Origin of the sequence: Pseudomonas sp. NPDC089406 (genome assembly GCF_044900265.1) — a bacterium.
GTDB lineage: Bacteria > Pseudomonadota > Gammaproteobacteria > Pseudomonadales > Pseudomonadaceae > Aquipseudomonas > Aquipseudomonas fakonensis.
The window spans coordinates 54,788-106,100 of sequence record NZ_JBJDNC010000023.1; the positions used below are offsets into that span (position 1 = coordinate 54,788).

Below are 51,313 nucleotides of genomic sequence, written 5' to 3' on the forward strand. Positions count from 1 at the left end.
ACAGGCGCTCCAGGTCGTTGGCCACTACATCGGCCATGCGCCCGAGGTTGCTCGGGTTGAGCCAGGGGTAAGCGGCGAACGCCTCGTCACCCTTGACCGCGATGCCCGGCAGCGCGCCGTCCACCGGGCGCGCGGCATCGATCTCGACAATGCGGATATTGCTGCGCCGGGCCATGGGGTACAGCGGGTCGTCGCGCCAGATCGAGCGCACGCCGATTACCGCATCGGCCTTGAGCGCCGCCTTGTGCAGGCTGGCACCGCCACGGCCGCTGAAGTACGACGGCTGGCGCGTGGCTGGCAGGTTGGCCGGGGCAGCGCGGGTCAGTTGCACCTGGGTGCCCTGCAGCAGTGCGCTGGCCAGGCTGTGGGTCAGCGCCAAGGTGGTCAGCACCTGGGTGTCGGCTGCCTGGGCCAGCGCCGGCAGGCCGGCCAAAGCCAAGGTCAGGGTGAGGCGTTTGAGCATCGGGGTCATGCCGGGTTTCCTTGCAGGCGGGGTACGAGGGCGCGGGCCAGGGCAGCGAGGGCGAAGCAAACGCCGGCGACCAGGATGATCGCCGCGCCCGAGGGCACCGGCAGGTCGAAGACGATCGGCAGCAAAATGCCGAGCAGGGTACTCAGGGTGGCAATCACCACCGAGACGAAGAAAAACCCTTTGAGCGACTGGCTCACCAGGCGCGCCGCAGCCGCTGGAATGACCAGCAGTGCGCCCACCAGGATCGCCCCGATCACCTTCACTGCGGCCACGGTCACCAAAGTCACCAGCACCACGAACAGGTAGTCCAGGGTCTTCACCGCTACCCCGCGCACCGCCGCCAGCTGCGGGTTGAAGCTGGCCAGCATGATGCGGTTGTACAGCGGCACGGCCAGGGCCAGCACCAGAACGGCGACGATGCCCAGCACCAGCAGGTCCTGGCCGCTGACGGTCAGCACCGAGCCGAACAGCACGTTCTCCAGAATATGCACGTTGATCTTGCCGGCCAGCATCAGCAGCAGGCTGGCGCCCAGGGCCAGCGACACCGACAGGAACACCCCGATCAACGTATCCGGCGAAAGCCCGGTGCGGTTGCGCAGGTAGTTGAGCAAGATGCCGAACAGCAGGCAGTAACCGAACAGGCTGCCGTAGGGGCCGGTGTAGGGCTCACCCAGCAAGATGCCGATGGCAACGCCAGTCAGCGCGGCGTGGCCCACGGCTTCGGAAAAGAACGCAAAGCGCTTGACCACCACCAGGGTACCCAAACCGCCCAGCACCGGGCCGATCATCAGGCCCGCCAGCAGGGCGTTGACCACAAAACCATAGGCCAGCGCCTCGGGCAGGTAACCCGCGCTGGCCCACTGCTGGACCATTTCGCGGAAGGCGTCGTAATTCATCAGGCAAGGCTCTCGCTGCGCGGGTGAACGGAAAACAGCCCGAGCAGGCGCTCGGGGGTCAGGGCTTCGGCGGGCGGGGCGTCGAACAGCACCTGGCGGCTCAGCCCGGTGACCCGGTCGGCCAGGCGCAGCACCGCTTCCAGGTCGTGCTCGATCCACAGCACCGTGGTGCCTGCCTGGCGCCAACCCTCAAGCAACTGTTCGAACACCTGGATGCCGGCCTCGTCCAGCGCCGACATCGGCTCGTCCAGCACCAGCAACTGCGGCTCGGGGATCAGCCCCTGGGCCAGCAGCACGCGCTGGCGCTCGCCACCGGACAGCGCACCCATGCGCCGCTTGCGTTTGTCCAGCATGCCGACCCGCGCCAGCGCCGCGTCGATATCCGGGCGTACCCGCCGCGACAGCCCGAGAAACGCCGGACGGCGCTGGCACATGGCGGCCATGAAATCGTCCACGGTCATCGGCAGGCCACGGTCGAACTCCAGCGCCTGGGGCACGTAGCCGATCACCTCGCGTTCGCCCGGCCAGTGCAGGGTCAACTGGCCCTGGTGCGGCATCTGCCCGAGCAGGGTCTTGATCAGCGAACTCTTGCCGCCGCCGTTGGGGCCGACGATGGCGTGCACGCTGCCGGGGGCGACGCTGAAACGCACGTTTTCCAGGATGCGCGTGCGGCCCAGGGTCAGGTCGATGCCCTCGAACTCGATGCGCGGCCCGTGGCTGCTGACGATGTTGGCGGCGGCGGTCACGCGCGGTTCTCCTGAATGGCCTGCACCACGGTGTCGAGGTTGCGCTTCATCTCCACCTCGTATTTTTCCTTGGTGTACTCGCCATAGGAGATATGGGTCAGCGGGTAGATGCGCACGCCCGACTCACGCTGGATGGTCTCGACATAGGCCGACGGGAAGTCCATTTCCGAGAAGATCACCTTCACGTCCAGCGCCTTGAGCTGGTCGATGGTCTTTTTCAGCTGCGCAGGGCTGGGCTCGATGCCGTGGGCCGGCTCCACCACCGCGGTCACTTCCAGGCCGAAGTCGCGCACCAGGTAGTCGTAGGCGGCGTGGATGGTCGCCACGCGGAAGGTCGCACCTGGCGCCTCGGTGACCTTGGCCAGCGCCTCGGCGCGCAAGGCCCGCAGGCGCTTGGCGTAGGCGCGGGCGTTGGCCTGGTAGAACTTGGCGTTGTCCGGGTCGAGCTTGCCCAACTGGCGGGCGATGTTGTTCACCTGGGCGATGGTGGCGCTGATCGACAGGAAGGTGTGCGGGTTGACCACCTTACCGGCGCCACGGGCGGCGATGCCGGTGGCCGCCAGCAGCGGCACGTTGGCGTTGGATTCGATGGTCTGGATGCCGGGTTTTTCGCTGGCGGCGATCATGCGGTCGGCAAAATCGTCGTGGCCCACGCCATTGAGCACGATCACATCCAGGGTGCCGATGCGCTTGATGTCCTCGGCGCGCGGTTCGTAGGCGTGGGGGTTGAAACCGGCCGGAATCAACGGCACCACCTCGGCCTTGTCGCCGACGATGTTGCTCACGTAGCTGTAGTAGGGGTGCAGGGTGATGCCGATGCGCAGCGGCTTGCCGTTGTCGGCGAGGGCCAGGGCGGGCAGGGTGGCGGCCAGTAGCAGCGCCAGGGCGCGGGCGAAGCGGAGCATGGGCAGGTCCTTGAAATCAGTGGCGGTGCTGGCGGGTGACCCCGGCATCGTAGTGGGTGACGATCTGCTGCCAGCCGGCGGCGATCAGGGTGGCGGCATCGAAGGCGTCGGGGGCCACGGCGCTGCTGTCGCGGCGCAGCCACAGGTCGGCAGGGGCCTGGCCGTCGAGTGGCACGATCAGCAGGAAGCTGCCGGCCACCGCCGCGTCCAGGCTACGGCCCAGGTAGGCGTTGCCAGGCAGCTGCGACCATTGGTGGCTGCCGCGGCTCTGGCTGCTGGCATCCGCCACGAACGGCGGCAAGCCTTCATCGGCCAGGGCTTCGACGCCCGGTGCGGTGCCGGTTTCGTCGCGCAGGGCACGGATCTCGTCCGCCGCCACCCACAGGTCGGTGTGGATGCCTTGCTCGGCGGCGTTGAGGTCGCGGCGGGCATCCAGCTGGTGGGCTTCGACGGTTTGTTCGTCCTCGCGCTCGCCGCGCAGCGACACCACGCCTGCGGCCAGCAGCACAATCAGCAGCGCCGCCAGCAGCACGTACAGGGTTTCATGCCCGGCACCGGCCGGGCGCACCAGCTGTGCCCGGCTCATGGCGCACCGATGTCGGCGTGGTCGACTTCCACCACGTGGCCGGGGCCTGCATCGAACAGCACGTAGAACTCGCCGTCAGGGCGCTTGAAGGTCAGGCTGGAGTCGTCGCCCAGCTTGCTGGCCACCAGCACCTGTTCGTCGTAGCCGATCACATCCAGGGTTACCCCCGGCGCGCCGCTGCCGTCGGAGAAGCCACCCTTGCAGGTGATCTGCTCGCCGCTTTCGGTGCATTCGCACATCGGGTTATGCGCCAGCGCCGGGGTGGCGGCCAGCAGGGCGAAGGGCAGGGCGAGCCTGCGCAGCAGCTGTTTCATTTGTTGCCTCCTTGTTTCTTGAGCCAGGCCACGGTGGCCGGAGATGCGTCGGCCAATGCCACCGACGCCTGGTGCATGCTGCCGTCCCAGCCTTCGAGGGTGATCCAGACCCGCGCATCGGGCTGGGTGCGGGCCGGAATCGGCAGCGACGTGCCCATGCGGTAGGGGGTGCCGAAGAAGATGGTGCCGGCCGCGCGCAGGCTGCGTGGTTTGCCAATGCGCAGGTACACCGCCTTGATTTTTTGCTCGCAGCCGCTGCACAGGGCGGCATTGAACTGCTTGAAGTGGCCGGCCGGGCCATCGGCACGCGGCGCTTCGTCGCGCATTTCGGCAAGGTCGACGGTGTAGGGGCCCACCGCGATGGCGCTGATCGGGTGCGCACCCAGGCCGCCGTCGCCGCGGAACAGCCGCGCCTCGGCGAAATACTTGGGCATGAACCCCAGCGGGATCAGCACCAGCAGGATGTTCAGGTGGAAGCGCCACTTCAGCCACAGCTGCCGGGCACGGGTTTGCGGGGCGGTAATCGCCTGGCTCATGGGTTGGCCTCCACCACGGTTGCGGGACGTTGTTGGCGCGGCTGGCGTTCGCTGCGCTTGAGCGCGGCGGCAGTGGCCTGGGCAGTGCGCTTGCTCCAGATGAGCAGGCCGCTGAGCACCATCAATGTCAGTACCAGGCCGAAGAAGGCCCAGATCAGCTTGATCACCAGGCCGCCGAAGTCGCCGGTGTGCAGCGGGCGCATCGACTCGGTGACGAACTCCAGTGCCGAGCGGTCGGCCAGCAGGAATTGGCTGTCGACGTTGCGGGTATAGGGGTTGACCTCGGCGGTCTGGAACATCAGCGGGTACCAGCCGCGCCCGCCCATGCGCACGTGGCTGTAAGCGGTGCCGGGCAACGAGATGAAGCTGATGTCCAGGCCGGGGATCGCCGTGGTGGCAATGCGCGCGGCCTCGTCCAGGTCGATGCGCGGCGCGGGGCCGCCGTCAACCCCGGCGGGCACTTGCTCGCGGGCGATCACCGGCACGATCGGTTCGCTGGAAATGGTCACGTGGTTGTCGGCGAGGATGGCCTGGATCAGGAACCAGGTGCCGGTGATCGAGATCACCGCGATGAACCAGATCGACCATACCCCGGCCAGGCGGTGCAGGTCGCCCCAGAAGATCCGCCGCCCGTGGTTGCTGCGCGGCCACTTGAAGAAGCCGCGCCAGAACTTCTTGTACACCACAAGGCCTGTGACCAGTGATGCCAGCATGGGCAGGCCGAGCAACGAAACCAGGTACCAGCCCCAGCTGTAGCCATTGGTGAACGGCACCAGCCACCAGCCGTGCAGGGCGCGGGTGAAGGCCTCGAAGTTGAAGCTGGGGACCTTGCCCTGGATGGCGCCGGTATAGGGGTTGACGTAGAGCGTTGGCGCAGTGCCGTCGGGGAAGGTGACGCTGGCATTCAGGGCAAAGTGCGAGCCGTCCGGCTGCGACAGGGTACGCACCACCATCTGCGGCTCGGCCTTGTGCAGGGCGTCGAGCACCTGCTGGTAGCTGAGCCGCTCGGCGTCGGCCCCAGGCTTGCTGGCGCGCACGTCCGGGTTGGCCAGCCACACCAGCTCCTGGCTGACGACCGCCAGGGTGCCGGTGAAGCAGACGATGAGCACGAAGAACCAGATGGGCAGTGCCAGCCAGCTGTGAACCAGGAACCACAGCCTGGATTTCGATTGCTTTGCCATGTGAAGGATCCATCGGAAACGTGAAGGCGCGACGAAGCGCAGCGAAATCGCGCCGTTTACAGATAGGACGAATGAGAATCGAAAACCGGCCAGTGCAAATGAAAGCAAATGTTTCAGGAGGGCGGCGGGCACGCAGTGGGCAACCCGTTAATTTTCCTGGCTTGTCATCCGTTTTCTGTGGATACCAGGCGCCCCGCGCGCCTCGCCCGATCATGACGGATGGATGTAAATGAACGCAGATGACGCTCGCAAGCTTGCCCGCCGCTTCCAGGACCTGCCCGTGGAGAAACGCCGACTGTTTCTGGGTGCACTGGAACGTGAAGGGGTCGACTTCTCGGTACTGCCGATCCCGGCGGGCGGGCGCGAGGCGCATGACAACCCGCTGTCCTATGCCCAGCAGCGCATGTGGCTGCTGTGGCAGCTCGACCCGCAGGGCAACGCCTACAACCTGCCTAGTGCGGTGCGCCTGCGCGGTGCATTGAACCGCCCGGCGCTGGAGCAGGCCTTTGCCGGGCTGTTCGAGCGCCATGCCACGCTGCGCACCCTGTTCGGCCGCGACGAGCAAGATGCACCCTGTCTCGAAGCGGGCGGGCAAGCCCTGAATATCGAGCACGAGGACCTGGCGCACCTGTGCCAGGAACAGCGCGAGCAGGCTGTCGGCGAGTACGTCGGGCGCCAGGCGGCACTGCCCTTCGACCTGGAGCGCGGCCCGCTGCTGCGGGTGGCGCTGCTGCGCCTGGCCGAGCAGGAGCATGTGCTGGTGTTGGTGATGCACCACATCATTGCTGACGGCTGGTCGATGAATGCGCTGATCGACGAGTTCATCCAGCGTTACGACGCGGCGGTGCGCGGCCAGGTTGTGGCCCTGCCGGCACTGCCTATCCAGTACGGCGACTATGCCTTGTGGCAGCGTGCCTGGCTTGAGGCGGGCGAGCAGGAGCGCCAGCTCGAGTACTGGCGCGCGCAGTTGGGCGATGAGCACCCGGTGCTTTTGCTACCCACTGATTTCCCCCGCGCGGCGCGCCCGGGCTCGGCAGGCGGGCGCCACGAGCTGGAGGTGCCCGAGGCATTGGCGGCGCGATTGCGCGAGTGCGCGCGTGAGCACAACGTGACCTTGTTCATGCTGCTGCTCGGCCTGTTCGCGGCGTTGCTGCAACGCTACGCCGGCCAGCCCGACATTCGCCTGGGCGTGCCGGTGGCCAATCGCAATCGCGCCGAGGTCGAAGGGCTGATCGGCTGCTTCGTCAACACCCAGGTGCTGCGCGTGCAGCCCGACCCGCAACAAGGGCTGGCAGCGCTGCTGCAGCAGGTGCGCCAGGTGGCGCTGGGCGCACAGGCGCACCAGGAGCTGCCGTTCGAGCAACTGGTCGAAGGCCTGGGTGTGGCCCGCGAGGGCGGGCACAACCCGTTGTTCCAGGTGATGTTCAACCACCAGTCGCAGGTCGCCGACCTGGGCCAGGTTCAGCAGGTCCAGGGTTTGCAGTTGCAGGCTCTGGAGCGTGAGCGGCACACCACCCGCTTTGACCTGGCGCTGGATACCTTCGAGCGTGGCGGGCGCCTGTTCGCGGCCTTCACCTACCGCCTCGAACTGTTCCAGGCCGACACCCTCGAGCGTATGGCCGGGCACTGGCTGACGCTGGTCGAGGGCTGGCTGCAAAGCCCGGCCACCGCGCTCGGCGAACTGCCGCTGCTGTCGGCAGCGCAGCAGGCGCGCCAGCAGCAATGCAATGCCACGGCCCGCCCACGCGAGGCCGACACCTGCATTCATCACCTGATCGAGCGCCAGGCCGCGGCGCATCCGCAGCGGCTGGCGGCGGTGCATGGCGAGCGCTCGCTCACCTGGGCCGAGCTGGACGCCGGGGCCAACCGCCTGGCCCGGCACTTGCGCACCCTCGGGGCCGGCCCGGACGTGCTGGTGGGGATCGCGGTGGAGCGCTCCCTGGACATGCTGCTGGGCATGCTGGCGGTGTTGAAGGCAGGGGCTGCGTATGTGCCGTTCGACCCGCAGTTCCCCGAACAACGCCTGGGTTACATGCTCGAGGACAGCGGCGTTGCCGTGCTGCTCACCCAGCAGGCGGTGCAGGGGCGCCTGCCGCAGGTCGCGGGCCTGCATACCCTGCTGCTGGATGACCCGGCGCCGGCCTGGGCCAGCCTCGATGGCCACGCCCTCGACGTGGCGGTGGCCCCGGCCAACCTTGCCTATGTGATCTACACCTCAGGCTCCACTGGCCAGGCCAAGGGTGTCTCGCTCAGCCATGCCGGCCTGGTCAACTACGTGCAAGGCATTTTCGAAACCTTGCCGCTGCAGGGCGCACAGAGCATGGCCGTGGTCTCCACCCTGGCCGCCGACCTGGGCCACACCACCTTGTTCGGCGCGCTGTGCAGCGGTGCCACCCTGCATGTGCTCGACCTGGACCTGACCCTTGATGCCGACCGCTTCGCCGATTACATGGCGGCCCGGCACATCGATGTGCTGAAGATCGTGCCGTCGCACATCGAGGCGCTGCTCAGCGAGCGGCATCGCGGCGCCGGGTTGCCGCGCCAGTGCCTGGTGCTGGGCGGCGAGAGCGCATCGCCGGCGTTGCTGGCGCGCCTGGCCGAGTGGGCGCCCGAATGCCGTGTCATCAACCACTACGGGCCCACCGAGACCACGGTCGGCGTGCTCACCGCCGCCTTGGGCGGCGCTCAGCCGCCGGCCCTTGGGCGGCCCCTGCCGAACCTGCGTGCGCAGGTGCTCGACGCCGAGCTGCAGGCGCTGCCGGTCGGGGTTGACGGCGAGTTGCTGATCGGCGGCGCCGGCCTTGCCCGGGGTTATCACCGTCGCCCGGGGCTGACTGCCGAACGCTTCGTGCCGGACCCGTTTGGCCCGCCCGGCGCAAGGCTGTACCGCAGCGGCGACCTGGTCAGCCAGGACGCCGACGGGCGCCTGCGTTTTCGCGGGCGCGTCGACCACCAGGTGAAGATCCGCGGCTATCGCATCGAACTTGGCGAAATCGAGGCGCGCCTGCGTGAGCTGGCCGGCGTGCGCGAAGCACACTGCCGTGTGCTGCAAGGCCAGCTGGTGGCCTATGTGGTGGCCCCCGGCATCGACAATGCCGGCTGGAAGCCTGCGCTGGCGCGCAGCTTGCCGGACTACATGGTGCCCGCCACCTTCGTGCAGCTTGAGGCGATGCCGCTGACCCTCAACGGCAAGCTCGACCCGCAAGCCCTGGCAGCCCTGCTGCCGGATGCCCCGCAGGCGCTGTACGAGGCGCCGCAAACCGCGCTGCAGCAACAGCTGGCGCAAATCTGGGCGCAGGTGCTGGAGGTTGCCCAGGTCGGCCTGGCCGACAGTTTCTTCGGCCTGGGCGGTCACTCGTTGCTGGCCACCCAGATCGTTTCCCGGGTACGCCGGCTGCTGGATGCCGACGTGCCGCTGCGCACGCTGTTCGACAGCGCCGACCTGCGCGCCTTTGCCGATGCGGTGCAGGCACTGCGTGGCCAGGCGCCGACCCGCGAACTGCTGGCGGTCGGGCGTGAGGCGCCGCTGCTGGCCTCGTTCGCCCAACAGCGCCAGTGGCTGTTCTGGACCCTGGAGCCACATAGCGTTGCCTACCATACCCCGCTGGTGGCTGATTTTACCGGTGCCCTCGACCGGGCGGCCTTGCAGGCCACCTTTGCCGCGCTGGTGGCGCGCCATGAAGCCTTGCGCACCCACTTCAAGCGCGACGGCGAGCAGCTGTTGCAGGTGGTCGAGGCGCAAGGCGCTCTGCGCCTGGAGTGGGAGCGTGTGGACGAGGCCGATGCCTTGCAGGCGCGTATCGAAGCCGAGGTCAACGCGCTGTTCGACCTTGAGCGCGGCCCGCTGATGCGCGCCCGGGTCTTCGAACTGGCCGCCGATCGCCACGTGCTGGTGGTGACCTTGCACCACATTGTCTCCGATGGCGGCTCGATGGGGGTGCTTGGCCGCGAGTTCGCCCAGCTTTACCGGGCCTTCCAGCAAGGCGAGGCGGCCGGCCTGGCACCGCTGGCGCTGCAGTACGCCGACTACGCCCAGTGGCAACGCCAGTGGCTGGAGGCCGGTGAAATGCAGCGCCAGCTCGATTACTGGCGCACCCAGCTGGGCAGCGAGCACCCGGTGCTAGAGCTGCCCTGCGATCACCCGCGCGGGGCCGGGCGGGACTACCGTGAAGGGCGCCTGGACCTGCGCCTGCCAGAGCCGCTGGCCCAGGCCGTGCGCCAGTATGCGCGCCAGCAGCGCCTGACCTTGTTCCAGGTGTTTGTCGCGGCCTACGCCATGTTGCTGCAGCGCTACTGCGGCCAGCGCGACATTCGCATCGGCCTGCCGGTGAACAACCGCAATGCCGAGGCGCTGGAAGGGGTGGTCGGCTTCTTCGTCAACACCTTGGTGCTGCGCCTGGACATCGACCCGCAACAGGCCCTGGAGCAGATCGCCCGGCAGGCCCGCGACACTGCGCTGGCGGCCCAGGCGCACCAGGACCTGCCGTTCGACCGCCTGGTGGAGGCGCTCAACCCGCAGCGTTCGCTGCAGCACAACCCGCTGTTCCAGGTGATGTACAACCACCTCAACACCGTCGGTGCCGCCGCTGCCGGCAGCCTGCCCGGGGTCCAGGCCCAGGAGCGGGTGCTGCCGGCCGGCCAGGCGCAGTTCGACCTGACCCTGGAAACCCTCGAGACCGACCACGGCATCCAGGTGGCGTTCCTGTATGCCGCCGAGCTGTTCGAGCCCGCCAGTATCACGGCCATGGCCGATGCCTGGCTGGGCCTGCTGCAGGCCTTGGTCGAGCAGCCGCAGCAGGCGCTGGGCAATGTCGTGTTGCAAACGCCCGAGGATTGGCAGCGCCGGCTCGCCGCGCTGCCAGATACCCCCCATGATGCGCCCGACTCGGTGCTGGCCGCCTTCGCCCGGCAAGTGCAACGGGCCCCGCAGGCATTGGCCCTGGTGCAGGGCGAGGAGCGGCTCGACTACGCCGCCCTCGACCTGCGCAGCGACCAGGTGGCTGCGCACCTGCGCGCCGAGGGCGTGGGCCCCGAGAGCCTGGTGGCGATCGTCGCCGAACGTGGCATTGCCCTGGTGGTCGGCCTGTTGGGCATCTTCAAGGCCGGCGGCGGCTACCTGCCGCTGGACCCGGCCTATCCCGCCGAGCGCCTGGCCTACATGCTCGAAGACAGCGGCGCACAGCTGGTGCTCGGTGAGCGCGCGTTGCTGGCACGCCTGGCGCCGACCCAGCGCACGCTGGCCCTCGAAGACATCGGCCAGGCGCACGCGGCATTCGCAGCCCACCCCCTGGCCCAGAGCCTGGCCTACGTGATCTACACCTCCGGCTCCACCGGCCAGCCCAAGGGCGTGGCGGTCAGCCATGGCGCACTGGCCATGCATTGCCAAAACGCAGCGGCGCGTTACAGCCTGGGGCCGCAGGACCGCTTGCTGCAGTTTGCCTCGATCAGCTTCGACGCCGCTGCCGAGCAGATCTTCATGCCACTGACCCAAGGCGCCGCACTGGTGCTGGGGGATGTCGGCCAATGGGGCTACGAGCAACTGCTGGAGCAGGTGCAGGCCCACGGCATCAGCGTACTCGACCTGCCGCCGAGCTACCTGGCGCGCATCGTCGAGGCGGCCGAGGCCGGCAGCCCGGCGTTGACGGTGCGTGCCTGCATCCTCGGCGGTGAAGCCTGGAGCCTTGCGCAAATCGCCGGGCTTTCGCACCTGCGTGCCGGGCAGCTGTTCAATGCCTATGGCCCTACCGAAGCTGTGATCAGCCCGTTGATCCATGCCTGCGACGTCAGTGCCACGCACACCCTGTACGCCCCTATCGGCACCCCGGTGGGCGCGCGTTCGGCGTGGTTGCTCGACAGCGACCTGGCACTGACCCCAGGCAATGCCCTGGGTGAGCTGTGCCTGGGCGGCGCGGGCCTGGCCCGGGGTTATCTGGGGCGTGCCGGGCTGACCGCCGCAAGCTTCGTACCCGACCCGTTCGGCGCAGCGGGCGCCCGCTTGTACCGCACCGGCGACCTGGCTCGCCTGGGCCGTGACGGGGTATTCGAATACCACGGCCGGCGCGACCAGCAGGTCAAGCTGCGCGGCCTGCGCATCGAGCTGGGCGAGATCGAGAGCGCCTTGCGCGACTGCCCGCAGGTGATGGATGCCGCAGTCCTGGTGCAGGCCCTCGGGCAGGGTGGGCAACTGGTGGCCTATGTGGTGCCCCGCGACCCTGCCACGCTGGCGGCCGACAGCCTGCGCGCCCAGCTGCGCCAACGCCTGCCCGAGCACATGGTGCCCGGCCACTGGCAGTTCCTCGAGGCCCTGCCGCTGAACGCCAACGGCAAGCTCGACCGCCCGGCGCTGCCCCTGCCCGAACTGGCCCGCGGCGAGCACCAGGCCCCGCGCAGCGTGGCCGAAGTCGCCCTGGCGCGGATCTGGGCCGAGCTGCTCAAGTGCGAACAGGTTGGCTTGCAGGACAACTTCTTCGAGCTCGGCGGCGACTCGATCATCTCCCTGCAGGTGGTCAGCCGGGCCCGCCAGGCCGGCCTGCTGATCAAGTCCAAGGACCTGTTCCAGTACCAGACCCTGCAGGCGGTGGCCGCCGTGGCCCAGGCCGGTGAGCACGGCGTGCAGGCCGAGCAGGGCCTGGTACAGGGTGCGCAGACGCTGTTGCCGATCCAGCAGAGCTTCTTCGAGGAGGTGCAGGTCGATCGCCATCACTGGAACCAATCGGTGCTGCTGGCCCCGGCTGCGCCGCTGGACCCGCTGCGGCTGGAGCAGGCCCTGCAGGCCTTGCTAACCCACCATGACGCCTTGCGCCTGGGGTTCAACGAAACGGCCGACGGTTGGCAGGCCCATTACCGCCCTCTGGCGCCGCAGCAGACGCTGCTGCGCCAGGCCCAGGCCAGCGACGAGCAAGCCCTGGCTGCGCTGTGCCAGCAACTGCAAGGCAGCCTCGACCTGGCCCAGGGCCCGCTGCTGCGCGGCCTGCTGGTGGCGCTGGCGGACGGTTCCCAGCGCCTGTTCCTGGTGGTTCACCACCTGGTGGTGGACGGGGTGTCCTGGCGCATCCTGTTCGAAGACCTGCAGGCCGTCTACCGCCAGCTCGAGCAAGGCCAGGCACCGCGCCTGGCCGCCAAGACCAGCGCCTATCGCGACTGGGCCGAGCGCCTGGTGCAATGGGCCAACAGCGCGCCGTTGCGAGCGCAGCTGGCGTACTGGGAGCAGCAGTGCGCCCCGGGCGCCAACCTGCCGATAGCCCCGGGGCAAGCGTTGCAATGCCGCGCCCGCACGGTCTACAGCCGGCTCGATGCCGCGACCACCGAGCGCCTGTTGCAACAGGCGCCGCAGGCCTGGCGCACCCAGGTCAACGACCTGCTGCTCAGTGCCCTGGCCCGCGTGCTGTGCCGCTGGAGCGGTGCGCCGAGCGTGCTGCTGGAGCTGGAGGGGCACGGCCGCGACGAGCTGTTCGACGGCCTTGAGCTGAGCCGCACGGTCGGCTGGTTCACCAGCCTGTATCCGCTGCGCCTGACCCCGGCAGCGAGCCCGGTCGAGAGCTTGCGTGCGGTGAAGGAGCAACTGCGCGCGGTGCCCGACAAAGGCATCGGCCACGGTGCGCTGCGTCACCTGGGCGAGGCTGCCGTGCGTCAGCGCCTGGCGGCGTTGCCCCGGGCCCAGGTGCTGTTCAACTACCTCGGCCAGTTCGATGCCAGCTTCGACGCCGACGGCGCCCTGCTGCGCCCGGCTGGCGACAGTGGCAGCCATGACCACAGCGAGCACGGCACCCTCAGCCATGCGCTGAGCCTCGACGGCCAGGTGTACGGCGGCTGCCTGAGCATCGGCTGGACCTTCGCCGACGACCAGCTCGACCCTGCGCTGGTACAGGGCCTGGCCGAACAGTACTGCGACGAGCTGCGCCATCTGGTGGACGCCTGCTGCGCCCCGGGCGCCGGCGGGCTGACTCCGTCGGACGTGCCGTTGGCCGCGCTCGACCAGGCGGCCCTGGATGGCCTGGGCCTGCCGTTGGCCTGCCTGGAAGACCTCTACCCGCTGTCGCCGATGCAGCAGGGCATGCTGTTCCATGCCCTCTACGAGCAAGGCACGGGTGACTATGTCAACCAGATGCACGTTCAGGTCGAAGGCCTGGACCCTGTGCGTTTTCGCGAGGCCTGGGCGCAGACCTTGCAGGCCCACGCGCCGCTGCGCAGCGGTTTTCTCTGGCAGGGTGACCTGGCCGAGCCGTTGCAGTTCGTGCACAGGCAGGTGCCGCTGCCGTTCGAGGAACTGGACTGGCGTGACCTGGCCGAGCCCGAGCAGGCCCTGGGCCAGTTGCTGGATGCCGAGCGTGCCCGCGGCTTCGACCTGCGCCAGCCGCCGCTGCTGCGCCTGTGCCTGGCGCGTACCGACGCCGACCGCTACTGGTTCGTCTGCACCAACCACCACATCCTGATGGACGGCTGGAGCTATGCGCGCCTGTTCGGCGAGGTGCTGGAGCGCTACCACGGCCATGCCCCGGCAGCCAGTGGCGGGCGCTACCGCGATTACATCAGCTGGTTGCAGCAGGTCGATGGCGAGGCTGCGCAGCAGTACTGGACTGGCCGCCTGGCCGAGCTCGAGGCGCCGACCCGCCTGGCCCAGGCCATGGGCGGCAGCCCGCGGGCCGAGGCCGGCAGGGCGCGCCATGCGCGGCTGATCGACGCGGCCCGCACCCAGGCCCTGGGCGCCTTCGCCCGGCGCCACAAGGTCACCGCCAACGTGCTGGTTCAAGCCGCCTGGATGCTGTTGTTGCAGCGCTATACCGGCCAGGCCAGCGTGGCCTTCGGCACCACGGTCGCTGGCCGCCCGGCGCAGGTGCCGGGCATCGACCGCCAGGTCGGCCTGTTCATCAACACCCTGCCGGTGATCGGCACGCCCGCCGCCGAACTGAGCGTGGCCGCGTGGATGCAGCAGGTCCAGGCCGACAGCCTGGAGCGCGCCGAACACGAGAGCACGCCGCTGTTCGAGATTCAGCGCTGGGCCGGGCTGGGCGGCGAGAGCCTGTTCGACAGCCTGCTGGTGTTCGAGAACTACCCGGTTGGCGAGGCCCTGCGCCAGCGCGACGCCAGCGCCTTGCGTTTTGGCAGCGTGCACAGCCACGAGCAGACGCACTACCCGCTGGCCCTGGCGGTGGAACTGGGCGAAGCCTTGCACCTGGGCTTCGATTACGCCCAGGGCCAGTTCGCCAGCGCCACCGTCGAGCGTTTGGCCGAGCACCTGGACCAGTTGCTGGCGCAGTTCGTCGAAAGCGCCGACAGGCCGTTGGGCGAGCTGCGCCTGGCCTTGCCGGCAGAACAGGCGCTGGCCTGCGCGCGCAACGCCACCCCGGCCCCGGGCGACGGCCTGCTGGTGCAGCAACGCATCAGCCAGTGGGCCGCACGCCAGCCCCAGAGCCTTGCCGTGGTGCAGGGCGAGCGGGCGCTGAGCTTTGCCGAGCTGGAGCAGCGTGCCAACCAGCTGGCGCACTGGCTGGTCGGCGAAGGGGTCGGCCCGGAAGTGCGGGTGGCTGTGGCGCTGCCGCGCGATGAGCAACTGCCGGTGGCGCTGCTGGCCGTGCTCAAGGCCGGCGGCGCCTTCGTGCCGCTGGACATCGGTTACCCGCCCGAGCGCCTGGCCTACCTGCTGCAGGACAGTGCCGCCGCCTTGCTGCTGGTCGACTCGCGCCTGCCCTGGTCGGCGCCGCTGCCGCCCGGCGTGCGTAGCCTGGCGGTCGACCAGCTGGCGCTGCAGGCCAAGCCGGCCACGCCGCCGCAGGTCGCCATTGCCCCGCAGAACCTGGCGTACATCATCTATACCTCCGGCTCGACCGGCTTGCCCAAGGGGGTTGCGGTCGAGCACGGGCCGTTGGCCATGCACTGCCAGAGCATCGGTGCGCGCTACGAAATGAGCGAAGCCGACTGCGAGCTGCTGTTCATGTCGTTCGCCTTCGACGGCGCCCATGAGCGTTGGCTCACCAGCCTGACCCACGGAGCCCGCGTGCTGCTGCGCGACGACGCGCTGTGGACCCCGGAGCAGACCTTCGCTGCGCTGCACCGCCATGGCGTGAGCGTGGCCGCGTTCCCGCCGGTGTACCTGCAGCAACTGGCCGAGCACGCCGAGCGCGTGGGCAACCCGCCGCCCATGCGGGTGTACTGCTTCGGCGGTGACGCGGTACCCAGTGCCAGTTATGAGCTGGCTCGCCGCGCCCTGCGCCCGCGCTACATCATCAACGGCTACGGCCCTACCGAGACCGTGGTGACCCCGCTGATCTGGAAGGCTGGCGAAGGCGACCAGTGCCAGGCCGCCTATGCCCCCATCGGCGATCGCGTCGGCGCGCGCACCGCACAGGTGCTCGATGCCAGCCTGCAACTGCTGCCCGACGGCCTGGCCGGTGAGCTGTACCTGGGCGGCGAAGGGGTGGCCCGTGGCTACCTGAACCGCCCAGGGCTGACTGCCGAACGTTTCGTGCCCGACCCCCACGGTGCCCCGGGCGCGCGCCTTTACCGCTCCGGCGACCTGGTGCGCCAGCGTGCCGACGGCCTGGTCGATTGCCTGGGGCGTATCGACCACCAGGTGAAGATCCGTGGTTTTCGCATCGAGCTGGGCGAGATCGAGGCCTGCCTCAAGCGCCAGCCGGGGGTACGTGATGCGGTCGCCGTGGCCCGCGAGGGGGCCCATGGCAAGGTGCTGGCGGCCTATGTGGTGCCCACCGGCCGCGTACCGGCAGACCCCGCCGAGGCGCTGCGGGTGCTGCGTACCGAGCTTGAGCAGCAGTTACCGGCCTACATGGTCCCGGCGCAATGGGCCTGCCTTGAGCACTTGCCGCTCAACCCCAACGGCAAGGTCGACCGCAAGGCGCTGCCCGAGCCGCTGGCCCTGGCCGGCAACGTTGCCTACCGCGCCCCGCAGGGCGAGCTGCAGGAACGCCTGGCGGCGATCTGGCAGGCGGTCCTGCACAGCGAGCGGGTAGGGCAGGACGACAACTTCTTCGAGCTGGGCGGGCACTCGTTGCTGGCCACCCAGGTCACCGCCCAGCTGCAGCTGGAGTTGGGCCTGGAACTGAACCTGGACCTTTTGTTCAAGACCCGCACCCTGGCCGAGTACGCCGAGGCGGTGGCGGGCCGCATGACATCGAATCACGAGGACGACTTGAGCGACATGTTTGATTTCCTGAACGAACTGGAGGCGAACTGAGATGGCTGGCATGGACAACGCACAGATGGTGCAGCGCTTTCTCCGGTTGCCGTCGGCGCAGCGCCGGCTGTTCCTGGAAAAGCTCGCCGAGAAGGGCATGAGCCTGGCCAACCTGCCGATCCCGGTCAGCCGCCACGAACAGGACAGCCTGCCGCTGTCCTACGCCCAGCAGCGCCAGTGGTTCCTCTGGCAACTGGAGCCGGGCAGCAGCGCCTACCACATTCCAGCGGCCCTGCACCTGCGCGGCCCGCTCGATAGCCAGGCATTGCAAGGCGCGCTGGATGCGCTGGTTGCCCGGCACGAAAGCCTGCGCACCTGCTTTGATGACGAGCCACAGGCGCAGCAACGCATCCTCGCCCAGGGGGCTGTGGCCCTGGAGCTGCAGCAAGCCCCCGAAGGCCTGGATGCCCAGGCGCGTACGGCGCTGATCGAGCGCTTCGTCGACGCCACCCTGGCAACGCCGTTCGACCTGCGCCAGGGGCCGCTGCTGCGGGCCCGCCTGCTGCAACTGGGCGAGCACGACCAGGTGCTGGTGCTGGCATTGCATCACATCGTCGCCGACGGCTGGTCGATGCAGGTACTGGTGCGCGAACTGGTGGCGCTGTACCAGGGCCAGGGCGCGGCGCTGGCGCCGCTGCCGATCCAGTACGCCGACTATGCCTTGTGGCAGCGCTGCTGGATGGAGGCGGGCGAGCGCGAGCGCCAGCTGGCCTACTGGACTGCGCAACTGGCTGGCGAACAGCCGCTGCTGGAGCTGCCCCACGACCGGCCACGCCCGGCGGTGGCCAGCCAGCTGGGCGCGCGTTGCGACGTGGCGTTGCCTGCCGAGTTGCTGCCGGCCCTGCGCCAGGCCTGCCAGCGTGAAGGGGTGACCTTGTTCATGCTGTTGCTGGCCTCGTTCCAGTGGCTGTTGCAGCGCTACAGCGGCCAGGCGGACATTCGCGTCGGGGTCCCGGTGGGTAACCGCAACCGCGCCGAAACCCAGGGCCTGATCGGCTTTTTCGTCAACACCCAGGTGCTGCGCGCGCAGTTCGCCCCGCGCGACACCCTGGCCAGCCTGCTGGCCCAGGTGCGCGAGGCGGCGTTGCAGGCCCAGACCTACCAGGACCTGCCCTACGAGCAACTGGTCGAGGCCCTGCAGCCGGAGCGCAACCTCAGCTACAACCCGTTGTTCCAGGTGATGTTCAACCACCAGGTGCAAGGGCGCCAGGAGCAGGCGCCGACGCTGGCCGGCGGCCTGCGGGTCGAGGCGCTGGCCTGGGAGCGCCACGCGTCGCCGTTCGACCTGAACCTGGACACCTACGAAGACGACCAGCGCCTGTGGGCGTCGTTCACCTATGCCACCGAGCTGTTCGACCCGGCCACGGTCCAGGGCATTGCCGGGCATTGGCAGCAGTTGCTGCACGCGTTCACCGGCGACCTGTCACAACCGCTGGAAGAGGCCGCCAGTGCTGCGCTGCCTGGCGCTGCACCCAGCCAGTGTGCTGCGCCGCTGCTGCTCGAGGCACTGGCCGCGAGCGTGGCTGCCAACCCGGCTGCACCGGCCGTGCGCCAGGGCTCGCAATGCCTCGACTACGCCCAGCTCGATGCCTGTGCCAACCGCCTGGCACACCAGCTGCGCGCTGCCGGGGTAGGCGCGGAAAGCCTGGTCGGCCTGGCCCTGGCCCGCAGCCCGCAACTGGTGATTGCCCAGTTGGCGGTGCTCAAGGCCGGTGGCGCCTATGTGCCGCTTGACCCCGACTACCCCCGTGAGCGGCTGGCCTACATGGTCGAGGACAGCGGCCTGGCGCTGCTGTTGAGCAGCGCCGAGGTGAGCCTGCGCACCGGCCCGCTGCCGGCGCCGCAGGTGCTGCTGCTCGATGCCGACACCTGCCAGCCACCGGCCGAAAACCCGGGCGCACCGGCCCTGCAGTTGCACGCCGAACAGCTGGCCTACGTGATCTACACCTCAGGCTCCACCGGGCGCCCCAAGGGCGTGGCGATCCGTCACGGCGGGCTGGCCAACCACATGCAGTGGATGCGCGCCAGTTACCCGCTGGGCGCCGATGACCGGGTACTGCAAAAGACTGCGTTCAGCTTCGATGCCTCGGTCTGGGAGTTCTGGTTGCCGCTGATGTGCGGCGCCCAGCTGGTGCTGGCGCCTGCCGACCTGAACGACGACCTCGGCCAGTTGTGGCCGCTGGTTGCCGGCGAACGCATCAGCGTGCTGCAGGTGGCGCCGTCGCTGCTGCAAGGGCTGCTGCCCCAATTGCAAAGCGGGCAGTTGGCCTCGCTGCGCCTGCTGCTGGCCGGCGGCGAGGCGCTCAAGGGCAGCCTGTTGCGCCAGTTGCGCGAACACTGGCAGGGCAGGGTGGTCAACCTTTACGGGCCGACCGAATCGACCATCGACAGCACCTGGCATGAGCCGGGCGCGGCCTTTGCGGGCGATGTGGTGCCGATTGGCGCGCCGATTGCGGGCGTCAGCAGCGTGGTGCTGGCCGACAGCCTGCGCCAGTGCCCGGTCGATGCCGCGGGTGAGCTGTACCTCGGCGGTGCGTCCCTGGCCCGGGGTTACCACCGCCGCCCAGGGCTGACGGCCGAACGCTTCGTGCCCGACCCAGGCGGCGCGCCGGGTGCCCGCCTGTACCGCAGTGGGGACCGGGTGCGTCTGCGCAGCGACGGCCTCTTGCACTACCTGGGCCGGATCGATCATCAGCTCAAGCTGCGTGGGCTGCGTATCGAACTGGGCGAGATCGAGGCGGCGCTGCTCGACCAGCCCGGGGTGCGCGAGGCAGTGGTGCTGCCGGTTGATGGCCCCCGCGGCACGCAGCTGGTCGCCTACCTGGTGACGGCTGAGCAGCAACAGCTGGAGCCGCTGCGTGAAGCCCTGGCCGCGCGCCTGCCGGCGTACATGCTGCCGGTGCACTGGCTGGCATTGCCCAGCCTGCCGCTGACGGTCAACGGCAAGCTCGACCGCGCGGCGCTGCCGCGCCCGGACGCCGACCAGGCGGCCGACACCTTCCAGGCGCCCCAGGGGCCGATGGAGCGTGCCCTGGCCGAAGTCTGGCAGGACGTGCTGAAGGTGGCGCAGGTCGGCCGCCAGGATAACTTCTTCGAGCTGGGCGGCGACTCGATCATCTCGTTGCAGGTGGTCAGCCGGGCACGCCTGGCCGGTATCCGCTTCACTCCCAAGGCGCTGTTCCAGCACCAGACCGTGCAGGCCCTGGCGCAAGTCGCCCAGCGTGGCGACAGCGAAGTGCTGGCCGAGCAGGGGCTGGTCGACGGCGAGTTGCCATTGCTGCCGATCCAGCAGGCGTTCTTCGAGACGCCGATGAGCGCACGTCACCACTGGAACCAGTCAGTGCTGCTGGAGCCGCGCGAGGTGCTCGATGCCAACGCCCTCGAGCAGGCCTTGCAGGGTTTGCTGCGTCAGCACGATGCCCTGCGCCTGCGCTTTGAGCAGCAGGGCGGCGCCTGGCAGGCCTGGCACGCCCCGCACGATGACCGCCAGGCCCTGCTGTGGCAGCGCCAGGTGCTGGACGCCGAGGCCTTGCTGGCAGTGTGCGAACAGGCCCAGCGCAGCCTCGACCTGGCCCACGGCCCGCTGCTGCGTGCCGTGCTGTTCGACTACCAGGGCGCGCAGCGCCTGCTGCTGGTGGCTCACCACCTGGTGGTTGACGGGGTGTCCTGGCGCATCCTCTTCGAAGACCTGCAAGCCTTGTATCAGGCGCCTGCCGCAGCGCTGCCGGCGAAAACCAGCGCCCTGCGCGACTGGGCCCGGCGTCTGCACCAGCAGGCCGACAGCCTGGCGCTGCAACCGGCTGCCGACTACTGGCTGGAGCAGGCTCGCCAAGCGATGCCCGCCTTGCCCTGCGCCAACCCCGAGGGCAGCCTGCACCGGCGCTACGCCCGGCACGCCACCAGCCGTCTCGACCAGGCATTGACCCGAGCCCTGCTGCAGCAGGCGCCCAGCGCCTACCGCACCCAGGTCAACGACCTGCTGCTGACCGCCCTGGCACGGGTGTTCTGCGCCTGGAGCGGGCAGCCGGCGCTGTGGGTGCAGTTGGAGGGCCACGGCCGCGAGGAACTGTTCGACGATATCGACCTGACCCGCACGGTGGGCTGGTTCACCAGTGCCTACCCGGTGTGCCTGCGCCCGGCCGAGGGCCTGGCCGAGTCGCTCAAGGCGGTCAAGGAGCAACTGCGGGCGATTCCCGACAAGGGTGTCGGCTTCGGTGTGCTGCGCAGCGCCGCCAACCCGCGCCTGGCACCGTTGCGCGCACTGGCAACGCCGCAGGTCACCTTCAACTACCTGGGCCAGTTCGATGGCAGTTTCGACGATGCCCAGGCGTTGTTCGTGCCGGCCCGCGAAGCCGCCGGTAGCGAGCAGGGCGACGATGCGCCGCTGGCCAGTGCGATCAGCATCAACGGCCAGGTCTACCAGGGTGAGCTGGTGCTGGAATGGACCTTCAGCGAGCAGCAGTTCGCCCCGGCCACCCTCCAGCGCCTGGCCGATGACTATGCCCGAGCACTGGCCGAACTGGTGGAGCACTGCCTGGCCCCCGGTGCTGGCGGCGTGACCCCGTCCGATGTGCCGCTGGCCGGCCTCGACCAGGCGCGGCTGGATAGCTTGCCGGTGCCTGCGGCGAACCTGGCCGATGCCTACCCGCTGTCGCCGATGCAACAGGGCATGCTGTTCCATGGCCTGTACAGCGAGACGCGCGGCGACTACATCAACCAGCTGCAGGTGCAGATCGACGGCCTCGACCCGCAGCGTTTCCAGCAGGCCTGGCAGGCCACCCTGGATGCCCATGACAGCTTGCGCTGCCAGTTCCACTGGCCGGCCGACCAGGCCCAGCCGCTGCAACTGGTGCTGCGCGAGGTGGCGTTGCCGTTTGCCGAGGTCGACCTGCGCAGCGTCAGCGATGCGCCCCAGGCGCTGCATGCCCTGGCCGCCGAGGCCCGCGACAGTGGTTTCGTGCTGCACCAGGCGCCGTTGCTGCGCGTGCAACTGGCGCGTTGCGCCGAGCAGCGCTACCAGATGATCTTCACCAGCCATCACTTGTTGATGGATGGCTGGAGCAACGCCCAGCTGCTGGCCGAGGTGCTGCAGCGTTACGCCGGCCAGGCACCGGCCGCGCCGGCCGGGCGTTTTCGCGACTACATCGGCTGGTTGCAGGGGCGCGATGCGCTGGCGGCCGAGCAGTTCTGGAAGGGCCAGTTGCAGCATTTTGACGGCCCGACCTTGCTGGCCCAGGCCATTGCCCGCGGCCCGCTTGCACCTGCCAGCGGCCAGCTGCGGGTTACCCTGGGGCAGGCTGTAACCCAGGCGTTGCAGGGCTTTGCCCGGGCCGCCAAGGTCACCCTCAACACCTTGGTGCAGGGCGCCTGGACCTGCCTGTTGCAGCGCCATACCGGGCAGGCCCAGGTTACCTTCGGTGCCACGGTGTCGGGCCGCCCGGCCGAACTGCCGGGCATCGAGCAACAGATCGGCCTGTTCATCAACAGCCTGCCGGTGATCGCCGGGGCTATCCCCGAGCAGGCCCTGGTGCCGTGGTTGCAGGGCCTGCAGGGCCTCAACCTGCAACTGCGCGATTGGGAACATACCCCGCTGTACGACATTCAGCGCTGGGCCGGGCACAGCGGCGAGGCGCTGTTCGACAGCCTGCTGGTGTTCGAGAACTACCCGGTGGCCGAGGCGCTGGAGCAGGGTGCCCCGGCGGGGCTGCGCTTCGGCGAGGTGCTCGGGCACGAGCAGACCGGCTTCCCGCTGAGCGTGCTGGTGGACGCCGGCCAGGACCTGGCGGTGACCTTCAAGTACGACCCGGCACGCTTCGACGCCGCTGCCATACAGGGGCTGGGGCAGCAACTGCTGGCGCTGTTGCGCTCGATGGCCAGCCTGGACGGGCAGGCCCGGGTCGCCGACCTGCGCCCGTTCGATGCTGCCCAGGGCGAGGCCTGGTTGGCCCTGGGCCAAGGCCCGCAGGCTGACTACCCGCGCCAACCGAGTGTCCCGCGGCTGATCGAGGCCCAGGCCAAACGCACCCCCCAGGCTGCGGCGCTGACCTTCGCCGGGGTGACCTTGAGCTATGCCGAACTCGAGGCGCGCAGCAATCAGCTGGCCCATCGCCTGGTAGCCGCCGGGGTTGGCCCGGACGTGTTGGTGGGGGTGGCCGCACAGCGCTCGCTGGAAATGGTCATCGCCCTGCTGGCGGTGCTCAAGGCCGGTGGTGCCTACGTGCCGCTGGACCCGGACTACCCGGCCGAACGCCTGGCCTACCTGTTCGAGGACAGCGGCATCGCCCTGTTGCTCAGCCAGTCGTGGCTGCTCGATGCACTGCCAGGCAGCGGGGCATTGCCGACCCTGGCACTCGATACCCTGGCCTGGGACGACGCCGACCCGGGGCGGCCAGCGGTCGAAGTCGATGGCGAGCACCTGGCCTACGTGCTGTACACCTCCGGCTCCACCGGCAAGCCCAAGGGCGCCGGCAACCGTCACCGCGCGTTGGTCAACCGCCTGCTGTGGATGCAGCAGGCCTATGGCCTGCAGGCCCACGATGTGGTGCTGCAAAAGACTCCGTTCAGCTTTGATGTGTCGGTCTGGGAGTTCTTCTGGCCGTTGCTGGCCGGGGCCCACCTGGTGGTGGCCGCACCGGGCGATCACCGTGACCCGGCACGCCTGGTGGCACTGATCCGCGAAGCGCAGGTCAGCACGCTGCACTTCGTGCCTTCGATGCTGCAGGTGTTCCTGCAGGACCCGCAGGTGTCGGCGTGCGCTTCGCTGCGGCGCATCGTCTGCAGCGGCGAGGCGCTGCCGGCAGATGCCCAGCAGCAGGTATTCGCCCGCCTGCCGGGCGCCCAGCTGTACAACCTCTATGGCCCCACCGAGGCGGCCATCGACGTGACCCACTGGCACTGCATCGACGACGGCCGGGCCACGGTGCCGATCGGCTCGGCCATCGCCAACCTGCGCACCTACATCCTCGACCACGACTTGCAGCCGGTGGGCCCCGGGGTGACCGGCGAGCTGTACCTGGCTGGCGAGGGCCTGGCGCGTGGTTACCACCGCCGCCCAGGGCTGACCGCCGAGCGCTTCCCGCTCGACCCGTTCGTGGCCGGTGAGCGCATGTACCGCACCGGTGACCTGGCCCGCTACGACCAGCAGGGGGCAATCGAGTACGCCGGTCGCATCGACCACCAGGTCAAGGTGCGCGGCTTGCGTATCGAGCTGGGCGAAATCGAGGCGCGGTTGCTGGAGCACGGGCTGGTGCGTGAAGCCGTGGTCACCGCCCCGGATGCCGGCAAGGGCCCGCAACTGGTCGCCTACCTGGTGGCCGATGATGGCCTGGACCCTGCGCAGCTTCGCGACTTCCTGCGCCAGGGCCTGCCCGAGCACATGGTGCCGGCGCACCTGGTGACCCTGGCGCAGATGCCGCTGAGCGCCAACGGCAAGCTCGACCGCCGGCAGTTGCCGGGCCTGGACAGCCTGCAGGCCCAGGTGGCCTATCGCGCACCGCAAAGCGAGCTGCAGCAGCAGGTGGCCCAGGTGTGGGGCGAGTTGCTGGCGCTGGAGCAGGTCGGCCTGGACGATGCCTTCTTCGCCCTGGGCGGGCACTCGCTGCTGGCCGCCCAGGCGGTGATGCGCCTGCGCGAGCAACTGCAACTGGAGGTGCCGGTGCGCCTGCTGTTCGAGACCGCAAGCCTGGAGGCCTTCTGCGCCGAGGTGCAGGCCTTGAGCCAGGACCAGGCGCCGGTGCAGGACGAGCTGACTAAATCGCTGGAGGCCCTCAAACGTCTATCTGCCGAAGAGCTTGAGAAACTGCTTTCCTGACAAGGGGTCGTGCGTGCAAAAGTTGATAGAGTCCGTGGGCGCGCTCACGGCGAAGGAGCGCCGGGCGCTGGCGGTGATGCTCAAGCAGAAGGGCATCAACCTGTATGGGATTGCGCCGATGTTCAGGCGCGATGCCGAGGAGCCGCTGCTGCTGTCCTATGCCCAGCAGCGCCAGTGGTTCCTCTGGCAGCTGGAGCCACAGGCTGCGACCTACAACATTCCGTTGGCCCTGGGCCTGCGCGGCGCGCTTGACCGTGCAGCCCTGGAACGTGCCCTGGCGCAGGTGGTGGCGCGCCACGAGAGCCTGCGCACGGTGTTCGTCGAAACCCCTGAAGGGGTGCGCCAGCAGGTGCTGGCACCGTTTGCCGTGGCGCTGCCGGTACAGGTGCTGGCGGGGGCGCCGGGCAGTGATGGCGATGCGGCCACTGAAGCCTTCCTGTTGGCCCAGTCGGGTCAGGGGTTCGACCTGGCCCGGGGGCCGCTGCTGCGCGCCGCCTTGCTTGAACGCGGCGCGCACGACCATGTACTGAGCCTGGTCTTGCACCATGTGGTGGCCGATGCCTGGTCGCTGCAGGTGCTGCTGGAGGAGCTGGCGCGCTGCTACGCCGCCAACGTGCAGGGCGGCGATGCCGGGCTGCCGGCGCTGGCCGTGCAGTACCCGGACTACGCCCTGTGGCAGCGGCAGTGGATGGACAACGGCGAGCGCGAACGCCAGCTGGCCTACTGGAGTACCCAGCTGGCCGGGGCCGAGGGGGTGTTGCAATTGCCCGCCGACCGCCCGCGCCCGGCCTTGCCCAGCCATGTCGGGGCCAGTGTCGATGCCAGCCCCGGGCCGCAACTGGCGGCGCGTCTCAAGGCGCTGGCCAGCCAGCAGGGGGTGACGTTGTTCGTGCTGTTGCTGGCGGCGTATCAGGCGCTGCTTCAGCGCCTGAGCGGCCAGCAGGACATTCGCGTCGGCGTGCCCAACGCCAACCGCGGGCGCAACGAAACCGAGCGCCTGGTGGGCTTTTTCGTCAACACCCAGGTCATGCGCGCCCAGGTGCGCGGCGACCAGCCATTCACTGCGCTGCTGGCCGAGGTACGCGAGGCTGCGCTGCAGGCCCAGCAGCACCAGGACCTGCCATTCGAGCAGTTGCTGGAAACCTTGCACACCGAGCGCAGCCTGAGCCACTCGGCGCTGTTCCAGGTGATGTTCAACCACCAGCGCGAAGCGGGCGGCGGCGCTGCTACCGCCAGCACCGGCCTGCAGCTGCGCCCGCTGACACAACCGGTGCGCAGCAGCAAGTTCGACCTTACCCTCAACACCCTGGAGCACGAGCAGGGGCTGGATGCCACGCTGATCTACGCCTGCGAGCTGTTCGATGCGGCGAGTGCCGAACGTATCGCCGGGCAGTGGCGGCGCCTGCTGCAGGCCATTTGCGACGACCCGCAGGCGCGTATCGAGGCACTGGCCTTGCAGGAGCCCGCCCAGCAGCAGGCTTTGCTCGAGGCCGGCCAGGGGCCGCGCCAGGTATTTGCCGCCGATAGCGTGCTGCAACTGTTCCGCCAGCAGGCCGCCCAATACCCGCAGCGCACTGCGCTGGTGGCCGGCACCGAGCAACTGGACTATGCCGAGCTGGAGCTGCGCTCCGAGCGCCTGGCCGGCGTGCTGCAGGCCCGCGGGGTCGGGCCGCGCACGCCAGTGGCGCTGGCCCTGGGCCGTGGCCTGAACCTGCCGTTGGCGATCCTGGCGCTGTTCAAGGCCGGCGCCGCCTATGTGCCGGTAGATCCGCAGGCCGGGGTGCAGCGCCTGCCTGAACTGCTGGCCAACTGCGGCGCCACGCTGCTGCTCAGCGAGGCGTCCTGGCTTGGGCAGCACAGCCTGCCTGCCGGGGTCGAGGGCCTGGCCCTGGATACCCTCGACCTCACTTCGGCGCCCGTGCCGAGCGCGGTTCAGCCGCTGGCCGGGCACTGTGCCTATGTCATCCACACCTCCGGTTCCACCGGGCGGCCCAAGGGGGTGATGGTCAGCCATGGCGCCCTGGCCAACTACGTGCAGGCGGTGTTGCAGCGCCTGCCAATGGCGGGGGTGCAGAGCATGGCGCTGGTCTCCAGCGTCGCCGCCGACCTGGGCCACACCACGTTGTTCGGCGCCCTGTGTTCCGGCTGCACCCTGCACCTGATCGATGCCGACGCCGCCATGGATGCCCAGGCCATGGGCCGGGCGATGGCCGGGGTCGATGCCCTGAAAATCGTGCCGTCGCACCTGGCGGCGCTGCTCGATGGCGCCAGCGATGCCAGGCAACTGCCGCAGCGCCTGCTGGTGCTGGGGGGCGAGGCGGCCGCACCGGGGTTGCTGGCGCGCATCGCGCAGCTGGCGCCTGAGTGCCAGGTGTTCAACCACTACGGGCCTAGCGAGACCACCGTCGGCGTGCTGGCCGGGCTGTTCGACCCTGAGCAGCCGGGGCTGGGCCAGGCACTGGCCAACTGTGACCTGCGCCTGCTCGATGGCGGCCTGCTGCCGACGGCCGACGGTGCCACCGGCGAGCTGTACATCGGCGGCGCGTGCCTGGCGCGGGGTTACATCGGCCAGCCCGGGCTCACCGCAGAACGCTTCGTCCCGGACCCATACGGTGCCCCGGGCCAGCGCCTCTACCGCAGTGGCGACGGGGTGCGCCGGGCAGGCGCCAGCCTGGTCTACCAGGGGCGCCTGGATGACCAGGTGAAGATCCGTGGCTACCGGGTCGAGCCCGGCGAGGTGGCCGCCAGCCTGCGTGCGCTGGACGGCGTGCAGGATGCCGTGGTGCTGGCGATGCCCGGCGAGCGTGGCCAGCAACTGGTGGCCTACGTGGTGGGCGCGGTGGACGCCGGGCACTGCCAGGCGCAACTGCGCGCACGCCTGCCGGAGTACCTGGTACCGGCCCATGTGCTGACGCTCGAGCGCTTGCCGCTGACGGCCAATGGCAAGCTCGACCGCCGTGCCCTGCCGCAGCCGCAGGCAGCTGCCCAGCGCCAGTACAGCGCGCCGCAGGGCGAGCTGGAGCAAGGCATCGCGGCTATCTGGCAGGACCTGCTGAAGGTCGAGCGGGTAGGGCGCCAGGACAACTTCTTCGAGCTCGGCGGCGATTCGATCATCTCCATCCAGGTGGTCAGCCGCGCCCGTGAGGCGGGCATCCTGCTCAACCCCAAACAGTTGTTCCTGCACCAGACCGTGCAGGGCCTGGCCCAGGTGGCCGAGCGCGGCCAGGCGCGGGCGCCGTTGGCCCATGGCCCGGAAAGCGGCGCCATGACGCTGCTGCCGATCCAGTCGATGTTCTTCGAAAGCCCGGTGGTTGACCGCCATCACTGGAACCAGTCAGTGCTGCTCAGCGTCGCCAGGCCGTTGCAGGCCGAAGCGCTGGAGCAGGCGTTGCAGGCGCTGGTGCAGCATCACGATGCGTTGCGCCTGGGCTTCACCGAGCAGGCCGGCGGCTGGCTGGCCGAACACCGTGAAGGCCAGGCCACGGGGTTGTTGTGGCAGCGCGAGGTGGCCGATGCCCAGGCCATGCATGGCGAGTGCGAGGCGGCCCAGCGCAGCCTCGACCTGGCGGCCGGCCCGCTGCTGCGGGCGGTGTTGTTCCGCTGGGCCGATGGCCAGCAGCGGCTGTTGCTGGTCGCTCACCACCTGGTGGTGGACGGGGTGTCCTGGCGCATCCTGCTGGAAGACCTGCAGCAGGCCTACCAGCAAGCTGCCGCCGGCCAGGCGCCAGTTTTTGCGCCGCGCACCACCTCGTTCAAGCACTGGGCTGCGCGTTTGCAGGCGCAGGCCCTGCAGGGCGAGCTGGCCGCGCAGACCGGCTACTGGTTGCGCCAGTCGCTGCCCCGCGACCTGCCGGCCCGCGAGCCGGCTTGCGTGCCGTTGCAGCGTGATGCGCGCACGGCCTACACCCGGCTGGATGCCGATACCACCCGGCGCCTGCTGCAGGAGGCCCCCGGGGCCTATCGCACGCGTATCCAGGAACTGCTGCTGGCGGCGCTGGCACGGGTGGTCTGCCAGTGGACTGGCCAGCCTGACACCCAGGTGGTGCTCGAAGGCCATGGCCGCGAGGCGCTGTTCGACGACGTCGACCTGACCCGCAGCGTCGGCTGGTTCACCACCAAGTACCCGTTGGCGCTGGCCCCGCAGGCCACGCTGGGGGCAACCATCCAGGCGATCAAGGAACAAGTGCGGGCGGTGCCGGACAACGGCATCGGCTATGGCGTGCTGCGTTACCTGGGCGATGACGCCACCCGCGCGGCTTTTGCCGGGCGGGCCTTGCCGCGCGTCACCTTCAACTACCTCGGGCAGTTCGACAACAGCTTCAGCGCTGATGGCCAGGCCGCGCTGTTCGGCGTGGCGCGCGAGGCCTCGGGCAGCGAACGGGCCGCCGATACCCCGCTGGGCAACTGGCTGACCCTCAATGGCCAGGTGTTCGATGGCCAGTTGAGCATCGGCTGGATCTTCAGCCCGCAGATGTTCGATACCGCGCAGGTCGAGGCCCTGGCCGAAGCGTTCGCCGTGCAGCTGCGCGAGCTGGTGGCGCACTGCTGCGACCCGCGCAACGGCGGGCTGACCCCTGCCGATGTGCCCCTGGCGCGGCTGACCCAGGCGCAACTGGCGCTGCTGCCGGTGGCGGCCCGCGAGGTGGCGGATGTCTACCCGCTGTCGCCGATGCAGCAGGGCATGCTGTTCCACTCGCTGGAGCCCGATGCGGCGGCGCTGTACATCAACCAGACCTGCGTGCCCGTACAAGGGCTGGACGTGGCGCGCTTCGTCGCCGCCTGGGACCAGGCGCTGGCCAGTCATGACGTGCTGCGCACGCGCTTCTGGCAGCACAGCAGCCTGGCCGAGCCGTTGCAGATCGTCTGCCGCACTGCGCCGTCGCTGGTGCGGGTGCTCGACTGGCGCGAGCGCGCGGTGTCCGAGCAAGCGCTGCAGGCGTTGGCCGAGGCTGAGTGCAGCGAGGGCTTCGACCCCCAGCAGGGGCCGCTGATGCGGGTCACCGTGGTGCGCCTGGATGCACAGCGTTGCCAGCTGATCTGGACCCGCCACCATATCCTGATGGACGGCTGGAGCAGTTCGCGCCTGCTGGGCGAGGTGCTGCAGGCCTACCATGGCCGGCCGATCCAGGCCGAAGGGCGTTTTCGCGATTACATCGAATGGTTGCAGCGCCAGGGTGACGCCCAGGCCCTGGAGGCATTCTGGCGCCAGCAACTGGCCGAGCTCGACGAAGTCACCGAGCTGGCCGCCAGCAGCTGGCCCAAGCCGCCAGCCGGGCTGGTCGGGCACGCGGCGTTGTACCTGGAATGGGATGCGTCACGCACTGCGCAACTGCGCCAGGCCGCACAACAGCTGCGGGTGACCCCCAACACGCTGATTCAAGGCGCCTGGCTGCTGCTGTTGCAGCGTTTTACCGGCCAGCGCCGGGTGTGCTTCGGTGCCACCGTGGCCGGGCGTCCGGCCAGCCTTGCACAGGCCGGCAGCATGCTGGGGTTGTTCATCAACACCTTGCCGATCGTCCAGGCGCCGCGCCCGGAGCAGACCGTACAGGCCTGGCTGGGCGAGCTGCAGGCCAGCAACCTCGAGGTGCGCGAGCACGAGCATGCTTCGCTGGCCGACATCCAGCGCTGGGCCGGGCAGGCCGGGCGCAGCCTGTTCGACAGCATCGTGGTGTTCGAGAACTACCCGGTGGATGAGCGCCTGGAGGAGGCGGTGGACGGCGAGCTGCGTTTCGGCGCGGCCAGCGGCCGTGATGTCACCAACTACCCGATGGACCTGGCGGTGAACCTGGGCCAGACCCTGTCCATCGAGTTCCTGTACCTGCGCAACCGCTTCAGCGAAGCCTGCGTGGCGACCATCCGCGGCTGCTTCGAGCGCCTGTTGCAAGGGTTGCTGGAGAACCCCGAGCAGCCGTTGGGGCGCCTGAGCATGCTCGATGGGCAAGTGCCCAAGGCCGGCAATGCCCTGCATGCCCCCGGGCAAGCCAGGCCACTGCTGGCGCGCCTGCAGGAGCACGCACGGCAACGCCCGCAGGCCGTGGCGCTGGTGTGCGGTGAGCAGCGCATGAGCTATGCCGAGCTTGAACGACGTTCCAACCAGCTGGCCCAGGTGCTGCTGGCGCGCGGGGTCGGGGCCGAAAGCCGGGTGGGCGTGGCGCTGAACCGCTCGCTGCACACGGTGGTGGCGTTCCATGCCGTGCTCAAGACCGGCGCCGCCTATGTGCCGCTGGACATCGACTACCCGCAGGAACGCCTGCAATGGATCATCGATGACTCGGCCATGGCCCACCTGGTTACCCAGGCCAGCCTCGCCGGGCGCCTGCCGCACAGCACTGCCGAGCGCATCGAGCTCGACCGGCTGGACTGGGACGCCCTGGCCGACACGGCGCCCGATTTGGCCATCGACGAAGCGCAGCTGGCCTACCTGATCTACACCTCGGGTTCTACCGGCAAGCCCAAAGGCGTGGCGGTGCCCCGTGGCCCGCTGGCGATGCATTGCCAGGCGATCATGGCGTTGTACGAGATGGGCCCCGAGACCCGCGAGCTGTTGTTCATGTCGTTCGCCTTCGACGGAGCCCAGGAGCGCTGGCTGTCGACCTTGTGCGCCGGGGGTTGCCTGGTGCTGCGCGACGATAACCTGTGGACCGCCGAGCAGACCTGGGATGCCCTGCACGCCCATCGCATCGACATTGCGTGTTTCCCGCCGGCCTACCTCAAGCAGCTGGCCGAGTTCGCCGAGCAGGCCGGCAACCCGCCGCCGGTGCGGATCTACTGTTTCGGCGGCGATGCGGTGGCCGACGAAACCTTCGAACAGGTGCGCCGCAGCCTGCGCCCGCAATGGATCACCAACGGCTACGGCCCCACCGAAACGGTGGTCACGCCGATGCTGTGGAAGGCGGGCGCCGATCAACGCTGCCTGGCGGCTTATGCGCCGATCGGCCAGCGGGTGGGCAACCGCAGCCTGTATGTGCTCGACGCCCAGCTGGACCCTGTGCCCGACGGCGTGCCGGGCGAGTTGTACATTGGCGGTGAAGGCCTGGCGCGCGGTTACCACCAACGCCCCGGGCTGACCGCCGAGCGCTTTGTGGCCAGCCCGTTCGAGGCCGGCGGGCGCTTGTATCGCAGCGGTGACCTGGTGCGCCGCCGCGACGATGGCGTGATCGACTACCTGGGCCGCCTGGACCACCAGGTGAAGATTCGTGGTTTTCGCATCGAACTGGGCGAGATCGAAGCGCGCCTGCGCGGCTTGACAGGGGTCAGCGATACCCTGGTGCTGGCCCGCGAGAGCGCGGCGGGCAAGCGCCTGGTCGGCTATGTGCTGGGTGCCCCCGGGCTGGCTGCCGAGGCCCTGCGCGAAGCGTTGCGCGAGCAGTTGCCGGACTACATGGTGCCGGCGCAGATCATCCGGCTGGATGCCTGGCCGCTTAACCCGGCTGGCAAGATCGACCGCCTGGCGCTGCCTGACGCGGACTTTAGTGCCAAGACCTACGTGGCCCCGCGCAATGCCCTGGAACGGTTGCTGGCGCAGATCTGGGGCGACGTGCTGGAAGTCGAGCAGGTCGGCATCACCGACAACTTCTTTGAACTGGGCGGCGATTCGCTGCGCACGCTCAAGGTGTTGAGCAAGGTGCGCAGCCAGGTGCAGCAGCCGTTCGAGCTGAAGCTGCGCGACATGCTGGCGCGGCCGACCATCGCCCAGTTGTCCGGTTACGAGGAGCGCGTCGGTGAGCTGGACCCGCTGCTGGCGCTGAATGCCGGTGGCGGCCACTTGCCGGTGCTGTTCTGCCTGCATGCCGGCTTCGGCACGGTGTTCGACTACGAGCCGCTGGCCCGGCGCCTGGAGGGGCGTTACCGGGTATTCGGCCTGCAATGCCGGATGCTGCTCGACCGCGACTGGCAGGACGACAACCTGGCCGGCATGGCCATCGACTATGCCCAGTACGTTCGCCAGCGCCAGCCCCAGGGGCCGTATCACCTGCTCGGCTGGTCGCTGGGTGGCAGCCTGGCATTGCTGGTGGCGGCGGAGCTGGAAAAGCAGGGCCAGGTGGTGGAGTTCCTCGGCCTGGTGGACAGCTTCATCCCGTATGCCCAGGCGCCGGTGGATGACGACTGGCGCGATGACCTGCCTGCGTTCCTCGGCCAGACCTGCGGTGTCAGCGTGGCGCGTGATGGCCTGCCGGCCGGCGAGCCAGGCCTCGACGAGTTGGCGGGGCTGTTCGATGGCCTGCTGGGCGGGCGCGCTGGCGAGGGCTTCGCTGCCGACGAGCTGGCCCGTGCCTACCAGGTGGGGCTGCGCCTGAAGGCGTTGTCGCGCCAGGCACTGGTGCTGCCGCGTACCGAATGCGCGGCCGAGCTGTGGTGGCGAGGCGACTTGCCGGCTGAGCTGGTAGAGGGCTTCGAGGCTGGCCTGCAGTGCGCCCCGGCCAACCCTCGGGTGGCTGCCGGTCACTACGACATGCTCGCCGAAGCGGGCTTGCTCGAACAGCTGCAGCAGCGCCTGGAGCGCCTGGTGCAGCTCTAGCGCCAGGCTTGTTTCACTGTGCGGCGGGGCCAGGTGGCCCCGCTTTTTTCGTTTGATTCGACAGGCCCTGGAGAACCCCATGACCTTGCATTCCGATCTGTCCGCCTTTCTCGAACTGGTCGAGTTCGGCCGCCTCAGCGGCAAGAGCCGGGCGTTGCATGAACAACCCCTGGCGCAGGCGCGCAGCGACTTCGAGGCTTCTTCGCTGATCCTTGACCCCAACCCGCCGGGGGCGGTGCAGGTGCAGACACTGCAACTGCCAACCCGCGACGGCGCGCACCTGCCGGCGCGGCTTTACCGCGCCGCAGGCCAGGGGCGCGACCCGCTGCCGGTGATCCTCTACCTGCACGGCGGCGGCTATGTGGTGGGCAGCCTCGATTCCCACGATTCGGTGTGCCGGCGCCTGGCGCTGGACGGGCGTTTTGCGGTGCTTGCCCCGGCGTATCGGCTGGCGCCGGAATGGCCCTTCCCGACCGCAGTGCTGGATGCCGAGGACAGCCTCAAGGCGCTGCCTGGGCTGGCCGGTTCTCTGGGGCTGGACCTGGAGCGGGTGGCCCTGGCCGGTGATAGCGCCGGCGCGACCCTGGCCACGGTGCTGGCCATGACGGCCGCCCGGGAGCCGCAGGCGTTGGGCGTGAAGCCTTACGCGCAGTTGCTGTTCTACCCGGTGGCCGATATCAGCGTGGCCCGTGACTCGCACCGTCGCTACGCCGAAGGCTATCTGCTGGAGAGCGCGACGCTGGAATGGTTCTATCAGCACTACGTTAGCGATGATGCGCAACGCCTGGACTGGCGGGTCTCGCCGCTGCTTGCCGAGGCCGGGCAGGTAATGGCCCCGGCCTATGTCGCCGTGGCCGGCCACGACCCGCTGCGCGACGAGGGCCTGGCCTACGCCGAGCGCCTGCGCGCCGATGGCACGGCGGTGAGCTTGCGGGTGGAGGAGGGGTTGTCCCACGACTTCCTGCGCATGGGCGGCATCGTTGCCGAAGTGCAGGGCATCTATGACCAGGCGCTGGATTGGCTTGAGCGCCAGGGCTGAGCCGGGGGGCGATGGTGCGGCCCTGTCAGTTAACTGAATTGGGGCCGCTGTGCGGCCCTTCGCGGGCAAGCCCGCTCCCACAGGGGACGCGCAAGGTTTCAAGCTGGCGCTGTACCTGTGGGAGATTACCCAGCCCTTTCGGGCTGCGCTTTCGCGCAGAAAACTGATCTCGCAGATGCGCCACGGCCGCTTCCCACAGAGACCGTGTTAAATCCATGAGTTGTAGTTTGTTCTACAAGAGCCCACTCAGCCTCGTAGGCTGCGCTGTCGCGTAGGGAACGGCTCTCGTAGAGCATCACGGCCCCTGTGGGAGCAACTGTCTTGCGCTGCCTGAACCGGCCTCATCGCCGGCAAGCCGGCTCCTACAGGTACAATGCAGGCTTGAAGCTTATGAGGTCCCTGTGGGAGCGGCTTTAGCCGCGAAGCAGGCGCCGCGCTAGATGGCACCGGCTTCGCCGGTGTTCGCGGCTGAAGCCGCTCCCACAGAATCTTGTGATTTGTTCCATAGGAGCGGGCTTGCCCGCGAAGGGCTGCAAAGCAGCCCCGTTTGTGACGCTAACTGACTGGCATTAACCCAACCGCGTGAGTCAGAACTCGTAACGGGTGGTGATCAGGAAGTTGCGCGGGTTGCCGTAGGAGGCGCTGTAGAAGTTGTCGTCCAGGGAGCTGTAGTACTTCTTGTCGAACAGGTTGTCGACGGTGGCCGTGGCCGACAGTTTCGGGGTGAACTGGTAGCGGGCCATCAGGCTGGCAACGGCGTAGTCGCCCTGCTTGACCGTGACCGGGCTGTTCAGGCGCCAGTTGTCGACGGTGAAGTGCATGCCGCTCTGCCAGTTCACGCCGCCGCCCACGGTGAGCTTGTCCAGTTCGCCGGGCAGTTGATAGGTGGTCCATACCTTGAACAGGTCGGTGGGGATGGTGGTCTTGACGCGCTCGCCATCTTTGTCCTTGACCCGCGAGTAGGTATAGCTCGCCAACAGGTTCCAGCCTGGAGCCAGCTCGCCGCTGATCTCCATGTCGATACCCTTGGTCGTGGTCTTTTCGGGCTTGTAGGCGGTGACGATGCCACCGGTGCCTTCGACCGTGCCGTCGGGAATGGCGTCGTTGTCCAGCTTGACCTCGAACACGGCGATGGCGGTGTTCAGGCGGCCACCGAAATACTCGCTCTTCAGGCCGATCTCGTAGTTGTCGCCTTCACGCGGGTCGAGCAGCTTGCCTTGCTGGGTGCGATAGGGCATTGGCTTGAAGATGCTGGTGTAGCTGGCGTACACCGAATGCACGTCGTTGAGGTCGTAGACCACCCCGGCATAGGGGGTGACCTCACCGGAGACCTTGACCGAGTCGTCGGTGTCGTACGGTTGCAGGTTGGCCACGTGGTATTTGAACGACGCGTCGTACTTGTAGTCGCTGACCCGCGCACCGAGGATCACCGACAGGTCGTCGGTGGGTTTCAGGCGGGTGGCCAGGTAAGCGCCGGTCTGGCGCTGGTCGATATCATCGTCTTCGCGGTTGAAGTTGTACGAGGCAACCGGCGCGTAGTTGTTCCAGTCCCAGACGTTGACCGGCTTGCCGCTGACGCCGTTGTTGCTGGTGCCGTTGGCCAGCAGGTTGCCATAGCCGTTGCGCCGGTTCTCGTAGCTCTGGTAGTTGAAACCCATCACCAGTTCGTGTTCGCGGCCGAGCATCTCGAACGGGCCGCTGAGCATGATGTCGATGCCGCGCTGCTTCTGGGTGTTGTCACCCTTGGTGGCGGTGTAGCTCAGGCCGCTGCCGGTGCTCGGGTTGAGAAAACCGGTGGTGGTGCCGACGATGATCGAGTCGTAGTCGCGGGTGCCGTACAGGTAGTTGGCGCCGACTTTCAGGGTCCAGTCGTTGGCGAGCTTCTGTTCCACCGAGGCGAAGGTGTTGACCGACTCCTGGCGGTTGGTGCTGTCGCGGCTGGCGCCGTTGTACGAGCGCGGCATGTTGTACTGGAAACCGTTGCCGCCGACGCTGCCCACCACCGGCAGGCCGGTGGTGGAGAAGCCGCGCGGGTCACTGTTGAGGTACTCGACGCCCAGGGTGAACAGGGTGTCGGGGGTCAGGTCCATCTCGGTCACGCCGTAGACGATGGTTTTTTCCTGTTGCAGGTGGTCGGTGAAGCTGTTGCCCTGCTGGTAAGCCGCCACCGCGCGGCCACGGATGGCGCCGTTGTCGGTCAGCGGCCCGGACACGTCGACTTCGGTGCGGTACAGGTCCCAGGAGCCGAGGCCGGCGCTGATGTGGCCCTGGAAGGTGCTGGTGGGCTTCTTGCGCACCAGGTTCACCGTGCCCGATGGGTCGCCGGTACCGCTCATCAGGCCGGTGGCGCCGCGCACCACTTCGACGCGGTCGTAGATGGCCATGTCCGACAGCGCCTGGGGCAGCGCCTGGCTGAAGGCGAACGAGGTGGTCGGCATGCCGTCGTACTGATAGTTGTCGATGGCAAGGCCGCGGGAGAACACGTACAGGCGGTCACTGCCCGGGCTCTGCACGCTGAGGCCGGGGGTCTGTTCGAGCACCTGGCCGATGCTGCGCAGGTTCTGGTCCTGCATGCGCTGGTTGGTCATCACACTGACCGACTGCGGGGTTTCGCGCAGGCTCAGGTTGAGCTTGGTGGCGGTGTTGGTCTGGCCGGTGGTGTACGAGCCGGTGCCTTCGGTGGTGCTGCCCAGGCCGGTGCCGGCGATGGTGGTGGTGCCGAGCTCTACAGAGCTCGACGGGCCGCGACCACTGATGGTCAGGGTGTCGCCATCGAGGTTGTAGCGCAGGTTATTGCCGCCGAGCAGGGTGCGGATTGCCGTCTCGGTGTCCAGACGGCCGTGCAGCGCGCTGCTGCGCAGGTTGCTGACGTCGTCGGGGCTGAACAGCAACTGCACGTTGGCCTGCTGGCCGAACTGCTGCAGCGCGCGCGCCAGGGGCTGCGCAGGGATATCGAAAGCCGCTTCGCTGGCCTGTACATGGGCGCTGAGCGGCAAGCTCATGGCCAGCGCCAGGGCCGGCGCGAGCTGCGGGTTGGAAAACAGGCGGCGGGCCTTGAGGGCCTTGGCCAGGGGGCTCAAAACGTGCTTGGACATGTCGGGCGATGCTCGTGCGTTGGCAGATTGTTGGGAATGATTTTTATTACTGTGAGTGAGACGTGCTCGACCGCACAAACCGGAAAAAATTTTCCGGTCGGCGGCGAATGGGCGAGGGGTCAGGCGGGTAGTGCTTCGCTGACGAGCTTGCCGGCCTTCAGGCGTACCAGCTGGTCGGCGATGTCGAAGTAGCGATCGTCGTGGGAGATGACGATGATGGTCTTGCCCAGGCGTTTGAGGTCGGGGAGCAGTTCGGTATAGAACACCCGGCGGAAGGTCGGGTCCTGGTCGGCGGCCCATTCATCGAACACCAGCACCGGGCGCTCTTCCAGCCAGGCGTTGAGCAGCGCCAGGCGCTTGCGCTGGCCGGTGGACAGGTCGGTGGTGGTGAACACCCCGTCGCGCACGCTGACCTTGTGGTCGATCTCCAGGCGGCGCAGGTAGCGGTCGGCGTCTTCGGGGATGCGGGTATCGCCCTGCACCACATCGTCGAACAGGTAGTAGTCGGCGAAGATGGTGGTGAACAGTTGCCGGTAGTCGTCGCGGGTCTGCGCCACCACCGGCTCGCCATTGAGCACGATATGCCCGCCTTGCGGTGCATACAGCCCCAGCAGCAGCTTGATCAGGGTGGTCTTGCCGCAGCCGTTGTCGCCGACGATGAACACGATCTCGCCGGCCTCGATGCTCAGGTTCACCGGGCCAAGGCTGAACGGCTGGGCACCTGGTACCGGCGGGAAGGCATAGGTTACCTGCTGCAGTTCGAGGCGGGTGACCGGGCTTGCGGGTGCGGTGGGGGCGTCGAGCAGCAGGTGCGGCTCGGGCGAGTTGAACTGGCGCGACAGCTCGGCGATGCGGCGGAAGGCGATCTGTGCACGACCGACCACTGGCAGCGCGCCGATCAGGTTGTCCAGCGGCCCTTTCATGTACAGCAGCACCAGCACGAAGCCGCTCATGGCGGCCTGGTTCTGCGCCGGCCACAGCGACTGCATGGCCAGTGCTGCACCAATCACCACGAAGAACAGCATCGAGCCGAAGCTCTTGGCCACCACGAAGGTGTTGATCGAGCGTATCTGGGTCTGGCAGATGCGTTCGGCGGTGCCCTGGATGCCCTGCTGGAACATGCGCTGGCGGCGTGGCCTGTGGATGCGCAGCTCCTTGGCCCCGGCGGCGATGGCGTTGTAGTACTTCTGCAGCTCGTCCTCGGCCTCGCGTGCCGCCTCGAAGCCTTTGAGGCCACGGTTGCGGGCGATGAACTGGATCACCGTGCCGACGCCGATGGCCACCACCACCATCAGGAACATCGGCCAGGACAGCATGGCCAGGTAGCCCAGGCAGCCGAGCACCACGGTCAAGGCAATGGCCAGCGGGGCGAAGGCGAAGGCGAAGTCACTGATGGTATCGACATCGTGGGTCAGCACCGGGATCAACCGGTGGCTGCGGTAGCGCTCGATCTGCTCGATGGGGGCGGCCAGCACCTTCTCGCCGAGCGTCTTGCGCAGCCGGGCGATGATGTGCTGGCCGACGTGGTTGGTGCCGATATCCGAGCAGATGGTGCTGAGCAACGCCAGCAGGCATAGCCCGGCAAAACCCAGGACCACGCCCTGGGTCAGGCCTTGCTCGCTGTGCAGGGCGGCGTTGATGGTCGCCAGCAGCGTGGTGACGCTGATGCCGCCGACCATGCCCAGCAGTACGGAGAGCGCCACCACCGGCCAGAACGGCCGGAGCAGGCCGAACAGGTCGGCCAGGGCGCTACGAGGTTGACGGGTCATGAAGGGTACTCGCTTCAGGCGTTGATGAGGTCGGTGGCCGGGCGCGCCTCACGGGTCTTGCCCAGGTGCTGGTAGAGCGAGTGGCTGATCTCGTCGGCGCGGGCCGGCAATACCGACAGCAGGGTGTCGCTCAGGCCGTGGCTGGTTTCGCAGAACCCTTGCAGGTAGACGCCGGCGCGCAGGGCAGGCTGGCCCAGGGCGCGGTAGTCGCGGTCCACTTCGTAGTCCTGCAGGTAGGGTTCAAGGGCTGCCAGCAGGTCGCGGTGCGAGCGACGCTCGTAGCCGGTGGCAAGAATCACCGCGTCGTAGCGGTGGGTCTGGTCCTTGCCGGTGGCGTGGTCGCGCACGGTCAGCTCGATGCCCTCGACGCTGGCGTTGACGGCTTCTACCGCGCGGCGGCAGAGCACCTGGTGGCGGTACTGGTGGGAGACCTTCTGGCGATAGAGGATGGCGTAGATCCGTTCGATCAGGTCGATGTCGACCACCGAGTAGTTGGTGTTGTGGTACTCCTCGATCAGTTTCTCGCGGCCTTGCGGGTTCTGGCTGAACACCAGGTCGGTGTACTCGGGGGCGAAGATCTCGTTGACGAACGGGCTGTCATCGGCCGGCTTGAGCGCGGTCGAGCGCAGGATCATGTCGACCTTGACCGAGGGGTAGCTGTCGTTGAGGTCGATGAAGGCTTCGGCGGCGCTTTGCCCCGAGCCGATGATGGCGATGCGCATGGGCTGGCCGCTGGCGCAGGGCAGTTGCTGCAGCGCTGCGAGGTACTGGGAGTGGTGGAACACGCGCTTGTCATGGCGCAAGGGCGCGAACACCTTGGGGATGCGTGGCGAACCGCCGCTGCCGACCACCACCGAGCGGGTCAGGCGCGCATGTTCGCGGCCCTGGGCATCGCGGGATATCACCCGCAGGGTGTCGATGTGGCCGTTGTTCAGCACCGGCTCCACACGCAACACCTCCTCGCCGTATTTGGCCTGGCTGGTGAAGTGTTCGGCCACCCAGCGCAGGTAGTCGTTGAACTCCAGACGGCAGGGGTAGAAGGTGCCGAGGTTGACGAAGTCGATCAGGCGGCCCTGGTTGTGCAGGTAGTTGACGAAGCTGTAGGGGCTGGTGGGATTGCGCAGCGATACCAGGTCCTTGAGGAACGAAATCTGCAGTTCGCTCTGGGTGGCCAGGGTGTTGCCGTGCCAGCGGTAGTCCTGCTGCTTGTCGATGAACAGGGCGTCGAGCGTCTGGCCGCTGCTGATGGCTTTCTCTTCCAGGGCAATGGCCAGGGCCAGGTTGGAAGGGCCGAAGCCTACGCTGATCAGGTCGTGGAGCGTGTCGTGCGAAGTCGTCTGGCTCATGTCGTCGATTCCTTGAGTGGGTAGCCTTGCAAAGGCGCGCGCGGGGCCGTCTGGCACTGGGTGGCGTGGTCACGCGGCAAAGGGGGCCAGGCGCCTGCGGGGCGGCCTGGGACCTTTTCTTGGAACGAGTGGAGGGTGGGGGAATTTAGCGGCCGGACGTGGCCGTCCGGCGCTTGGCGGCAATTACAGTTCGCGGACCACGCGCAGGCCCAGCCAGTCGCCACGGATGTCCGGGTTGCGGGTATTGCGGTTGCCCGAGCGGGAGAAGATCGGCGCTTCGCTCCAGTCGTTACCGCGTATTTGCCGGGTCTTGCAGTCGCCGCCGGCAAGGCCTGTGGTCCAGGCGCTGCCGTCACTCGGGGCGCCTTCGTAGTTGGGGCTCCAGCAGTCGGCCAGCCATTCGTAGACATTGCCATGCATGTCATACATGCCGAAGGCGTTGGCCGGGTAGCTGCCTGCCGGCGAGGTGTAGCTGAAACCGTCCTTGGGGCCGTAGGTGTTGGCATGGCGGCTGATCTGGTAATCCTCGCCAGGGTCCATCGGGAACGGGAACGGCCCGCTGCTGCCGGCACGGGCGGCGTACTCGCGCTCGGCCTCGCTGACCATGCGGTAGTGCTTGCCGGTTTTCTTCGACAGCCAGGCGACGTAGCCCTGGACATCGGCAAAGCTCATGCACACGGCTGGCTGGCGTGGGCCTTGCGGGTAGCTCGGCTTGCTGGCGGTGCAGCGGCGCCCGGGGCGGTCGTCGCCATCGGCGATCCGTGCGCCGCTCTGTTTCAGGTAGCTGTCCCACTCGGCGGCGGTGACCTGGAAGCGGCTCATGGCGAACGCTTTGGCAAAGGTCACGGTGTGCACCGGGCCTTCGTCGTCCTGGCGGCCGAGTTCATTTTCGGGGGTGCCCATCTGGAAGCTGCCGGCAGGCAGCACGACCATTTCCGGGCAGGCGGCCTTGCAGTCGCGAAAGACCGTGCCGGGCTTGTTGTCGGCGGCCAGCGCCGGCAGGCTGCAGGCGGCCAGCACGGCGGCCAGGGTCAGGCGGTGTAGAGGTCGGTTCATGAAGGGTGCCTTGTCAGAGTTGCTGGGTGAGCAGGGTCATGGCCCGGTCGATCTGCTGCTCGTCGTTGAGCAGGCCAGGGGCGAAGCGCACTACCGGGCCTGCGTCGCGGTCGACGGCATCGACCATGACCTTGTTGGCGATCAGGTGGGCAGCCACCGCGTCGGCGTCGCGGTCCTTGATGCGCAGGAAGGTGAAACCTGCGGAGAATTCGCGGCTTCTGGGCGTCACCAGCTCGATGGCGCGGTGTTCGCCCAGGCGCTCCTTGAGGTAGTCGTTGAGCTGGTGGATGCGCGCCTGGACATCGGCCTTGCCCAGGCTCAGGTGCAGTTCGAAGGCCTTGCCCAGCGCCCAGCGATGTTCGAAGGCGTGGTAGCCGCCGGGGGTCATGATGGTGCCGAAGTCCTCGTTGCGCGAGAAGGTGGCGAAGGTCGGGGTCAGGTGCTGCATCTGCTCGGAAGCTGCGCAGATGATGCCGGTGCCGCGCGGGCCGAACATCCACTTGTGGGTGCCGGCGATGAAGTAGTCGCAGTTGAAGTCGGCGAAGCGCTGGTCCTCCACACCGAAGCCATGCACACCGTCGACTACGTAGATAATGCGCTCGGCTTCTTCGCGGTTGCGGTTGTGCTGGCGCACCAGCTCGCCGATCGCGCCCACCGGCAGTTTGACGCCGCTGCCGGAGTGTACCCAGGTCATGCCCAGCACCCGGGTCTGCGGGCGGATCTGCTGGTCGATCAGCGTCAGTACGCGGTCGGTGGAGACTTCGCGCGGGGTGTCGAACAGGCGTAGCTTGCGCACCTGGGTGCCTTGCTGGCGTTGGCGGAAGGCCAGGCAGTTGCGGGTCGAATAGTGTTCGTGTTCGGTGGTGAGGATTTCCTGGTGCGGCGCGACGTGCAGGCCGCCGTAGATCATGCCGAGGCCTTCGGTGGTGCTGCCGGTGAGGGCGACCTGCCGGGGGCGCACGCCCAGGTAACGGCCCGCCCACTCGCGCACCTGGTCTTCGCGTTGCCACTCGTACTGGCTGTCCCAGTCCATGCATTGCGCCGGGTTGTGGTCGAGGATGGCGCGGTAGCGGTCGATCTCGTCCTGCACCGGCCGTGGGTGGGCAGTGACCAGAAAGTTGGCGAAATGCGCAATGTCGGGGGCCAGCGGGAACAGGCTGCGCAGCTGTTGCCACTTGTTCGCACCGCCCGCGGTGGGCGAGCCCGCAGTCGCGGCGAGGGCGCCTGGCAGCAGCGGCAGGCTGGCGGCAAACAGGCCGGCCTGCTTGAGGAAGGTGCGCCGGTCAGTCATGGCGGGCCACCTGGTCAGGGGCCTGGCGCTGCGCCACCGGTGTGGCGGCTTTCTGCACTTCGCCCCAGACCCGCAGGAAGTTGCCGGCCCACAGCTTGGCGATGTCGGTTTCGGAATAGCCGCGGGTCAGCAGCTCGGCGGTGACATTGCGGATGTCGCCGACGTTCATGAAGCCTTCGACGCCGCCGCCATCGTTGAAGTCGGAGCTGATACCGACGTGGTCGATACCCATCTTTTTCACGGCGTAGTCAATTGCGTCAACGTACTCCTTCAGGCCTGCCCGCGGTTCCTGGTCGACGATGTCGTAGAGGCTGCCGGCGTATTCACCGAAGCGCGACTCGGGCCAGATGGCGATGATCGGATCGCCCGGCATCAGGGCGTTGGCCAGGCCATGCAGGGGTTGCAGGTCGAAGCGCGCGCGCAGGGCCTCGAGCTTGTCCAAAGTGGGTTTGCTCAGCGGCTTGACGTAGGTGGGGAAGGCCACCACCTGCAGCACGCCGCCGCTGGCCTTGATCAGTTGCATCTCCTTGTCGGAGAGGTTGCGCGGAATGTCCACCAGCGCCCGGGGCGCCGAGTGCGAGGCCACGAACGGTGCCCGGCTAAGGCGCGCGACATCTTCCAGGGCCAGGGTCGACATTTGCGAGACGTCGATGATCACCCCCAGCTCGTTGAGGCGCTTGACTGCCTGCTCGCCCAGTGGCGACAGGCCGCCGAGGGCGTCGGGGGTGTCGTTGAAGAAGGGCAGTGGCCGCGACGAGTCGGCCCAGGGGTTGTTGGCCACATAGCTGAAGCCGAACATGCGCATGCCGCGCTTGGCCCACAGGTCGAGCTGCGCCAGGTCGGTGCCCAGCGGGTAGGCGTTGAGCATGCTGATGAAGATGGCGAACTTGCCCTCGCCATTGAGCCGGCGGAAGTCCTCCGGGGTGTAGGCGATCCCGACCTGGTTGGGGAAATCGCGGGCCAGGCCGGTGATGATCTTGTAGCGCACCTCTTGTTGATGGCGAGCTTCGTCGACAAAACCCGGGGTGGGGCGGTGCGGTGCGTTGGGGCCGTTCCACAGCTCCGGCCAGCCGAAGATGGTCAGGGCGGCTCCGGACAGGCGCCCGCGTGCGGCCTTGGCCAGGTCGAACTGGCCGCGCCCGTCCTTGTCCGCTTCGTAGCCTTCGCCACCATAAGCCAGGGGCACGGTGATATGGCTGTCGAAAGACAACATGTGCTCGTGCAGCGCGTTAGCCTGTTGCACGATCTTGCGCGGGTAGCCGGCATTCTGCTTCCAGTAGAAATAGCCGGCGGCGGCGCTGCCTGCGGCGACCGCCAGGGCCAGGGACAGGCCGATATACAGGGCTTTGCGGGAACGGGTCTTGGTCATTGCCATCTCGTTGCAGGGCTGATCGGGGCGAACCTGGCGCCGGGCGAAAAGGGGCGGACAGGGCTCGGGTATCAGGTGGACGAGTAGCGGGGCGGCAAATTTATCGGGGCTTTGTGTTAAAGAATGTTGCGCTGCTGCCGATAGGGCGGTTATCGAAAGGACCCATCTTCTAGAGGATCAGGGACATGGCAGGTATCAGCGCAATCACCATCAACTCCGCGGCCACCCAGGCCAGCACTTCGACCGCCACCCAGGCAAGCGAAGACATCACCAAGGGCGTCAAGGCCGACATGGGCCAGGTGACCACCGGCAAGAGCGCCGCAGCTGGCGGCAAGGCCGAGGCATCCGACAGCGACAGCAGCGAGTCGGTCGAGGTCAAGACCCTGCGTGAACTGATCAAGCAGTTGCAAAAGCAACTGGCTGATGAGCAGAAGCAACTGGCCGCGTTGATGGCGAAGGCCGGCGACGACCCTGCCAAGCAGGCCCAGGTGGCGGCCAAGCAATCGAGCATCGCCACCCTGACCGGCCAACTGCTGGCCGCTACCGGCAAGTTGCTCGAAGCCTTGACCAAGGACGGCGGCAGCAGCGCCGGCAGCGTGGTCGACACCCAGGCCTGAGTTGGCCTGACCTGGCGCCATCGCCGGCAAGCCGGCTCCTACAACGGATCGCACGACCCTGTAGGAGCCGGCTTGCCGGCGATGGGGCCTTTGAAGGTTACTCCCCACCCCCGTTGGCCAATGCCTGGTTCACCGCCAGCCAACCATTGACCGCCGTTTCGCCGGCCTCGGCGAACACCCGCTCCAGCAGTTTCACCTGCTCGCGACGCAGTGCCTGCTCCAGGCGCGCCCCTTCCTCGGTCAGCTCCAGCAGGCGCATGCGCTTGTCGGCCGCCGACGCCACGCTGTTCACCAGGCGCATTTCCATCAGCTGACGCAACGGCATGTTCAGCGCCTGCTTGCTCACCCCCAGCACGCCCAGCAACTCCTTCACGTTCAGGTTCGGATAACGGGCGATGAAAAACAGGATGCGTTGGTGCACCCGGCCCAGCCCTCGGCGCTCGAGCATCTCGTCGGGTTTGGCGGTGAACGCCTGGTAGCCGAAGAAAAAGGCTTCCATGGCCTGCTGCTGGCAGGCGGGGTTTTTAAGGTCAAGCATATTGACTTATCCGTGGTCGGCATCGTAGTTTCGGTCAAGCAGTTTGACGTATTTCTCCCACGCCTCGCTACCGGTGACCCCCATGGCTTTCTCCGAACGTGTCACGCGCCTCAAGAGTTCCCTGATCCGTGAAATCCTCGCTGCGGCCCAGCGCCCGGGGGTGATGTCGTTTGCCGGCGGCCTGCCGGCCGAGGCCATGTTGCCCAAGGTGCAGTGGCAGGACATGCCGGTGGGCATGGGCCAGTACGGCATGAGCGAGGGCGAGCCGGCCCTGCGCGAGGCCCTGGCGGCCGAGGCGCGGGCCCAGGGCATCGACTGCCAGGCCAGCCAGGTGCTGGTGCTCAGCGGCTCGCAGCAGGCCCTGGACCTGGCGGCCAAGCTGTACCTGGACAAGGGCACCCCGGTGTTGCTGGAGGCGCCGACCTACCTGGCCGCGTTGCAGAACTTCCAGCTGTTCGGCGCCGACTGCCTGGCGCTGCCGATGCAGGCCGATGGCCCGGACCTTGCGGCCATGCGCCAGCGCCTTGAACAGCAGCGCCCGGCATTCGTCTACCTGATTCCGACCTTCCAGAACCCTTCGGGCCTGCGCTACAGCCAGGCCAAGCGCGAGGCGGTAGCGGCGTTGCTGGACGAGTTCGGCGTGACCCTGATCGAAGACGAGCCGTACCGCGAGCTGAGCTTTGACGGCGCCAGTGCCACGCCCATCGCCGGGCGCCTGCGCAAGGCCAGCTGGATCTACACAGGTACCGCTTCGAAAACGTTGCTGCCGGGCCTGCGGGTGGGTTACCTGATCGCCAGCCCCGACGTGTTCCCCTACCTGCTGCGCCTGAAACAGGCCGCCGACCTGCACACCAACCGCGTCGGCCAGTGGCAGGTGCTGCAGTGGCTGGGCAGTGAAAAGCACCAGCAGCACCTGGCGACCCTGCGCAGCTATTACCGGGGCCGGCGTGATGCGTTCCAGGACGCTTTGCACACGCATTTCGCCGACCTGGCCGAGTGGCAGGTACCTGAAGGCGGGCTGTTCTTCTGGCTGACTCTCAAACAGCCGCTGGACACCCGCACGCTGTTGCCGGCGGCGCTGGCGGTGGATGTGGCGTTCATGCCGGGGGAGGCGTTCTTTCCTGAGCCGGACCGGCACCTGGGGCATATGCGCCTGAACTTCAGCCATGTGCAGCCTGAGCTGCTGGACGAGGGGTTGCGGCGTTTGGCGCAGGTGGTGCGCGAGGGGTTGCAGGGCAGGGCGGCATAGGGGTTATGCCTGTTGCGGCCCTATCGCCGGCAAGCCGGCTCCTACAGGGTGTGGTGCTGGCTTGCGAACGGGCATTTCTGGGCCATTCTTGAACCAGCCAACCCAAGGAGGAACAGGCATGTCCAAGCTCCGCTTCATCCCCGCCATGCTGCTGGGCGCCATGGCCCTGGCGCTGACCGCCTGCAGCAGCATCGATGCGCACACCACCGAATACGTCGGCGCCCCGCACCCGGCGCCGACCGCGCCGGGCAACGTCGAGATCCTGCGCAGCGAACCCACCCGGCCCCATGTGCGCCTGGGCGAAATTCTGGTCAGCGCCGGCACCGAGCCGGCGGCGTCGGTCAACGAGATCGAGCAGAAGCTGCGCAGCGAGGCGGCGGCTATCGGTGGCGATGCGGTGGTGGTGGTTTACGACCGTATTCAGCCGGTAGCCGCCTATGTGCGCGGGCCGATGTGGGACCGGGACATCGAGTCGGTGGAAGGGCGCAAGTTGAAGGGGATCGTCATTCGTTATACGCGGTGAGGCGGCGGTCAGCGGTTGCCCCCACAAGCCTCAATACAAAGGCGTTTCTGGCAAGGGCTTCCAGGCCGAGGCAGGTTTTTCGATTTCGCGCAGAATGTCTGCAGTCGGTACCCACATCGAATGGCTGAAGTAGATCTTGTAGATGAAGTTGGCGATCCGCGCCTTGCACGGCACCGACTCCCGCTGGGCCAGCATGTGCCTGAGTTCGGCGCTGTCGAGGTCGCGCTGTGAGCCACCCTCGTCGAGCGTCAGGCTGAGGCTGCCTCGGGTGGCGAACAGGTAAGGTGGGCCGGGCGTGCGGCCTTTGCCACCGATATCGCCCCAGAAGGACTTTTCGATCTCGTGGTCTGCGCTGAACAGCGGATCACCGTCCAGCGAGCAGATCAGAAAATTGGTGATCTGGCCGGTGCCTCGGTCGTCGACGAGGACATTCAAAAGGTCCATGTCGGCGTTGTAGTGGATGACATAGTCATTGCTGCCAATGCGCTCGATGTCCAGATAGGTCAGGTGGGCTTTGGGCCTTCCGGATTCGCAGGCGCAGAGCAGCAGCAGGGTGGCGATCAGGAGTGGGCGCATCAACATCCGGCAGGCTCTTTTTACGTAGTGTCAGAGGGGTGAGTCAGCTCGTGTTGGCGAGGCTGGCCCCCGTTGGCGATTTGCACGATTTTGGCTTTCGAGTGGCGTTTTTCGGCGTCTCAGTATTTGAGTTCAGGTGGCAGGTACTCACTGCCGGCGCCTTTTATCCAGATGCGGGGCTCTCTTTCAACTTCTTTAATGATATCTCTGGTCGGGATCTTTAGCGGGTTGGAGTAATAAGCCTTGTAGCCGAATACTGTGATTGAAACAGTGCAGGAAATTTCATCGCGCTCGCGCAGAAGACGGCTCAACTCCTCCAGGGGTAGCGGTCGGCTGCTACTTTTTTCATTGTAATTCAGGTCAAATGTGCTCAGTGTTTGAAAAATGTAAGGTGGTCCCGGTGTTTTTCCGCTTATGCCGATCACGCCTGACAGCGTTCTTTCAATCATGTGCTCAACGGTGAAATCTGGATCTCCGTCCACAGCGCAGGTAAGCAGTGTCGCGAGTTGCCCATCGCCTGCTGCGCGGTCGAACACATTGAGCAGGTCCATGTCGGAACTGTAGGTGATCACGTACAAGCCGAGGTTGACCCGCTCGAATTTGAGGTAGGTCAGTTGGGCCTTTGGCTGGGGTGGGGTGCGTTCGCAGCCAGAGCACAAGACCGCCAGCAAACACAACAGCAAGGTACGCGTCATCGCGAAAATACAACGGAGGCGTTCAGGCCATTGATGAGCGCCTGCCCCTCGGTAATCGGGCTGCCACAGGCTGATGTATCGCTCAGGCGGGCGGCGCCCACGCCTTCGATGATCACGTTGGCAGATGCGCTGGTGAGCGGATTGGTGACATGCCCAGGGATCGGGCAGGCGGTAGGGTCATTCAGGCGTGCAGCGGGTTTACCACTCATTCGAAGATCCTTTTCATTTCACGTGTGCGGCAGCGCACGCGCCCGGCATTGTGGCCGCACCCGGTGGCCGGTCCGGGCTGGAGGGTGCAGTGCATCAACGACGTCCATGTTGTTTTGCGCGGCGGATTTTGCCGCAACTGGCATTGCTGCTCAACCCGCCTGTCAGGGGCGCGGCCGGGCGCCGAACACCCGCCAACACTTCCTGGCAAAAATCCCGGATAATGCCGGCCATTTTCCGCCCCGCTTCCTGGTACCCCTTCGCATGGAAATCAAGGTCAATTTTCTCGACAACCTTCGTCTCGAAGCCAAGTTCGACGACTTCACGGTGATCGCCGACCAGCCGATCCGCTACAAGGGCGACGGCTCGGCGCCGGGGCCGTTCGACTACTTCCTGGCGTCCTCGGCGCTGTGCGCGGCGTACTTCGTCAAGCTGTACTGCCAGACCCGCGACATCCCCACCGAGAACATTCGCCTATCGCAGAACAACATCGTCGACCCGGAGAACCGCTACAACCAGATCTTCAAGATCCAGGTCGAGCTGCCCGAGGACATCAGCGAGAAGGACCGCCAGGGCATCCTGCGTTCCATCGACCGCTGCACGGTGAAGAAGGTGGTGCAGACCGGCCCTGAGTTCATCATCGAGCAGGTCGACAACCTCGACGCCGACGCCCAGGCGCTGCTGATGCCGGTGTCCGACAGCCAGACCCTGATCGCCGGCAAGGACCTGCCGCTGGAGCAGACCATCGCCAACATGTCGGCGATCCTCGCAGGGCTCGGGATGAAGATCGAGATCGCTTCGTGGCGCAACATCGTGCCCAACGTGTGGTCGCTGCATGTGCGCGACGCGCAGTCGCCGATGTGCTTCACCAACGGCAAGGGCGCCACCAAGGAGGCCGCGCTGGCCTCGGCGCTGGGCGAGTTCATCGAGCGCTTGAACTGCAACTTCTTCTACAACGACCAGTTCTGGGGCGAGGACATCGCCAACGCGCCGTTCGTGCACTACCCGAACGAGCAGTGGTTCCTGCCCGGCCCGAAGGACGCGCTGCCGGCGGAGATTCTCGACGAGTACTGCCTGGAGATCTTCAACCCGGACGGCGAGCTGCGTGGCTCGCACTTGTACGACACCAACTCGGGCAACAAGGCGCGTGGCATCTGTTCGCTGCCGTTCGTGCGCCAGTCGGACGGCGAGACGGTGTACTTCCCGTCCAACCTGATCGAGAACCTGTACCTGAGCAACGGCATGAGCGCCGGCAATACCCTGGCCGAGGCCCAGGTGCAGTGCCTGTCGGAGATTTTCGAACGGGCGGTGAAGCGCGAAATCCTCGAGGGCGAGCTGTGCCTGCCGGACGTACCGCAAGAGGTGCTGGCCAAGTACCCGGGCATCGTTGCCGGCATTCAGGGGCTGGAGGAGCAGGGCTTCCCGGTGCTGGTCAAGGATGCTTCGCTGGGCGGTGAATTCCCGGTGATGTGCGTGACCCTGATGAACCCGCGCACCGGTGGCGTGTTCGCTTCGTTCGGCGCCCACCCAAGCTTCGAGGTGGCGCTGGAGCGCAGCCTCACCGAACTGCTGCAGGGGCGTAGCTTCGAGGGCTTGAACGACCTGCCGCAGCCGACCTTCGACAGCCTGGCGCTGACCGAGCCGAACAACTTCGTCGAGCACTTCATCGACTCCAGCGGTGTGGTGTCGTGGCGCTTCTTTGGTGCCAGGCCCGACTTCGAGTTCGTCGAGTGGGACTTCTCGGGCGAGGGCCAGGACTCCAACGTGCAGGAGGCGCAGACGTTGTTCGGCATCCTCGAGGAGCAGGGCAAGGAGGTGTACATGGCGGTTTACACCGACCTGGGCGCCACGGCTTGCCGCATTCTGGTGCCGGGTTATTCGGAGATCTACCCGGTGGAGGACCTGATCTGGGACAACACCAACCGGGCGCTGGAATTCCGCAGTGACATCCTCAACCTGCACAAGCTCGACAACCGCAACCTGAAACTGTTGCTCAAGCGCCTGGACAACGCCGAGGTGGACGATTACACCACCATCACCACGCTGATTGGCGTGGAGTTCGACGACAACACGGTGTGGGGCCAGCTGACCATCCTTGAGCTGAAGCTGCTGGTGCACCTGGTGCTGCAGCGTTTCGACGATGCCAAGGAACTGGTGGAAATGTTCCTGCAGTTCAACGACAACACGGTTGAGCGTGGGTTGTTCTACCAGGCGCTGAACGTGGTGCTGGAGGTGGTGCTGGATGACGAGCTGGAGATGGCCGACTACGAGGGGAATTTGCGCCGCATGTTCGGTAACGAGCGGATGGATGCGGTGCTGGGGTCGGTGGATGGCAGCGTACGGTTCTATGGGCTTACGCCTACCAGCATGAAGCTTGAGGGGCTTGATCGGCATCTGCGGTTGGTGGAGAGCTACAAGAAGCTGCATGCGGCGCGGGGTAGGGTTGCTCAGGGCTGATTGGGGGGTGTGGTTCCCTGCGGGGTGGGGTTTTTCCTGTGGGGGGGCGGCTTGCTGGTGATGGGGGTGGCTTGTTTTATGTGATGTACGCTGTTGCCTGTTGCCTGTTGTTTTAGTTGGTTTTGAAAGTTGTATGCGCATTCATTATTTGTAGTGACGCTTATTCACCTTTCCGCCCTTACGGCGGCTTACTTTTGTCTTGGCAAAAGTAAGCAAAACCGCTCGCTCCTATCATCCGGCCCCTGCGCTGCGCTCCGGGGTTCCCTCACTCCGGGCTTGCTCCGGGGGTACGCGCCGACGGGCCGTCCCTGGCCCGATCGGCGCTCGACCG

Annotated in this window: 25 protein-coding genes and 1 pseudogene (1 of these 26 only partly in view); 8 read left to right on the forward strand and 18 right to left on the reverse strand. The window is 67.6% G+C overall.

Annotation, left to right across the window (positions count from 1 at the left end; all coding sequences use genetic code 11):
- The 8 genes in view from ACI2KK_RS17350 to ACI2KK_RS17385 are tightly spaced (at most 16 nt apart) and all read right to left on the reverse strand, a layout consistent with a single transcriptional unit that may run on beyond the window.
- Positions 1–472, reverse strand: the 5' portion of a protein-coding gene (locus tag ACI2KK_RS17350) for a metal ABC transporter solute-binding protein, Zn/Mn family (protein WP_404669818.1). It extends 410 nt beyond the left edge of the window; only the first 472 of its 882 coding nucleotides appear in the window; it begins with the start codon at positions 470–472; the stop codon falls past the left edge of the window.
- Complete coding sequence (locus ACI2KK_RS17355; RefSeq protein WP_404669819.1) at positions 469–1,368, reverse strand: metal ABC transporter permease; 900 nt, start codon at positions 1,366–1,368, stop codon at positions 469–471. Before ACI2KK_RS17355 ends, ACI2KK_RS17350 begins: the two co-directional genes overlap by 4 nt.
- Positions 1,368–2,114 carry a metal ABC transporter ATP-binding protein gene (locus ACI2KK_RS17360; protein WP_404669820.1) on the reverse strand — a complete coding sequence of 249 codons (747 nt, stop codon included), beginning with the start codon at positions 2,112–2,114 and terminating at the stop codon, positions 1,368–1,370. Before ACI2KK_RS17360 ends, ACI2KK_RS17355 begins: the two co-directional genes overlap by 1 nt.
- Entirely contained in the window at positions 2,111–3,019 is a 909-nt protein-coding gene (locus tag ACI2KK_RS17365) for a metal ABC transporter substrate-binding protein (RefSeq protein ID WP_404669821.1), read from the reverse strand. Before ACI2KK_RS17365 ends, ACI2KK_RS17360 begins: the two co-directional genes overlap by 4 nt.
- A 16-nt stretch (positions 3,020–3,035) precedes the next feature.
- Positions 3,036–3,605, reverse strand: coding sequence for a DUF6162 family protein (locus ACI2KK_RS17370; RefSeq protein WP_404669822.1), 570 nt, complete (start codon positions 3,603–3,605; stop codon positions 3,036–3,038).
- Positions 3,602–3,919, reverse strand: coding sequence for a hypothetical protein (locus ACI2KK_RS17375; protein WP_217839164.1), 318 nt, complete (start codon positions 3,917–3,919; stop codon positions 3,602–3,604). The genes ACI2KK_RS17370 and ACI2KK_RS17375 overlap by 4 nt, the downstream gene beginning before the upstream one ends.
- Positions 3,916–4,455, reverse strand: a complete 540-nt coding sequence (locus ACI2KK_RS17380; RefSeq protein ID WP_404669823.1) for a thiamine pyrophosphate-binding protein — start codon at positions 4,453–4,455, stop codon at positions 3,916–3,918. Before ACI2KK_RS17380 ends, ACI2KK_RS17375 begins: the two co-directional genes overlap by 4 nt.
- The gene (locus ACI2KK_RS17385; protein ID WP_404669824.1) at positions 4,452–5,636 is read right to left on the reverse strand and encodes a PepSY-associated TM helix domain-containing protein; all 1,185 of its coding nucleotides are present in this window, start codon (positions 5,634–5,636) and stop codon (positions 4,452–4,454) included. The genes ACI2KK_RS17380 and ACI2KK_RS17385 overlap by 4 nt, the downstream gene beginning before the upstream one ends.
- A 229-nt stretch (positions 5,637–5,865) precedes the next feature.
- Between ACI2KK_RS17385 and ACI2KK_RS17390 the strand changes: the two genes are divergently transcribed.
- From ACI2KK_RS17390 to ACI2KK_RS17405, 4 genes are all read left to right on the forward strand, one after another.
- Positions 5,866–16,827, forward strand: a complete 10,962-nt coding sequence (locus ACI2KK_RS17390; protein WP_404669825.1) for an amino acid adenylation domain-containing protein — start codon at positions 5,866–5,868, stop codon at positions 16,825–16,827.
- Positions 16,828–16,837: 10 nt separating this feature from the next.
- Positions 16,838–24,637, forward strand: coding sequence for an amino acid adenylation domain-containing protein (locus tag ACI2KK_RS17395; protein ID WP_404669826.1), 7,800 nt, complete (start codon positions 16,838–16,840; stop codon positions 24,635–24,637).
- A 13-nt stretch (positions 24,638–24,650) separates the two neighbouring features.
- On the forward strand, positions 24,651–33,155 hold the full coding sequence (locus tag ACI2KK_RS17400) for an amino acid adenylation domain-containing protein (protein WP_404669827.1): 8,505 nt from the start codon (positions 24,651–24,653) through the stop codon (positions 33,153–33,155).
- A 79-nt stretch (positions 33,156–33,234) separates the two neighbouring features.
- Positions 33,235–34,194, forward strand: coding sequence for an alpha/beta hydrolase (locus ACI2KK_RS17405; protein WP_404669828.1), 960 nt, complete (start codon positions 33,235–33,237; stop codon positions 34,192–34,194).
- A 587-nt stretch (positions 34,195–34,781) separates the two neighbouring features.
- Here ACI2KK_RS17405 and ACI2KK_RS17410 read toward each other — a convergent pair.
- The 6 genes from ACI2KK_RS17410 to pvdM form a co-directional block, all read right to left on the reverse strand.
- The gene (locus ACI2KK_RS17410; RefSeq protein WP_404669829.1) at positions 34,782–37,289 is read right to left on the reverse strand and encodes a TonB-dependent siderophore receptor; all 2,508 of its coding nucleotides are present in this window, start codon (positions 37,287–37,289) and stop codon (positions 34,782–34,784) included.
- 119 nt (positions 37,290–37,408) lie between these two features.
- Positions 37,409–39,058, reverse strand: a complete 1,650-nt coding sequence (locus ACI2KK_RS17415) for a cyclic peptide export ABC transporter (RefSeq protein WP_404669830.1) — start codon at positions 39,056–39,058, stop codon at positions 37,409–37,411.
- Between the two features lie 14 nt (positions 39,059–39,072).
- Positions 39,073–40,404: a lysine N(6)-hydroxylase/L-ornithine N(5)-oxygenase family protein gene (locus ACI2KK_RS17420; protein WP_404669831.1), complete on the reverse strand. Its 1,332-nt coding sequence runs from the start codon at positions 40,402–40,404 to the stop codon at positions 39,073–39,075.
- A 183-nt stretch (positions 40,405–40,587) separates the two neighbouring features.
- Positions 40,588–41,460, reverse strand: a complete 873-nt coding sequence (locus ACI2KK_RS17425; RefSeq protein ID WP_404669832.1) for a formylglycine-generating enzyme family protein — start codon at positions 41,458–41,460, stop codon at positions 40,588–40,590.
- A 13-nt stretch (positions 41,461–41,473) separates the two neighbouring features.
- On the reverse strand, positions 41,474–42,751 hold the full coding sequence (locus ACI2KK_RS17430; protein WP_404669833.1) for an aminotransferase class V-fold PLP-dependent enzyme: 1,278 nt from the start codon (positions 42,749–42,751) through the stop codon (positions 41,474–41,476).
- Complete coding sequence (gene pvdM / locus ACI2KK_RS17435; RefSeq protein ID WP_404669834.1) at positions 42,744–44,120, reverse strand: pyoverdine-tailoring dipeptidase-like protein PvdM; 1,377 nt, start codon at positions 44,118–44,120, stop codon at positions 42,744–42,746. The genes ACI2KK_RS17430 and pvdM overlap by 8 nt, the downstream gene beginning before the upstream one ends.
- A 185-nt stretch (positions 44,121–44,305) precedes the next feature.
- Here pvdM and ACI2KK_RS17440 point away from each other — a divergent pair, with 185 nt between their 5' ends.
- Positions 44,306–44,737 carry a hypothetical protein gene (locus ACI2KK_RS17440; protein ID WP_404669835.1) on the forward strand — a complete coding sequence of 144 codons (432 nt, stop codon included), beginning with the start codon at positions 44,306–44,308 and terminating at the stop codon, positions 44,735–44,737.
- Between the two features lie 97 nt (positions 44,738–44,834).
- On the opposite strand, the gene ACI2KK_RS17445 is transcribed toward ACI2KK_RS17440, so the two are convergent.
- On the reverse strand, positions 44,835–45,275 hold the full coding sequence (locus ACI2KK_RS17445) for a MarR family transcriptional regulator (RefSeq protein WP_369986945.1): 441 nt from the start codon (positions 45,273–45,275) through the stop codon (positions 44,835–44,837).
- An 82-nt stretch (positions 45,276–45,357) separates the two neighbouring features.
- Here ACI2KK_RS17445 and ACI2KK_RS17450 point away from each other — a divergent pair, with 82 nt between their 5' ends.
- Positions 45,358–46,524 carry a PLP-dependent aminotransferase family protein gene (locus tag ACI2KK_RS17450; protein ID WP_404669836.1) on the forward strand — a complete coding sequence of 389 codons (1,167 nt, stop codon included), beginning with the start codon at positions 45,358–45,360 and terminating at the stop codon, positions 46,522–46,524.
- 118 nt (positions 46,525–46,642) lie between these two features.
- The gene (locus tag ACI2KK_RS17455) at positions 46,643–47,047 is read left to right on the forward strand and encodes a hypothetical protein (RefSeq protein WP_404669837.1); all 405 of its coding nucleotides are present in this window, start codon (positions 46,643–46,645) and stop codon (positions 47,045–47,047) included.
- 30 nt (positions 47,048–47,077) lie between these two features.
- Here the strand turns inward: ACI2KK_RS17455 and ACI2KK_RS17460 are convergent, their stop codons facing one another.
- From ACI2KK_RS17460 to ACI2KK_RS17470, 3 genes and pseudogenes are all read right to left on the reverse strand, one after another.
- Positions 47,078–47,623, reverse strand: a complete 546-nt coding sequence (locus tag ACI2KK_RS17460; RefSeq protein ID WP_404669838.1) for a hypothetical protein — start codon at positions 47,621–47,623, stop codon at positions 47,078–47,080.
- A gap of 119 nt (positions 47,624–47,742) precedes the next feature.
- Entirely contained in the window at positions 47,743–48,318 is a 576-nt protein-coding gene (locus ACI2KK_RS17465; RefSeq protein WP_404669839.1) for a hypothetical protein, read from the reverse strand.
- A 2-nt stretch (positions 48,319–48,320) separates the two neighbouring features.
- Positions 48,321–48,527 (reverse strand): annotated as a pseudogene (locus tag ACI2KK_RS17470) (PAAR domain-containing protein); the annotation flags it as partial.
- Positions 48,528–48,789: 262 nt separating this feature from the next.
- Here ACI2KK_RS17470 and ACI2KK_RS17475 point away from each other — a divergent pair.
- On the forward strand, positions 48,790–50,982 hold the full coding sequence (locus tag ACI2KK_RS17475) for an OsmC domain/YcaO domain-containing protein (protein WP_404669840.1): 2,193 nt from the start codon (positions 48,790–48,792) through the stop codon (positions 50,980–50,982).
- Positions 50,983–51,313 lie beyond the last annotated feature (331 nt).

What these genes read in the sequence shown, in the direction of transcription:
- ACI2KK_RS17355 (WP_404669819.1), bottom strand. Translation starts at nt 1,368, where the DNA reads ATGAATTACGACGCCTTCCGCGAAATGGTCCAGCAGTGGGCCAGCGCG.
- ACI2KK_RS17365 (WP_404669821.1), bottom strand. Translation starts at nt 3,019, where the DNA reads ATGCTCCGCTTCGCCCGCGCCCTGGCGCTGCTACTGGCCGCCACCCTG.
- ACI2KK_RS17370 (WP_404669822.1), bottom strand. Translation starts at nt 3,605, where the DNA reads ATGAGCCGGGCACAGCTGGTGCGCCCGGCCGGTGCCGGGCATGAAACC.
- ACI2KK_RS17375 (WP_217839164.1), bottom strand. Translation starts at nt 3,919, where the DNA reads ATGAAACAGCTGCTGCGCAGGCTCGCCCTGCCCTTCGCCCTGCTGGCC.
- ACI2KK_RS17380 (WP_404669823.1), bottom strand. Translation starts at nt 4,455, where the DNA reads ATGAGCCAGGCGATTACCGCCCCGCAAACCCGTGCCCGGCAGCTGTGG.
- ACI2KK_RS17385 (WP_404669824.1), bottom strand. Translation starts at nt 5,636, where the DNA reads ATGGCAAAGCAATCGAAATCCAGGCTGTGGTTCCTGGTTCACAGCTGG.
- ACI2KK_RS17390 (WP_404669825.1), top strand. Translation starts at nt 5,866, where the DNA reads ATGAACGCAGATGACGCTCGCAAGCTTGCCCGCCGCTTCCAGGACCTG.
- ACI2KK_RS17395 (WP_404669826.1), top strand. Translation starts at nt 16,838, where the DNA reads ATGGACAACGCACAGATGGTGCAGCGCTTTCTCCGGTTGCCGTCGGCG.
- ACI2KK_RS17405 (WP_404669828.1), top strand. Translation starts at nt 33,235, where the DNA reads ATGACCTTGCATTCCGATCTGTCCGCCTTTCTCGAACTGGTCGAGTTC.
- ACI2KK_RS17410 (WP_404669829.1), bottom strand. Translation starts at nt 37,289, where the DNA reads ATGTCCAAGCACGTTTTGAGCCCCCTGGCCAAGGCCCTCAAGGCCCGC.
- ACI2KK_RS17415 (WP_404669830.1), bottom strand. Translation starts at nt 39,058, where the DNA reads ATGACCCGTCAACCTCGTAGCGCCCTGGCCGACCTGTTCGGCCTGCTC.
- ACI2KK_RS17420 (WP_404669831.1), bottom strand. Translation starts at nt 40,404, where the DNA reads ATGAGCCAGACGACTTCGCACGACACGCTCCACGACCTGATCAGCGTA.
- ACI2KK_RS17425 (WP_404669832.1), bottom strand. Translation starts at nt 41,460, where the DNA reads ATGAACCGACCTCTACACCGCCTGACCCTGGCCGCCGTGCTGGCCGCC.
- ACI2KK_RS17430 (WP_404669833.1), bottom strand. Translation starts at nt 42,751, where the DNA reads ATGACTGACCGGCGCACCTTCCTCAAGCAGGCCGGCCTGTTTGCCGCC.
- pvdM (WP_404669834.1), bottom strand. Translation starts at nt 44,120, where the DNA reads ATGACCAAGACCCGTTCCCGCAAAGCCCTGTATATCGGCCTGTCCCTG.
- ACI2KK_RS17440 (WP_404669835.1), top strand. Translation starts at nt 44,306, where the DNA reads ATGGCAGGTATCAGCGCAATCACCATCAACTCCGCGGCCACCCAGGCC.
- ACI2KK_RS17445 (WP_369986945.1), bottom strand. Translation starts at nt 45,275, where the DNA reads ATGCTTGACCTTAAAAACCCCGCCTGCCAGCAGCAGGCCATGGAAGCC.
- ACI2KK_RS17450 (WP_404669836.1), top strand. Translation starts at nt 45,358, where the DNA reads ATGGCTTTCTCCGAACGTGTCACGCGCCTCAAGAGTTCCCTGATCCGT.
- ACI2KK_RS17455 (WP_404669837.1), top strand. Translation starts at nt 46,643, where the DNA reads ATGTCCAAGCTCCGCTTCATCCCCGCCATGCTGCTGGGCGCCATGGCC.
- ACI2KK_RS17460 (WP_404669838.1), bottom strand. Translation starts at nt 47,623, where the DNA reads ATGCGCCCACTCCTGATCGCCACCCTGCTGCTGCTCTGCGCCTGCGAA.
- ACI2KK_RS17465 (WP_404669839.1), bottom strand. Translation starts at nt 48,318, where the DNA reads ATGACGCGTACCTTGCTGTTGTGTTTGCTGGCGGTCTTGTGCTCTGGC.
- ACI2KK_RS17475 (WP_404669840.1), top strand. Translation starts at nt 48,790, where the DNA reads ATGGAAATCAAGGTCAATTTTCTCGACAACCTTCGTCTCGAAGCCAAG.